At 52.7% G+C, this 57671-nt stretch carries 49 protein-coding genes (2 of these 49 running past the window's edge); 15 read left to right on the top strand and 34 right to left on the bottom strand.

The window, feature by feature from the left end:
- On the top strand, positions 1 to 8 hold the 3' end of the coding sequence (locus BUB30_RS13965; RefSeq protein ID WP_073134548.1) for a 5-formyltetrahydrofolate cyclo-ligase. Its footprint begins 580 nt before the window's first position; only the last 8 of its 588 coding nucleotides appear in the window; its start codon lies off the left edge, out of view; it ends in the stop codon at positions 6 to 8.
- Here BUB30_RS13965 and BUB30_RS13960 read toward each other — a convergent pair.
- The 8 genes from BUB30_RS13960 to BUB30_RS13925 all read right to left on the bottom strand — a co-directional run bounded on the left by BUB30_RS13960 (position 5) and on the right by BUB30_RS13925 (position 14100).
- The gene (locus BUB30_RS13960; protein WP_073134546.1) at positions 5 to 1108 is read right to left on the bottom strand and encodes an agmatine deiminase family protein; all 1104 of its coding nucleotides are present in this window, start codon (positions 1106 to 1108) and stop codon (positions 5 to 7) included. The two genes, BUB30_RS13965 and BUB30_RS13960, sit on opposite strands and share 4 nt — an antisense overlap.
- Positions 1109 to 1235: 127 nt before the next feature.
- The gene (locus BUB30_RS13955) at positions 1236 to 2117 is read right to left on the bottom strand and encodes a carbon-nitrogen hydrolase (RefSeq protein ID WP_262485794.1); all 882 of its coding nucleotides are present in this window, start codon (positions 2115 to 2117) and stop codon (positions 1236 to 1238) included.
- 149 nt (positions 2118 to 2266) lie between these two features.
- The gene (locus BUB30_RS13950; RefSeq protein WP_073134545.1) at positions 2267 to 3739 is read right to left on the bottom strand and encodes a glutamate synthase subunit beta; all 1473 of its coding nucleotides are present in this window, start codon (positions 3737 to 3739) and stop codon (positions 2267 to 2269) included.
- Positions 3740 to 3749: 10 nt separating this feature from the next.
- Positions 3750 to 8288: a glutamate synthase large subunit gene (gene gltB, locus BUB30_RS13945; protein ID WP_073134543.1), complete on the bottom strand. Its 4539-nt coding sequence runs from the start codon at positions 8286 to 8288 to the stop codon at positions 3750 to 3752.
- A gap of 275 nt (positions 8289 to 8563) precedes the next feature.
- Positions 8564 to 9241: a tRNA (5-methylaminomethyl-2-thiouridine)(34)-methyltransferase MnmC2 gene (mnmD, locus tag BUB30_RS13940; RefSeq protein WP_073134542.1), complete on the bottom strand. Its 678-nt coding sequence runs from the start codon at positions 9239 to 9241 to the stop codon at positions 8564 to 8566.
- Positions 9241 to 9723, bottom strand: a complete 483-nt coding sequence (gene ispF, locus BUB30_RS13935) for a 2-C-methyl-D-erythritol 2,4-cyclodiphosphate synthase (RefSeq protein ID WP_073134540.1) — start codon at positions 9721 to 9723, stop codon at positions 9241 to 9243. Before ispF ends, mnmD begins: the two co-directional genes overlap by 1 nt.
- 21 nt (positions 9724 to 9744) lie before the next feature.
- Entirely contained in the window at positions 9745 to 10983 is a 1239-nt protein-coding gene (locus BUB30_RS13930) for a M16 family metallopeptidase (RefSeq protein WP_073134538.1), read from the bottom strand.
- 87 nt (positions 10984 to 11070) lie between these two features.
- On the bottom strand, positions 11071 to 14100 hold the full coding sequence (locus BUB30_RS13925; RefSeq protein ID WP_073134536.1) for a sensor histidine kinase: 3030 nt from the start codon (positions 14098 to 14100) through the stop codon (positions 11071 to 11073).
- A 125-nt stretch (positions 14101 to 14225) separates the two neighbouring features.
- On the opposite strand from BUB30_RS13925, the gene BUB30_RS13920 reads away from it, so the two are divergent.
- The 3 genes from BUB30_RS13920 to ytxJ all read left to right on the top strand — a co-directional run bounded on the left by BUB30_RS13920 (position 14226) and on the right by ytxJ (position 18772).
- Positions 14226 to 16205 carry an alpha-ketoacid dehydrogenase subunit alpha/beta gene (locus BUB30_RS13920; protein WP_073134535.1) on the top strand — a complete coding sequence of 660 codons (1980 nt, stop codon included), beginning with the start codon at positions 14226 to 14228 and terminating at the stop codon, positions 16203 to 16205.
- Between the two features lie 360 nt (positions 16206 to 16565).
- Positions 16566 to 18425, top strand: a complete 1860-nt coding sequence (locus tag BUB30_RS13915) for a hypothetical protein (protein WP_143164898.1) — start codon at positions 16566 to 16568, stop codon at positions 18423 to 18425.
- 5 nt (positions 18426 to 18430) lie between these two features.
- Positions 18431 to 18772 carry a bacillithiol system redox-active protein YtxJ gene (gene ytxJ / locus BUB30_RS13910; protein WP_073134531.1) on the top strand — a complete coding sequence of 114 codons (342 nt, stop codon included), beginning with the start codon at positions 18431 to 18433 and terminating at the stop codon, positions 18770 to 18772.
- On the opposite strand, the gene BUB30_RS13905 is transcribed toward ytxJ, so the two are convergent.
- Positions 18762 to 19166, bottom strand: a complete 405-nt coding sequence (locus BUB30_RS13905) for an OsmC family protein (protein WP_073134529.1) — start codon at positions 19164 to 19166, stop codon at positions 18762 to 18764. The genes ytxJ and BUB30_RS13905 overlap by 11 nt on opposite strands.
- Before the next feature lie 73 nt (positions 19167 to 19239).
- Between BUB30_RS13905 and BUB30_RS13900 the strand changes: the two genes are divergently transcribed.
- On the top strand, positions 19240 to 19971 hold the full coding sequence (locus BUB30_RS13900) for a hypothetical protein (protein ID WP_073134528.1): 732 nt from the start codon (positions 19240 to 19242) through the stop codon (positions 19969 to 19971).
- Positions 19972 to 20036: 65 nt separating this feature from the next.
- Here the strand turns inward: BUB30_RS13900 and chrA are convergent, their stop codons facing one another.
- Positions 20037 to 21236, bottom strand: a complete 1200-nt coding sequence (gene chrA, locus BUB30_RS13895) for a chromate efflux transporter (protein ID WP_073134526.1) — start codon at positions 21234 to 21236, stop codon at positions 20037 to 20039.
- A 24-nt stretch (positions 21237 to 21260) separates the two neighbouring features.
- A complete protein-coding gene (locus BUB30_RS13890) occupies positions 21261 to 22232 on the bottom strand; it encodes an isopenicillin N synthase family dioxygenase (protein ID WP_073134525.1) in 972 nt (323 codons plus the stop codon).
- Between the two features lie 227 nt (positions 22233 to 22459).
- On the opposite strand from BUB30_RS13890, the gene BUB30_RS13885 reads away from it, so the two are divergent.
- Complete coding sequence (locus BUB30_RS13885; protein WP_394334001.1) at positions 22460 to 23056, top strand: superoxide dismutase; 597 nt, start codon at positions 22460 to 22462, stop codon at positions 23054 to 23056.
- A gap of 59 nt (positions 23057 to 23115) precedes the next feature.
- On the opposite strand, the gene recO is transcribed toward BUB30_RS13885, so the two are convergent.
- The 4 genes from recO to BUB30_RS13865 form a co-directional block, all read right to left on the bottom strand.
- Positions 23116 to 23784 carry a DNA repair protein RecO gene (recO, locus tag BUB30_RS13880; RefSeq protein WP_073134521.1) on the bottom strand — a complete coding sequence of 223 codons (669 nt, stop codon included), beginning with the start codon at positions 23782 to 23784 and terminating at the stop codon, positions 23116 to 23118.
- A 64-nt stretch (positions 23785 to 23848) separates the two neighbouring features.
- Entirely contained in the window at positions 23849 to 26080 is a 2232-nt protein-coding gene (gene porZ / locus BUB30_RS13875; RefSeq protein WP_178377102.1) for a type IX secretion system anionic LPS delivery protein PorZ, read from the bottom strand.
- Between the two features lie 2 nt (positions 26081 to 26082).
- Entirely contained in the window at positions 26083 to 26679 is a 597-nt protein-coding gene (locus tag BUB30_RS13870; protein WP_073134518.1) for a thymidine kinase, read from the bottom strand.
- Between the two features lie 84 nt (positions 26680 to 26763).
- Complete coding sequence (locus tag BUB30_RS13865; RefSeq protein ID WP_073135180.1) at positions 26764 to 27087, bottom strand: 2Fe-2S iron-sulfur cluster-binding protein; 324 nt, start codon at positions 27085 to 27087, stop codon at positions 26764 to 26766.
- Positions 27088 to 27218: 131 nt separating this feature from the next.
- Here BUB30_RS13865 and BUB30_RS35800 point away from each other — a divergent pair, with 131 nt between their 5' ends.
- A complete protein-coding gene (locus BUB30_RS35800; protein ID WP_073134516.1) occupies positions 27219 to 28328 on the top strand; it encodes a hypothetical protein in 1110 nt (369 codons plus the stop codon).
- Positions 28329 to 28429: 101 nt separating this feature from the next.
- Here the strand turns inward: BUB30_RS35800 and rodA are convergent, their stop codons facing one another.
- The 12 genes from rodA to BUB30_RS13795 all read right to left on the bottom strand — a co-directional run bounded on the left by rodA (position 28430) and on the right by BUB30_RS13795 (position 40882).
- Positions 28430 to 29704, bottom strand: coding sequence for a rod shape-determining protein RodA (gene rodA / locus BUB30_RS13855; RefSeq protein WP_073134515.1), 1275 nt, complete (start codon positions 29702 to 29704; stop codon positions 28430 to 28432).
- The gene (locus BUB30_RS13850; RefSeq protein ID WP_073134513.1) at positions 29704 to 31518 is read right to left on the bottom strand and encodes a penicillin-binding transpeptidase domain-containing protein; all 1815 of its coding nucleotides are present in this window, start codon (positions 31516 to 31518) and stop codon (positions 29704 to 29706) included. Before BUB30_RS13850 ends, rodA begins: the two co-directional genes overlap by 1 nt.
- A 69-nt stretch (positions 31519 to 31587) precedes the next feature.
- Positions 31588 to 32100: a hypothetical protein gene (locus tag BUB30_RS13845; RefSeq protein WP_073134512.1), complete on the bottom strand. Its 513-nt coding sequence runs from the start codon at positions 32098 to 32100 to the stop codon at positions 31588 to 31590.
- Positions 32097 to 32939 carry a rod shape-determining protein MreC gene (mreC, locus tag BUB30_RS13840; RefSeq protein WP_073134510.1) on the bottom strand — a complete coding sequence of 281 codons (843 nt, stop codon included), beginning with the start codon at positions 32937 to 32939 and terminating at the stop codon, positions 32097 to 32099. Before mreC ends, BUB30_RS13845 begins: the two co-directional genes overlap by 4 nt.
- 3 nt (positions 32940 to 32942) lie before the next feature.
- Positions 32943 to 33968, bottom strand: coding sequence for a rod shape-determining protein (locus BUB30_RS13835; protein WP_073134508.1), 1026 nt, complete (start codon positions 33966 to 33968; stop codon positions 32943 to 32945).
- A 185-nt stretch (positions 33969 to 34153) separates the two neighbouring features.
- Positions 34154 to 35680, bottom strand: coding sequence for a bifunctional phosphoribosylaminoimidazolecarboxamide formyltransferase/IMP cyclohydrolase (gene purH, locus BUB30_RS13830; protein ID WP_073134507.1), 1527 nt, complete (start codon positions 35678 to 35680; stop codon positions 34154 to 34156).
- Between the two features lie 117 nt (positions 35681 to 35797).
- Entirely contained in the window at positions 35798 to 36628 is an 831-nt protein-coding gene (locus BUB30_RS13825; protein ID WP_073134505.1) for an amidohydrolase, read from the bottom strand.
- Between the two features lie 173 nt (positions 36629 to 36801).
- Entirely contained in the window at positions 36802 to 37965 is a 1164-nt protein-coding gene (locus tag BUB30_RS13815; RefSeq protein WP_178377101.1) for a methionine aminotransferase, read from the bottom strand.
- Positions 37966 to 37969: 4 nt separating this feature from the next.
- Complete coding sequence (def, locus tag BUB30_RS13810) at positions 37970 to 38524, bottom strand: peptide deformylase (protein WP_073134501.1); 555 nt, start codon at positions 38522 to 38524, stop codon at positions 37970 to 37972.
- Positions 38525 to 38619: 95 nt separating this feature from the next.
- Positions 38620 to 39033: a Holliday junction resolvase RuvX gene (ruvX, locus tag BUB30_RS13805; RefSeq protein ID WP_073134499.1), complete on the bottom strand. Its 414-nt coding sequence runs from the start codon at positions 39031 to 39033 to the stop codon at positions 38620 to 38622.
- 428 nt (positions 39034 to 39461) lie between these two features.
- Positions 39462 to 39968 carry a dihydrofolate reductase family protein gene (locus BUB30_RS13800; RefSeq protein ID WP_073134497.1) on the bottom strand — a complete coding sequence of 169 codons (507 nt, stop codon included), beginning with the start codon at positions 39966 to 39968 and terminating at the stop codon, positions 39462 to 39464.
- Positions 39969 to 40126: 158 nt separating this feature from the next.
- Positions 40127 to 40882 carry a hemerythrin domain-containing protein gene (locus BUB30_RS13795; RefSeq protein ID WP_073134496.1) on the bottom strand — a complete coding sequence of 252 codons (756 nt, stop codon included), beginning with the start codon at positions 40880 to 40882 and terminating at the stop codon, positions 40127 to 40129.
- 207 nt (positions 40883 to 41089) lie between these two features.
- On the opposite strand from BUB30_RS13795, the gene BUB30_RS13790 reads away from it, so the two are divergent.
- The 3 genes from BUB30_RS13790 (at position 41090) to BUB30_RS13780 (ending at position 44541) form a co-directional block, all read left to right on the top strand.
- Positions 41090 to 42712, top strand: coding sequence for a S41 family peptidase (locus BUB30_RS13790; protein ID WP_073134494.1), 1623 nt, complete (start codon positions 41090 to 41092; stop codon positions 42710 to 42712).
- Between the two features lie 148 nt (positions 42713 to 42860).
- Positions 42861 to 44051 carry a homogentisate 1,2-dioxygenase gene (locus BUB30_RS13785; RefSeq protein WP_073134493.1) on the top strand — a complete coding sequence of 397 codons (1191 nt, stop codon included), beginning with the start codon at positions 42861 to 42863 and terminating at the stop codon, positions 44049 to 44051.
- Between the two features lie 40 nt (positions 44052 to 44091).
- Positions 44092 to 44541 carry an acyl-CoA thioesterase gene (locus BUB30_RS13780; RefSeq protein ID WP_073134491.1) on the top strand — a complete coding sequence of 150 codons (450 nt, stop codon included), beginning with the start codon at positions 44092 to 44094 and terminating at the stop codon, positions 44539 to 44541.
- Here BUB30_RS13780 and purN read toward each other — a convergent pair.
- The 6 genes from purN to panC all read right to left on the bottom strand — a co-directional run bounded on the left by purN (position 44538) and on the right by panC (position 49946).
- On the bottom strand, positions 44538 to 45119 hold the full coding sequence (gene purN, locus BUB30_RS13775; RefSeq protein WP_073134489.1) for a phosphoribosylglycinamide formyltransferase: 582 nt from the start codon (positions 45117 to 45119) through the stop codon (positions 44538 to 44540). The genes BUB30_RS13780 and purN overlap by 4 nt on opposite strands.
- 75 nt (positions 45120 to 45194) lie before the next feature.
- Positions 45195 to 46052, bottom strand: coding sequence for a geranylgeranylglycerol-phosphate geranylgeranyltransferase (locus tag BUB30_RS13770; protein WP_073134488.1), 858 nt, complete (start codon positions 46050 to 46052; stop codon positions 45195 to 45197).
- A gap of 152 nt (positions 46053 to 46204) precedes the next feature.
- Positions 46205 to 47047, bottom strand: a complete 843-nt coding sequence (locus BUB30_RS13765) for a hypothetical protein (RefSeq protein ID WP_143164897.1) — start codon at positions 47045 to 47047, stop codon at positions 46205 to 46207.
- A gap of 579 nt (positions 47048 to 47626) precedes the next feature.
- Entirely contained in the window at positions 47627 to 48667 is a 1041-nt protein-coding gene (locus BUB30_RS13760; RefSeq protein ID WP_073134485.1) for a lysylphosphatidylglycerol synthase transmembrane domain-containing protein, read from the bottom strand.
- Between the two features lie 23 nt (positions 48668 to 48690).
- Positions 48691 to 49038: an aspartate 1-decarboxylase gene (gene panD / locus BUB30_RS13755; protein WP_073134483.1), complete on the bottom strand. Its 348-nt coding sequence runs from the start codon at positions 49036 to 49038 to the stop codon at positions 48691 to 48693.
- A 65-nt stretch (positions 49039 to 49103) separates the two neighbouring features.
- On the bottom strand, positions 49104 to 49946 hold the full coding sequence (gene panC, locus BUB30_RS13750) for a pantoate--beta-alanine ligase (RefSeq protein ID WP_073134482.1): 843 nt from the start codon (positions 49944 to 49946) through the stop codon (positions 49104 to 49106).
- A 120-nt stretch (positions 49947 to 50066) separates the two neighbouring features.
- Between panC and BUB30_RS13745 the strand changes: the two genes are divergently transcribed.
- Genes BUB30_RS13745 through glmS form a run of 3 tightly spaced genes read left to right on the top strand, consistent with a single transcriptional unit; the run spans position 50067 to position 54192 of the window.
- A complete protein-coding gene (locus tag BUB30_RS13745) occupies positions 50067 to 50870 on the top strand; it encodes a glycogen/starch synthase (RefSeq protein ID WP_073134480.1) in 804 nt (267 codons plus the stop codon).
- On the top strand, positions 50854 to 52350 hold the full coding sequence (locus BUB30_RS13740) for a DUF4270 family protein (protein WP_084138077.1): 1497 nt from the start codon (positions 50854 to 50856) through the stop codon (positions 52348 to 52350). Before BUB30_RS13745 ends, BUB30_RS13740 begins: the two co-directional genes overlap by 17 nt.
- A gap of 6 nt (positions 52351 to 52356) precedes the next feature.
- Entirely contained in the window at positions 52357 to 54192 is a 1836-nt protein-coding gene (glmS, locus tag BUB30_RS13735) for a glutamine--fructose-6-phosphate transaminase (isomerizing) (RefSeq protein ID WP_073134476.1), read from the top strand.
- Positions 54193 to 54266: 74 nt separating this feature from the next.
- On the opposite strand, the gene BUB30_RS13730 is transcribed toward glmS, so the two are convergent.
- Positions 54267 to 55457: a M20 metallopeptidase family protein gene (locus tag BUB30_RS13730; RefSeq protein ID WP_073134475.1), complete on the bottom strand. Its 1191-nt coding sequence runs from the start codon at positions 55455 to 55457 to the stop codon at positions 54267 to 54269.
- 160 nt (positions 55458 to 55617) lie between these two features.
- Here BUB30_RS13730 and BUB30_RS13725 point away from each other — a divergent pair, with 160 nt between their 5' ends.
- A complete protein-coding gene (locus BUB30_RS13725; RefSeq protein WP_073134473.1) occupies positions 55618 to 57555 on the top strand; it encodes a 3-keto-alpha-glucoside-1,2-lyase-like domain-containing protein in 1938 nt (645 codons plus the stop codon).
- Between the two features lie 2 nt (positions 57556 to 57557).
- On the top strand, positions 57558 to 57671 hold the 5' portion of the coding sequence (locus BUB30_RS13720) for a DUF7133 domain-containing protein (RefSeq protein ID WP_394333996.1). 1824 nt of this gene lie beyond the right edge of the window; the window shows 114 of its 1938 coding nt (coding positions 1-114); it begins with the start codon at positions 57558 to 57560; its stop codon lies beyond the right edge, outside the window.

Genomic DNA, 57671 nt, shown 5'->3' with positions numbered 1-57671 from the left:
CTTTTTAGACCGCCGGCTCTTGTTGGCTCAGGCAGTGGAACGAGCCCAATCCCCAAATGATATCCAGCGAATCGAGGCCGATCACCTTGCGATCGGGGAAACATTGCTCCAGAATTTGCAGGGCTTTGTCGTCTTGTGCATCACGGAATGTGGGAACCACAACATACTTGTTGCTGATATAGAAGTTTGCATAAGATGCCGGGAGACGCATGTCTTCGTAGACGATCGCCGAAGGTAGCGGCAACTCTACAATGTTGAGCGGCTTGCCATTTTCAAGGCGAAGTGTTTTTAACGTTTTGAGATTTTCGTGAAGCGGCTCGTAATTTTCGTCTTGCTTGTTGGTTTCTACCACCGTCACGACGGTGTCTTCATTCACAAAGCGCGTAATGTCGTCGATGTGGCCATCGGTGTCATCGCCCACCACGCCATCGCCAAGCCAAAGAATGTTTTCAGCGCCATAGAACTGGTGGAGGAATTCTTCGATCTCTTTTTGATTGAAGGTGGGGTTTCGATTCGCGTTGAGGAGACAGGAGGTGGTGGTTAACACGGTACCCCTTCCATTGAAGTCTACCGAGCCTCCTTCCATGACAATGCCCGGATAGATGACCGGTATTTTATAATGTTCTGCGATGTGTGTGGGAATGCGATCATCGAGATCGAACGGAGGATATTTTCCGCCCCATGCATTATAGCCCCAGTCGACGATGATCTTCTTTTGCGCAGCCTTTGGGTTGATCAGGAAGGCGGGGCCGTGGTCGCGGCACCAGGCATCGTTGGTGGGATGGATGAAGAAGTTGATGTTTTTAAAATCGCCACCGGCTTGTTCGATGTGGCGGGTAGCTTTCGCTTTCATCGCTTCATCGACGACGTTAATGTTTACTTTTTCGCCTTCAGCAACGAGCTTGATGAACTGGGCGTAGATAGGGTAGATGGTTTCGATCTTGCCGGGCCAGGAAGCTTCTTTGTGAGGCCAGCTTAGCCAGGTGGCGGTGTGTGGTGCAAACTCTGCGGGGAAGTGATAGCCGAGTTGTTGAGGCGTGTGCGTGGCGGGGAGGCCGGCGGTTTTGAAATCAGAAAGCTTGGTGGTTCGGAAATCGGACGGATGCATTTTGTGGGATTGGTTTGCGGGGGAGAAAATCAGACTTGAACCGCAGAGGCGCTAAGAACGCAAAGAAATGCATTTATTCTTTGCGTCCTTCGCGCCTCTCTGCGGTTAATGAATTTTTTCGGACGCCTCAGTCTTCATCAATATACCGCTTTGTGATCGGCTGATACGAATCGATCCGACGGTCGCGCAAAAAAGGCCAATGTGTTCTGTACCGATCGGTTTTACTCAAGTCAAGCGGCAACACCTTCACCTCTTCCTGATCGGCGGAAGCCTGATATAAGATGCTTCCAAACGGATTCGAAAAAAACGATCCTCCCCAAAACTTCATCGCCCCATCCTGCTCGAACCCAACGCGGTTCACGCTCACTACGTGCACTCCGTTTGCCACAGCATGACTGCGTTGAATGGTTTGCCACGCATTGTATTGCTCCGTGTTTGTTTCTTCATCCTGCGAAGTAGCCCAGCCGATGGCGGTGGGATAGAACAAGATCTCGGCGCCCATCAACGCGGTGATGCGGGCAGCTTCCGGGTACCATTGATCCCAGCAAATGAGTACGCCAATGGTGGCAAATTTCGTCTTGAAAACTTTATAGCCCAGGTCGCCGGGCGTGAAGTAGAACTTTTCATAATACGCCGGGTCGTCCGGGATGTGCATCTTGCGATACTTGCCCAGGTAGGAGCCATCGGCATCCAGCACGGCGGTGGTGTTGTGGTAGATGCCTTCCGTGCGCTTTTCGAAAAGGGAAGCGATAATGACCACCCCAAGCTCTTTGGCAACGGCCTTCAGGGCATCGGTGGAGGGGCCGGGAATGGATTCGGCCAGTTTAAAATTCTGGTAATCCTCCACATCACAGAAGTACAAAGAAGTAAACAACTCCTGGAGGCAAACGATCTGCGCGCCTTTGGCGGCTGCCTCGCGGATCTTGGTGATCGCCTTTGCCAGATTTTCGCCCGGGTCTTTGGTGCACGACATCTGCACGAGTCCCACATTCACTGTTTTTCCTGCCACGTTTTATAAAATTTTATGGGTGCAAAATTAAAAAAGTAAATCCGGTTCATAACTATGAACCGACGGCTATGGTTCCCCTGAAAAATGTGGTGGAAATAAAAAAACCTCCCGGTGAGGAGGTTTCTTCATATAAAATTAATGTTCCGTGATCAGGCTTCGTGGCTGAGGTGCACGAACGATTCGTCTTTGGCTTCCAGGTTCGACTCGCCCATCAGCCAGGTGTCTACGGCGCGGGCCGTTTCGCGACCTTCGGAGATGGCCCACACGACCAGCGATTGGCCTCTGCGGATATCGCCGGCGGCGAAAATGCCTTCCTCTGAGGTCATGTAGTTCTCGGTGCGGATGTTGCCGCGTTCGTCGATCTCCAGCTTCAGCTCTTCCACCATGCCGCCCTTTTCGGCGCCCACGAAACCAATGGCCAGCAAGGCCAGTTCGCAGGGGATGATGCGCTCAGTGCCGGCGATCTCTTCAAAGCCCATTTTGCCTTGAGGATTTACGCCCCACTTAATGTCCACGATCTTCAACCCAGTGAGACGGCCTGTGTTGTCGCCGAGGAATTCCTTTGTGAGGATAGCCCACTGGCGCGCTACGCCTTCTTCGTGCGACGAGGAGGTGTTCAGGATCATGGGCCACAGCGGCCAAGGATTGTTGTCGGCGCGGTCCATCGGAGGCTTGGCCAACAACTCGATCTGTGTTACTGACTTTGCATTCTGACGGTTGGAGGTTCCTACGCAGTCGGAGCCGGTGTCGCCACCGCCGATGACCAGGACATTTTTGTCGGTAGCCAGGATCTCTCCAGAGAAGATCCGGTCGCCCGCCACGCGTTTGTTTTGCTGGGGCAGGAAGTCCATCGCATAGTGCACGCCGTTGAGCTTGCGGCCCGGGATGGGCAGATCGCGAGGGGCAGAGGCGCCGCCGCACATCACGATGGCGTCGAATTCATCCTTCAGATGTTTTGCACTGATGTTCACCCCTACGTGTGCGTTGGTGCGGAAAATAATGCCTTCCTGTTCCATGATGCGGACGCGACGTTCGATGACGGTCTTCTCCAATTTGAAATCGGGAATGCCATAGCGAAGCAAGCCACCGATCCGATCGCTGCGCTCGAACACGGTCACCCAGTGGCCGGCCTTGTTCAATTGCGCTGCTGCGGCCAATCCTGCGGGGCCAGAGCCAACAATCGCGATGCGCTTGCCGGTTCTGTGCTTGGGCGGGTTGGCTTTGATATAGCCCTTCTCAAACGCCTGCTCGGCGATGGTCTTCTCGATGTATTCGATGGTGACCGGTTTGTTGTTGATGCTGAGCACGCAGCTGGCCTCGCAGGGTGCGGGGCAAATGCGGCCCGTAAACTCCGGGAAGTTGTTGGTGCTGCTCAGGATCCTGATGGCATCTTCCCACTTGCCTTGATACACCGCATCGTTGAAGTCGGGTATGTTGTTGCCCAGCGGGCAGCCGTTGTGGCAGAAGGGCACGCCGCAGTCCATGCAACGCGACGCTTGCTGCTTCACTTTTTCTTTATCGAGGGGATTGTATACTTCCTTGTAATCCTTGATCCGCTCTTTGGGATCGCGCGACTTGGGCATCTCGCGATCGAACTTCATAAATCCATCTATCTGTCCCATGTTCGTCTAATCAATTTTTAACTGTAACTTTTCCAACCTTGGGTGCCGATACCTTTGCAGCCTTTGCTTTTTGCAGCACGGCCTTGTAGTCTTTCGGCATCACCTTCACAAAGAGCTCGGAAGCTTCTTCCCACTTTTCGAGGATCCACTCGGCCGGGTCGCTGCCCGTATACTTGAAGTGTTTCTCGATCATGGCCTTCACTTCTACTTTGTCTTCCGTTTCCATGGTCTCCACATCGACCATGTCTTTGTTGCAAAGGCGGTCCAGGGCGCGTTCGGGATCAAATACATAGGCAATACCACCGCTCATCCCCGCGGCGAAGTTGCGTCCGGTCTTACCCAGCACAACCACGCGGCCACCGGTCATGTATTCGCAGGCGTGATCGCCTACGCCTTCCACTACCGTGGTCACACCCGAGTTACGAACGCAGAACCGTTCGCCGGCTTGTCCGCGGATATACGCTTCGCCGGAGGTCGCACCATAGAAGGCTACGTTGCCCACGATGATGTTGTCTTCGGGCTTGAAGGTGGATTCCTTGTCGGGATACACGATCAGTTTTCCACCCGACAATCCTTTTCCAAAGTAGTCGTTTGCCTCACCTTCCAGCTCGAACGTCACACCCGGTGCAACGAAGGCTGCAAAGCTCTGGCCTGCCGATCCTTTGAATTGGAAGTGGATGGTATCTTCCGGTAATCCTTTGCCTTTATATTTTTTCGAGATCTCGTTCGACAGCAATGCGCCCGTGGTGCGGTCGGTATTGCGGATGATGAATTTCTCTTGAACCGGTTCGGCATCGTCCAATGCGGCACGGGCAGCTTCCACCAGTTTCCAATCCAACACTTTCTCCAACTCGAAATCCTGGTCGATCTGTTTGTAGAGACCGATGTGTTCCAACACGGGCTCGCGTTGCAGGATCGGGGAGAGGTCGAGTTTCTTGATCTTCCAGTGATCGATGTCCTGGCGCACGCGCAGCATGTCGGCGCGGCCCACCATTTCGTTCACGGTACGGAAACCAAGTTCAGCCATCACTTCGCGAAGGTCGTGTGCGAGGAAGGTGAAGAAGTTCACGACGTGATCGGGATTTCCGGTGAACAATTTGCGCAGGTCGCTGTCTTGCGTGGCAATACCCACGGGGCAGGTGTTCAAATGGCATTTGCGCATCATGATACAACCTTCTACCACCAGCGCGGCGGTAGCAACACCCCATTCTTCGGCGCCAAGCAAAGCGGCGATGGCGATGTCGCGGCCGGTGCGGATCTGTCCGTCGGTCTGCAACACGACGCGGCTTCTCAAATTATTTTTTACCAGGGTCTGGTGCGCTTCCGCTAAACCAAGTTCCCAAGGCAGACCAGCATGACGCACGGAGCTGATGGGTGATGCACCTGTTCCTCCATCGGAACCGGAGATAAGGATAGCATCCGCTTTGGCTTTTGCCACGCCGGCTGCTACGGTACCAACACCTGCCTGAGAAACAAGCTTCACGTTGATACGGGCCTGGCGGTTGGCGTTCTTCAAATCGTAGATCAACTGCGCCAGGTCTTCAATGGAATAAATATCATGGTGAGGCGGGGGCGAGATCAACCCTACACCGGGTGTAGAGTGACGCACGCGTCCGATCCATTCGTCAACTTTATGGCCGGGCAACTGACCTCCTTCGCCGGGCTTTGCACCTTGCGCCATTTTGATCTGGAGTTCGTCGGCGTTTGCCAGGTAGTAGCTGGTCACACCGAAGCGGCCCGAAGCCACTTGCTTGATGGCCGAACGTTCCCAGTCGCCGTTAGGCTTCTTCTCAAAACGAGCTTCGTCTTCTCCCCCTTCACCGCTATTGCTCTTTCCGCCGATGCGGTTCATGGCAATGGCCAGGGTGCTGTGCGCTTCGTGCGAAATGGATCCAAATGACATAGCGCCCGTAGCGAAACGTTTGAAGATCTCTTCGACAGGTTCAACTTCTTCCAGCGCAATAGGATTGCGTTTTTTGAATTCGAACAAGCCGCGGAACGTGAGGGTGTCTCTCGTCTGATCGTTGATCTTTTGCGCGTATTTCTTGAAGAGCTCGTAGTTGTTCGACTTGGTGGAGTGTTGCAGCAAGTGGATCACTTCGGGGCTGAACAAGTGTTTCTCACCCCGGCGTTTCCACTGATACACACCGCCTACGGGGAGTTCCTTGCTTTCGTTCTCATAAGCAAGCTCGTGACGCACCAGTACTTCCTTCGCGATATCATCAAACGACAAACCTTCAATGCGGCTGATCGTGCCTCTGAAACATTTCTCTACCACATCGCTGCCGATACCCAGCGCTTCAAAGATCTGCGAAGACTGATACGACTGCAAGGTGCTGATACCCATCTTGGACATCACCTTCAACAAACCATTGCCAACGGCCTTCTGGAAGTTGGAGTACGCTTCTTCATCGGGAAGGGGCTTGTAGAAAGCGCCTTGCTTGTTGAGGAAGTGGATGGTCTCTAAGGCCATGTAAGGGTTCACCGCGCTGGCGCCATAACCCACGATGGTGGCAAAGTGATGTACTTCCCACGCATCGCCTGCTTCTACAACGAGGCCGGCTTGCGTGCGAATTCTTTTCTCCACCAGGTATTGATGCACCGCACCCACCGACAAGAGGGACGGGATGGGAGCAAATTCATTGCTGATCTTCCGGTCTGAAAGGATGAGGATCTTCTTTCCGGCACGAACAGCCTTCTCGGCTTCCTGGCAGATGCGGTTGAGGCTTTCTTCCAAACGACCGGGTTCACCATCGGCCTTGAACACGCATTGGATCACAGCGCATTCAAATCCCTGGTCTTGCAGGTGCTTGAATTTTTCCAGGTCGGCGTTGAGCAATACCGGTTGTGAGATATGGATCTGGCGGGTATGTTCCGGCGTTTCTTCCAACACGTTGAGGCTGGAGCCCACGCGTGTGAAGAGCGACATCACCAACCGCTCGCGGATGGGGTCGATGGGCGGGTTACTTACCTGCGCAAAATGTTGCTTGAAATAGTTCGAAAGGTGACGGCTCTCTTTCGACAACACGGCTTGGGGTGTGTCGTCGCCCATAGAGCCAACGGCTTCGTATCCTTTTTCGGCCATGGGGAGCAGCAGCATCTTCACGTCTTCGGCGGTGTAGCCGTAGGCGTTTTGGCGTTGCACGAGCGTCTTCTCGTCGAAGCTGCTTTCCACCCACTCGTGTTCGGGCTCCAGGCGCAGTTTCAACCGGTTTTGGATGATCCAGTTGTAGTACGACTTGCCTTCGTATACGGCACGCTTCACTTTCTCGTCGTCCAGCACTTTACCCAGGTTGGTGTCGACCATGAGCATCTTGCCGGGGGTGATGCGGCCTTTTTCGATAATGTCTTTGGGATCTACGGGCAATGCGCCGGCTTCAGAGGCGGCAATCACGCGGCCGGAGCGGGTCACACAATAGCGCAGCGGGCGAAGACCATTCCGGTCGAGTGTCGCGCCGATGCGTGTGCCGTCGGTGAATACCAATGCGGCGGGGCCGTCCCACGGTTCCATCATGGAAGCGTGATACTTGTAGAAGGCCTTGCGGTGCGGGTCCATCAGCTTGTTGTCCTGCCACGCTTCCGGCACCAGCATCATGAGCACGTGCGGCAATGAACGTCCAGACAAGACCAGCATTTCTACCAGGGCATCCAGGTTGGCGGAGTCGGAGCCGTCGGGGCTGGTGATGGGCAGCAACATCTTCAATTCTTCGTCGGTGAACAACGTCGATTTGAAGAGGGCTTCCTTGGACTTCATTTTGTTCACGTTCCCGCGAATGGTGTTGATCTCGCCGTTGTGGGCGATGAAACGGAACGGCTGGGCCAGTTTCCAGTTGGGGAATGTGTTGGTCGAAAAGCGGGAGTGTACGAGCGCCAAAGCGGTCTTCAGACGCGGATCCTGCAGGTCATAAAAATATTCGCGAAGCTGTTCGGTGCGCAGCTGGCCTTTGTAGATGATGGTGCGCGCCGAGAAGCTGGTAATGTAGAATTCCTTGTTGCTGCCTTTCACATCGCGGGCGATGGCATGCGAGGTGAGGTTGCGCAGCACGAACAATTTGCGCTCGAAGCTTTCGCCCACCAGCGATTCGTCCTTAGCTTTCACGAAGACCTGCTCGATGACAGGCTCCACTTCGGCAGCACCAGGACCGGGCACGCTGTGGTCTACGGGCACCACGCGGTAGCCGAGCAGTTCGAGGCCAAGTTCTTTGATATTTCTCCTAAGCACCTCGCGACAGGCGTTCATCACCTTTTTGTCGCGCGGGAAAAACACCATACCGGTTCCATAGCGGCCCGCAGCGGGCAACTCGAAACCGAGACGGTTACATTCTTCAACAAAAAAATCGTGGGGCAACTGGATCAGGATCCCCGCACCGTCGCCGGTTTTGGGGCTACTTCCCTTGCCTCCGCGGTGTTCCATGTTTTCGAGCATGGAGAGGGCATCGCGCAGGTTTTGGTTAGTTTTGGTGCCGTTGATGTTGGCGACGAAGCCAATGCCGCAGGCATCATGTTCCAGTTCAGGGGTGTACAAACCACGTCTGGTCTTCTCTTTCATCTTCTGGTCGTTTTAATTATGCGTCAAATACACCGCTCAGGGCAGAACGGAGTTTTGAATTTATCAAACAAACAGAAGGAAATTGGGGCCTTTTGTGACTTCTTCCCAATTTTTTGAATCTTTTTACTATTGATCCGAAAGGTTATAAAAATTACAAAACGTCAACGATTGCAGGGTCCGCAATTTTGAAAAATTGAATTTAGAGCGAAAACGATTGATATTTTTCAATTTTCAGAACGATCGTTAGCGTCATTTTTACACTTTCACCTGCCGCCTCACCCCATCACCGCACGCGTCGCCCGCACCATCTCTTTCTTGCCTGGCGGGCCGGGTAGGGTATCCGTTGTGAGCCCCAGACTTTTGAGGTCGCGCTTGAGCTGCCCCTTGGCGCAATAGGTGACAAACACGCCACCGGGTCTCAACAAGGCGGTCACTTTTTCCAGCATGGGCAACGTCCACAAGTCGGGTTGCTTGTTGGGTGCAAAGGCATCGAAATAAATGACGTCAAACGAGGATGCCGGGAGGATCATGTCCTCTAACGTGATGTGCATTTTGCGCAGGCGGAACCGGGGAACGATCTGTTGTTCGGTTTCCCAAGCCGCCTCGTGAAGCGAATAAAATCTTTTTTGGCCTTCTTCGGTGGAGCCATAGTTCAAGGTTCTCCAAATTTCCCCGGGCACAGGAAAGGCTTCAATGGAAGTGTAAGAAATCGTTACGGTATTCTCCAAGGCATAATTTGCCGTCAACAAGGCATTCAGCCCGGTGCCAAAGCCTACCTCGAAAATGGAAAGTGACTCGTTGTGAAAATCCCGCAGGCGATGCTCCAACCCATTCCGGATAAAAACATGTACCGATTCCTGCAAAGCGCCATGAACTGAATGATACGTCTCATTCAACGCTTCGTTTCGCAGCGAATGCGAGCCATCGCCGGTGGTGATGATGGTGAGCGACATTATTCTTTTTGGATCAACGCAACCGCATACGCACAAACGCCCTCTTCACGGCCCACATACCCCAGTTTTTCATTGGTGGTGGCCTTGATGGACACATCGTCCTCGGTGATGTCCATGAGCGGGGCCAGGATCTTTTTCATCGCGGGAATGTGCGGATTCACCTTGGGTTTCTCCAGGCAAATGGTGCAGTCCACGTTGCCGATGCGCCACCCTTTTTCGTGGACGAGGCGTGTCACTTCCTTGAGAAAAAATGTGCTGTCCATGTTCTTCCACCGGTTGTCGGTGTTGGAGAAATGGAAACCGATATCGCGCAAATTGGCGGCTCCCAGCAGGGCGTCGCAGATGGCGTGAATGAGCACGTCGGCGTCGGAGTGCCCAACGGCACCCTTAGGCGCATCGGGCAATGGCATGCCACCGAGGTAGAAATTTCTTCCCGCTTCCAATTCGTGCACGTCGAAACCCATGCCTACGCGTATCTTCATCGATCGTTAATTTTATGAATCTTATTTTTTCTCCGCGCGATAATAAAGCACACTGGAGTTTTCCTCGCGCAGAATGGATTGTGCCACACGTTGCATGTCGGCGGTCGTCACGGCGCGGATCAGTTCCGCTTCTTCGTTCACCAGGTTGGTGTCGCCCGATAGTTTGGCGAATGCCAGGTTCATGGCGCGGTTCATCACTTCCACCTCGCCAAATTCCAGGGTCGACTCGGTCTGGTTTTTTACTTTCTCAAGCTCCTCCTCGTCGGTTCCTTTTGCCACGAGGGTGGACAGAATTTCATTCACTTCACCTTCGGCCTGCTCCAGGGTGATACCGTCTTTCACGCGGCCGCTGATCACAAACAAACCCGGATCGACCGTGCCCATCACGAACGAAGAAATGGAAGTAAAGATCTCTTTCTCCTTCACCAGCTTTTGGTAGAGGCGGCTGGATTGTCCGCGGCTCAGCACATCACTCAGCAGGTCGGACGTATAATAATCGGCATCAAAACGGGCGCCCATGTGATAGGCTTTGTACAGCGCGTTTGCCGGAACGTTGGCGTTCACATCCAATGCTCTTTTTTGCTTTTGCGCAGGCTCTTTCGGCAGCGCGCGCGATTGTTTGCCAGCCCGGATAGGGCCAAACCATTTTTCGGAAAGCCGTTTCACCTGCTCCACCGTCACGTTTCCGGCGACGACCAACACGGCATTGTCGGGCACATAGTGGTGGAAGAAAAATTCCTTCACATCCTCCATCGTGGCGTTCTCGATGTGGCTGATCTCCTTGCCAATGGTAGCCCATTGATAGGGGTGGACGTGATAGGCCAGCGGCCGTAGCTTCAACCAGACGTCGCCATAGGGTTGATTGAGATAGCGCTGTTTGAACTCTTCGATCACCACCTTCCGTTGCACCTCCAGCACTTTGGGATCGAACGATAAACCGTTCATGCGGTCGCTCTCCAGCCAGAACCCCGTCTCGATATTGGAGGCGGGTAGGGTGAGGTAGTAGTTGGTGATATCGGTGTTGGTGAAGGCGTTGTTCTCGCCGCCCACGCGTTGCAACGGCTCGTCGTAGTTGGGAATGTTGGCCGATCCGCCGAACATGAGGTGCTCGAACAAATGGGCAAAGCCGGTTTTGTCCGGGCGCTCATCGCGGGAGCCGACGTCATACAAAATGTTCATGACGGCGATCTGCACCGTAGGGTCTTCGTGCACGATCACGCGGAGTCCATTCGCCAGTTGAAATTCACTAAAGGTTATCATCGGGCACAAAAGTAATAAACCTGGCGATGTTTGATGCCAACAGAAAATTAAGTTTCAGAAGGGAAACCGAAAGCCCGTTCCCCGCGTTTAGGTCGGCTGCACCTGGTCGAGGTGGACCCGGTCGGGCAGGGTGATCGTAAAGATCGTGCCTTCGCCAAAGGCGGACCGCACCTCCACAAACCCGTTCAATTTGGTGACGGTCTCTTTCAAAATATATAACCCCAACCCGGAGCCCTGCGCATTTTCGGTGGCGCGATAGAACATTTCGAAAATACGACCCAGGTGTTTTTCCTCGATGCCCTGGCCGTTATCTTCCACGACGATCACGTATTGCTTGGCTTTACAACGCAGCTCGATGTTCACATACGGCTGACGGCCGTTCTCGAACAGGTGAAATTTGATGGCATTGGAGATCAGGTTGTTCAGGACGATCCGCACCCGGATGGGGTCGCTGACCAGGTCGCCCTGAAGTTCGTCCTTCACAGCGAACCGGATCTTGGCAAAGCCCGGGGAATATTGAAGATCCTGTAGAATGCTTTTCACCATATCGTCGAAGCGGAACGGCTCTAGCTTCACGGGCATGCGCGTGTTGCGCGAATAGCTCACCACGTCTTTGATAAATTCCTCCAGCTTCAGCACGCTGCGTTCCATCATGGTGAGGTATTCTTTGTGCCCGTCGCCGGGATTGTCGAGCCGCGCCACGCGGATTAGGCCCAGGATGGATTTAAGCGGTGCACTCAGGTCGTGCGAGGCGCTGTATACAAAGCGGTCCAGTTCACTGTTGCGCACGGTGAGTTCCTCGTTTGCCTTTTGCAACTCTTCTGTGCGTTTATTCACCAGGTTCTGAAGAAACTCTTTGCGCTTTTGCATGATCCGCGAACTCACGCTGAACGAGGCCCAGGAAATGAGCAGCACAGCGCAAAGCACCAGCATGATAAATTCGGCGCGTTGCCAGAACGGTGGCGAAATATAAACATCCACTGTCCGCGTTTCGCTCCATCCTAAACCCAGGTTCTTCTTGGCGCGCACCTCCACGGTATGCTTTCCCGCCGATAGACTGGAGAGGCTTACCTCGTGATAGTCCACTTTGTGCCACAGGCTATCGCCCCGCATGCGCCATTGCAGGTTGATCTTGTTTTCGGGGAAGGTGATGGGCGAGAATTGAATGTTAATGAAAGAACCATAGGGAGCATACACGCCATTTACAAACGGGGTGTGCCGGGCATCCACTTGCGCGCCCGTGGCATAGGGCTTTACCGTTTTCTCGTTTTCGGTTAGCGATTTCTCCGTATAGGCCAGCCCGAACGAAGTGCCGATCCACACCCTTTGGTCCTGGTCGATCGAAATGCCGTGGTCGGTGATGGCATTGCTGGGCAGACCGGAGTTCTCATCGTACAGCCCAAATTCGTGAGACGTCGTATTGTAGCAAAACAGTCCGAAGGAATTGGAGAAAATGATGTTCTGGTCATCCAGCGTTTCAACAGAGCTGACGAAAAAAGTGGAGAACACTTCGCCAAAGTCTACACGGCTGATGGTGCGGCCATCATAGCGCAACAATCCTTCGGTCGACGCGATCCAAAGAACGTCGCCCTGGAATGTCATGTCTTGGATATTGAAATCGCCCCGCGTCTGGAAGGCCACGGGGAGGCTAACATTTTTGAACGAAGACCCATTGTAGGGTTTAAAGAACAAGTAGCCTCCAATCCCGCTGGCGGCCACATACATGCCACCCGGGCCCTCACGTACCAGGTTAATTTCGCTCTGCTTGGCAATGGGAACATCAAAATGACGGATGTTGAAAGAGTCGGTGATGACGGTGACCTTGCTGGTTCCCGCTTGCCCCATCCACACGTTGTCATGCTTGTCGATGTAAAGATCATGCACAAAATTTCCCTGCCCGGCAAAGTTCCATTGCTTCTTGATCTCCCCGTTCTCAAAGAGAAAAACATCCGACACGCTGCTGGCCCACAGACCTTTTTTGTTGGAGGTGAGCGATTGGAAATAGGCGTCTTTGTTGCTGTAGCGCAGCGTATGTTCCCAGCTGCCATCGGGCACGGGCTTTAGCTCCACCAGGGTTTCTTTCGTACAGTAGTAGGTGAGGTGATGCTCACGGTCGTGTGCGATGCCTTCGACAAAATGGCCTTCGGAATTTACATCCGCCTGCAAAAAAATCTCTTCCTGCACCAGCACGATTCCTTTGTCGGTCGAGGCCCAGATGTCGCCTTCGTTGCTGGCGTAGCAACTGTTGATCCCCTTGAAACTATAGTCCAGCACCTGCAGGTCGAAGTAGTTACTGTGCGAAAGGCGGTAAAGCTCCTGGTCGTACGTGCATACCCATAGGGCATCCTCGGTGGCCATTAAGTACGATGCGTTCGGAATAGGGAGGGCCTTCTTGACGGTCTTAATGTGAAGATCTTCCATCTCCGCTTCAAACAATCCGCTGCCACTGGCCACCAGCAGTTTGCCGTTGAAAAACAAAACGTGATTGACGTTGCTGGGTAACGCACCGGGTACGGGCACAAAATCGCGCAACAAATCGTCGTACCGAAAAACATTGCCCTGGTAGGAGATGGCGTAGAGGTTATCGTGCAGGTCTTCAAAAAAACTGAACGAGCGAATGAAGATGGGCGACCGGTTGGCCTCCCCGAAGTTGAAACGTTTGATGGACTTCCCATCATAGCGCAGCACCGATTCTGGCTCACCCAACCAGATAATACCACTGCGATCTTCATAGATCGATTTTGGGGAAGATACAGTTGAATCTGTCGGCATGCGCGAGCCCGGAATGAGGGTCTTGAACAGCACGGTGTCGATCTTGTTTTGGATCTCCACCACATCCAGGTCGCCGATGACCAGCAATCGCCCGCTGCGGGTTTTCAAAAAGCTTTTGATGTACTGACTTCGGAAAGCGTGTTTGTAGGTGGTGAACGAAAGTCCATCGTATTTCACCAGGCCGTCGTCGGTAGCCATCCAAAGGAAGTTGAGGGAGTCTTCGGCTACGGCCTTGGTCACATCGCTGGGCAGGCCTTGTTCTACGCGGTAGAGTCGAAAACGGTATTCCTGGGCGGTCAGGCCTGAAAAAATCAACACAAACAGGGCCAAAATGCCGAAACGCATGGTTCAGGTAAGGAATACATGACCAGTATAGAAGTTTTTCCCTGAATTTCAAAGGTTTGTAAATACACTCCAGCCCAATCCATGACTCGAAAAGTCGGTTAACTTTGCGGCCACATATTCGCGATATGATCTTTCAGAAAAAGCACCTTAGCGACAGCACCTTAAAAGGTCTTTACCAAGCCCTGCTCCGTCCCCGACTCATCGAAGAAAAAATGCTGATCCTGCTGCGGCAGAACCGCATCAGTAAGTGGTTCAGCGGCATCGGCCAGGAGGCCATTGCCGTGGGCATCACGCAAGCCCTGGACAAAGATGAATACATCCTGCCCATGCACCGCAACCTGGGTGTTTTTACGGGTCGCGAAATGCCTTTTGAGCGACTGTTTGCCCAATGGCAAGGCACGCCGATGGGCTATACCAAAGGCCGTGACCGCTCCTTCCATTTCGGAACGAACGAGCATCACATCGTGGGCATGATCTCGCATCTCGGTCCCCAAAATGGCGTGGCCGATGGCATTGCCCTGGCCTCCAAACTGAAAGCAGAAAACAAAGTCACGGTCGTGTTCAATGGCGACGGGGGCACCAGCGAAGGCGACTTCCACGAGGCGGTGAATGTGGCTGCCGTGTGGGATCTTCCCGTGATCTTCGTCATCGAAAACAACGGCTACGGACTGTCCACCCCAAGCCAGGAGCAATTCCGCTGCGAGAGCTTTGCCGACAAAGGTATCGGCTATGGCATCGACGCGCTCAGCATCGATGGCAACAATATTCTCGAAGTATACGACACCGTGAGACTGCTGGCAGAAAACATGCGCCAACAACCCCGCCCTGTGCTGCTCGAGTGCCGGACGTTTCGCATGCGCGGACACGAAGAAGCGTCGGGAACGAAATACGTACCCAAAGCCCTCATGGACGAGTGGGCGAAGAAAGATCCGGTAGACAACTACGAACAATACCTGCTGAAAGAGGGCATCATCGACCAGGCTTATGCGGACGATCTTCGCCAGATCATAAAAAGAGAAATTGAAGATGGCCTGGCCATCGCCTTCGAGGAGAAACATCCTGTGGCCGAAACGGCCGCGGAGGTGACGGATGTGTATGCGCCCTTTCAACAAGAGGTGGTGGAACCGGCATCGGAACAAAAATCAGAGAAACGATTCATCGATGCCATCAGCGACGGACTCCGGCAAAGCATGGAGCGCTACGACAACCTGGTGCTCATGGGTCAGGACATCGCTGAATATGGCGGCGTGTTCAAGATCACGGAAGGATTCGTGGAGAAATTTGGAAAACCACGGGTGCGCAACACGCCCATTTGCGAATCGGCTATTGCCGGTGCGGGCTTAGGACTGTCCATCAAGGGCATGAAGTCCATGGTGGAAATGCAGTTTGCCGACTTTGTGACGGAAGCCTTTAACCAGATCGTCAACAACCTCGCTAAAGCCTATTGGCGCTGGGGCCAGAACGCCGATGTGGTAGTGCGCATGCCCACCGGTGCCGGCACAGCCGCAGGCCCGTTTCATTCGCAAAGCAACGAAGCCTGGTTCTTTCACACACCCGGTCTCAAGATCGTTTACCCCTCCGACCCCTACGATGCCAAGGGATTGCTTTGCGCCGCCATTGAAGACCCGAACCCGGTCATGTACTTTGAGCACAAACTACTCTACCGCTCCATCAAAGACACCATTCCCGACGATTACTATACGGTGGAGATTGGCAAGGCCAAACGCATCCTCGAAGGAACGGACCTATCGATCATCACCTACGGCATGGGTGTTCATTGGGCGCGCGAAATAGCCGCAGAACTAAGCGATGTTTCCATAGACCTCATCGACCTGCGCACGCTGCTGCCGTGGGACAAAGACATGGTTGCCGAAAGTGTGAAGAAGACCAACCGCGTGCTCATCCTGCACGAGGATACGTTGACCGGCGGCATTGGTGCCGAGATCAGCGCCTGGATAAACGAGCATTGCTTTTCATCCCTCGATGCGCCGGTGAAACGTGTGGCCTCGCTGGACACCGCCATACCTTTTGCCCCGACCCTGGAGCAGAATTTTCTGCCCAAAGGACGGTTGAAAAACGCTATTGAAGAGCTGCTGAAATTTTAATGCCGGCAATCGAAAAGAAAAGGGGTTCGGCTGGCGTTTTCATACCCCGGGCCGGGCCCTGGGAAGCAATCATAAATTTTCCTTAACTTGGCCTGTTTCTGACACCATTTTTTGAACGCCATCGCGCACCATACTCCTGTCCGATCTTCAACCTGGAAATTCCTGGTCCTGGGCATCCTTCTGATGCTTTTGGCAGCTCCCTCGTTTGGTCAAAATTCGAAGGGGGACCGGCCGAGCCGGGAGAGCCGTTTTAGTACGCCCTTTCGCAAATCAGGAGGCAGCGGGCCGGGCAGAAAAGCAAGAAATAAAAAACGCATTAAGTCCAGTGAACGATCCTCTGCCAGTAACGCGCGGGCATACGTGCCGCATCGCCGGGCATCGGGCACCGACCGTCCCGGCAAGCCGATCCGGCCCAGCTTCGCGCCCAAGCCTAAGAAGGGAGGTCAAAAAGCATGGCGCGGTGACATTACCGGGCGACGCATTCGCAACCGCGAATCGGCCGGCAGCTCGCGCAACGTCTATCCGCAATACGGAAGATATACACACAATCCCTCCACTCGTCCAAGATCCGCGGAAAAGGCTGTGTCGAACCGGGGAACCCTGGCGAAGTTGAAAAAAATTCAAGGCCCGGTTCCGAAAGAAGGAGGTCCCAAACCCAGGATCGTGCCGCAGTCCGGCTCGCGGGCGTTCATGGCGCGCAAAAGCATAAACGTCTACGCCAACTTTCCCCGACCCAAGCGAAGACCTGAGCAAGCCACTACACGAGACCTGGCCGGGAAACCCCTGCGTAAGAGAACTCCTCAAACGTCCAGTGGTCGTGTGATCGCTCCAACGTTCCATCCCTATGCGGGCCGAAAGTCGCGTTTGGGCGACAGGGCCTATAAAGGGCCTGCCGCCGGTGGTCATCGCACCACCATGCGCCGCGGCGAAAATGCATGGACCGGCGATGTGGCCGGCCGCAGGGTGAGGGGAAGAAATTTTACCAGCAAAAGAAGAGTTGAGGGCCTGCCCATTTTATCAAAAAAGCCGCGATCGATTTCCGGTGCCGTCTATGGCAAAGCGCGCGGCTACCAGCCAAAGACAAGACCAAGGGAAAGCCAGGTAGGAATGCCCGTGCCACCCAAAGGACCAGGAAGGAGCGACGAGAGCATACGTCGCTATGAAAACCGGACCCGGGGAAGGAAGACCTTTGGTGGTGGAGGCTCTGTGAGCGGCGGATGGAACAACAATGGCCAACCTTTAATGTCGCGCAGACCAACGAAACAAGGTGCCGGAGTAGCCCGCTTTCAAGGAAATATCAAAGGCCATCGCCCCGACAAAGGGGGTGGCAGCGTGAGTGGCCGGTTGTGGAACAATCAGGGTCGTCCCCTCGACGGAACGGCTCCCAAGACCAATGGCAAGGAAGCGCTCTTCTCCGGGAATGTCAGGGCCCGTCGCCCGGAAAAAGGCGGGGGCAGTGTGAGTGGGAAATTGTGGAACAATAAAGAACACCCGATCATTGTGAGGCATCCAAAAAACGGTGGCAGGGAGGCTCTTTTTCAAGGAAATATTCGCGGCCACCGGCCTGAAAAAGGTGGCGGCAGCGTGAGCGGAAAATTGTGGAATAACAACGAAGAGCCTATCGTCTCCAAGCTGCCCCTCAACGACGACACCCAGGGTCTTCAGGTTAAAGTGAAGCGCCGCCCCTATGTCAAGAACAAGAACTCCGCCGATGAGGCCTTATTAAAACTCAAGCCGACCGATGCCACTTTCCAGGCCGGTGAGCTGCAGGTGAAAGTGAAGCAACGCGAATACGGCAAAAAGCCGCACGCAGCGGAGGGGGCCATGCCCGGCATAAAACCAACCAAAGCGACGGTGAAAGCCAGCGAATATGCCCGAAGCATGAAGCGCAACTGGGACTACGTTCGCAACCCGAGTAGCTCGGAAGATGCCCTGAAAACCCGCGAGCCAGGCAAAGCATTCGCGCGCGCGTCGGCCTACCAGGGCAACATCAAAATGCAGAAATTCAAACTCTTTGCGAAAAACAAAGAACTTCATCCCGACACCAAGTTTATCAAGCTCAACAAGAACAATGTAGACGACGAAAGGGATATGCTCACGAACTTTAAGCTATGGTGGGCGCGTTTATTTAAAAAACAAGATACACAGCCTGACCACTTGAAGGAAAAGGGCAGAAAGCCCCGGTATGACAAAGGTGAAGCGGGAATGTGGAACGACTAAAAGCTATGAAGTGGAGTGAGTTGAAATCTCCTCAGCAGGTAGATCAAATCCTGGAGGAATCCAAAGAAAAATCCGTGCTCATCTTTAAGCACAGCACCCGTTGCTCCGTGAGTCGCATGGCGCTCGACCGCCTGGAGCGCAACTGGAACGAATCGGAAATGGGCCACCTCAAACCCTATTTCCTGGACCTGATCAACAACCGCGATATTTCCAACCGCATTGCCGACCAATTCCAGGTGGAGCATGAATCGCCCCAGGTGCTGATCATTGAGAAAGGCGCATCCGTCTATGACCAGTCACACATGGGCATCGACTACCGTGCCATCCGCGACGCGCTTAAAAATTGAAGGTGACCGTTTGCTTGACGTTCTCCGACAGGCTCAAGGCCACGGGGCAGGTGAGTGCGGCACGCCGCAGCTTTTCCTTTTGAACATCGGTGGCCACGAGGTTGTCGTGGGTGAAAGTGATCTGGACCTCGAGAATTCTGCGGGGAGAGGGGTGCATGATCTTAACGATCTCCGAACGCAGCCCGGCAAGGTCGATATTCTCGCGTTGGGCCAGAATCCCCATTAGGGTCATCATGCAGCTGTTCAGGGAGGCACAGGTGAGGTCAGTAGGGCTAAAAGCCTCCCCCTTGCCATTATTATCGGGGGGCGCATCCGTTATCACCACATTGCCCGACTTAAGATGGGTGACTTCTGTTCTTAAATCGCCCTTGTAATACCCGGTCATGGAAACCATAAAGAATAACTTAGAGTTTAGTGTTTGCGTTAGGTAATTTTAACCCTAAATTTATCGTAAAGATTTCAGACAGATGCGGCGGCGTGAAAAGTTTTCTCTCCTTACCTTTTTCCTGGTGTTGATCGTTGCGGGGACCTACGGCCAAACACAAGACAGCTATGAATACGGTTCGGAATTCACCTGGGGTATTAACAAAAATACATCGGGAGGATTGATCGGTGGTCTGGTGTTCAAAAAAGCCCGCAAGCTCAATGACCGTGTTTTGGAAACTTTCGGTCTGGAGCTGATGAACGTGAAACATCCCCAGGAAAGAAGGACCAATTCCATTCAAACCGGTAATCTTTTCATCTACGGCAAATCGAATTATCTCTATGCCATCCGCCTGCAATACGGCCGCGACATCATCCTGTTTAAAAAAGCGCCTCACCAGGGCGTGGAAATAAAAGGTGTGTTTGCCATCGGTCCCACCATTGGTGTGGTAGCCCCTTATTACGTTGAATATTTTCCGGAAGGAGGAGGCAGCTACACGGTGCGCGCACCGTATAACCCGAACATCAACATCGACTACATCGCCGGCACCGGACGACTTTTCGAAGGCTTATCGGAATCCAAGATCAAGCCCGGAATAAATTTCAAGGCGGCCATGAACTTTGAATTGGGAACGATCAAAAGCCAGGTGACAGGTTTTGAAGCCGGATTTTTGATCGATGCCTATTCCAGCACCATCGAGATGATGCCCTCCACGAAGAACTATGCCGTGTACCCCACGCTGTTCCTCACGCTCTTCTACGGCAGTAGAAAATAAGCTTTACTTTTTTGATGAATTGGATTGGGATGGTTGTTGAGCCATTCAGCAAACGACTTTGGGCTTTAGAAGCCTCTCAGCAGAAAGCCTAAGATCAATCCGCCCAGAATGATCAGGGGCGAAGGAATGCGTGTAAAGGCCAGTAGCAGGAACGTTATAATGGTCGTGGAGAAATTCAATACCGTATGCTCCAGGGGTTGAAACATGATGATCGCCGACGTGGCCACTAACCCTGCACTGGCCGCCGTGATGCCTTCCAACGATGCCCGCACGGCGCGGTATTTTTTCAGGCTCTCCCAAAACCGGATGGTGAAGAAGATCAGGAACGTGCCCGGCAAAAAGATACCACCCGCAGAAGCCAACGCCCCTAATAATTTCCCCAGCGTGCCATGATCGCGCATGGAAAGCGTGCCGATATAAGCGCTGAAAGAGAACACCGGTCCCGGCAAAGATTGTGCGATAGCATATCCCGAAAGAAATTCTTCGTGTGAAGTGGGATGGTAAGGTTTTGGCGCATACTGCACGAACTCAGTATACAGCAAAGGTGCCAACACCTGGCCTCCTCCAAATACCAGACTTCCGTTACGATAAAAATTTTCAAACAATCGCACGGGCAACGCTTTCGTGATCGCTCCCAACACGGCGGCAAAAATGAGCACGCCTGCCCAGAGCAGAAAGTTATTCCAGGGCACGATGATTTTTTTCCGATCCAATTCCTTGGGTTGTGCTTTATATTTTAAGGCCGTGATCAACCCGGAGACCACGAGGATGATGGGGAATACATAGGGCGTTTGTAAAAAATACGAAGCCACCGCGGCCATGATCATGAGGGCTATACCCGTTTTGGTCGTGACCGTCTTTTGACTGATCATGTAGGCACCATAGCTTACAAACCCTACGGCTATGGGCTGAATGAACCGCGTGAACTCCAGCGACCAGTTCTTGGCCTCGATGCTCGACATGATCATGGCCGCGGCCGTCATCAGCGAGACGGCGGGCAAGACCCATACCAGCAACGTGAGATACGCCAGGTTGGGACCACCGATCTTGAAGCCGATGGCCGTCAGGGTTTGGGTGGACGTTGGGCCGGGCAGGATCTGGCAGAGCGAGTTGATCTCCATCAACTCCTCTTCCGTGAGATAGTGGCGTTTGTCGATGAGCACCTTGTGAAAATGGGCAAGGTGTGCCTGGGGCCCTCCAAACGTGGTGAGGGCCAGGCTGAGCACATCGCGCAGAAAAATGTAATATCGGACGCGCTGGACCACCAGGTTAGGGCTTTGTGGTGGTCATCATTTCTTCAAGCCGATTTCACGAAGGCGTTGGTTCAAAAATTCGCCGGCCGTAATGTCGGGCCAGGCTTTCGGTTGCGCTGCGCTGACACAGTGCGGTAATGCGGCCAGGCTCATCTCCGACCGGGGGTGCATGAAGAACGGTATGGAGTAACGTGGGGTATTCATGAATTGCCGGGGTGGGTTCACCACGCGGTGGATGGTGGACTTCAACGTCTTGTTGGTAAGGCGCTCCAGCATGTCGCCTACATTCACTACCAATTGGTCGGGCAGGGCCGTGATGGGAATCCACTTGCCATCGCGACGCAGCACCTGGAGGCCATCGGCGCTGGCGCCCATGAGCAAGGTGATGAGGTTGATGTCGCCGTGTTCGGCGGCGCGCACAGCGTCGGCGGGAACGGCATCGGGATTTTCGATGGGGAAGTAGTGGATGGGGCGAAGGATGCTGTTGCCGTGTTTGATCTTGTCGTCGAAATAATGCTCGGGCAACTCCAGGTAGAGCGCGATGGCACGCAGCATATAGGTGCCGGTTTTTTCCAGCGCCCGGAAAACGTCGTTCGACACGGCTTTGAACTCGGGCACTTCGGCAGGCCAGATGTTTTCGGGATAGCCCTCTTTGGCCAACTCCGTTGCGGGCAACTCCTGGCCCACGTGATAAAATTCTTTCAGGTCGCCGGTGTTTCTTCCTTTCGCATGTTCTTTGCCTTTGCCGGTGTAGCCGCGTTGTCCGGCCAGGTCGGCGAGCTCGTGCTTTTTCTTTACGTCGTCGGGCAGGGCAAAATATTTTTTAATCGCTGCATATAACTTATCCTGCATCTCGGTTGTTAGGAAATGATGGCGAATGGCAGCGAAGCCGATGCTGTGGTAGGCGGCGCCTAGATCGGCGACAAATTTCTTCTTCTTCGCGGGATCGTCACCATAAAAATCGGCAAGATCGAGCGATGGAATTTCGTCATACAATATTTCTTCCATAGGTAATGAGCGATGTTAATTGGTTCAGCAAGCTAAAGATTTTTAAGTAAATTTACTTCAGACAAAACGCACCCTAATTTATGAACACTTCACGCAGAAAGTTTATTCAGAATTCGCTGAAGGCAACGGTAGTGGCCACGGTGAGTTCACCGGTCATTGCCAAGGCCACAGCCGCCTTTTCTACCCAGCCTTCAGACACGCACGTTGAAACAAAAACTTTAACTGCCTTGCAATTTTCGCAGGTGGCGTTGCCCTATGCCTACAATGCGCTCGAACCCAGCATCGATGCCACCACCATGGACATTCACTACAACAAGCATCACACCGCCTACATCAAGAATGTGAACGATGCTATTGCTGCCGATAAGATCACGTTCGCTACCGAAAAAGAATTCTTCGCCAACGCCTCCAAGCTGTCGCCGAAAGCCCGGAACAACGGCGGCGGAGCCTGGAATCACAACTTCTTCTGGCAGGTAATGGGCCCTCCCGGCGCGGCAGGCCCCACGGGAAAGATCGGCGATGCCATCAACGGTGCGTTCGGTTCGTTCGACAAATTCAAAGAACAATTCACCCAGGCCGCCATGGGCCGCTTTGGTTCCGGATGGGCCTGGCTGGTCAGCGATGGCGGCAAGCTCAAGATCGGCTCCAGCCCAAACCAGGACAATCCCCTGATGGACAGCAGCGAATTGAAAGGCACCCCGATCCTGGGACTCGACGTGTGGGAACATGCCTACTATCTCAAATACCAAAACAAACGAAATGACTACGTAGCCGCCTGGTATAACGTCGTAAACTGGGACGAAGTGGCTAAACGGTTAGGTTAGGCCGGAGCATCACAAAATATAAAAAGAAGGTAGAGCGTTCTGCCTTCTTTTTTTTTGAATTATCCCATCACATCGCGCAACACCTGCACCGACCGCATCTCTCCGAAAGTATCAATGTGATCGGCATAGAATTTCAGCAACAATTCAAGGATCGCTCTTCGCTGCGTATTGGTCAGGGCGATAAAAGTGTTGTAGTCCGCAGGAATGAGCTGGGCCAATAGCCGTTCCGTTTCCTCGTCCGAGGCCCGGGGACCCAGCACTTCAATGAGATTGTAGGCGCCAAACCCCAGGAGGCGACTCAGCTTGAGGAGGAACAGGAGGTGAAAATTCTCCGCCTTTTCCGTCATCTGGTCCAACGCCTGCAGCGACTCCATGAGGAAGGTGCACAGATCCTGAGCGTGACTTTCATCCTTCACGGTCTTGTTCAACACTTCGTTTATAAAAATAGCCAACGCCGATTTCTTGATGTCTACCGGTATGGTTTGATAGGGATAGAAGCATTTCACTTCTTTTATCCGGTTGATGTTGGCGTTCTCGCGATGATAGACCACCATTTCCAGCAGCGTAAGCGGTTGATACAACGCGATCTTATTCTTTGAGGATTTACTCCGCACACCGTTCACGATGTAGCTCTGCAAGCCAAAAAGTTCGGTGAAGATGTTGACAATGATGGACGTCTCGCCATACTTCGTGAACCTGAAAACGATGCCCCTTGTCTTATGCAGCATGATGCCGGAAAGTTACGCGATAACGGAACGGACCGCGTCACGCTACGCGATTTTATTGTTCACCCTAGTCAACAAACGCAATCTTGCCCACAACGCTTTCGGCTCCGTCGGGCGTGGCGCTGAACACGAGGTAGATGCCGGTGGAGGGTCGTTTCCCGGTGTAGTCAAGGGTGTTCCACGAGGCGGTGCCACCGTTGGCCTGGGTTTGCCAGATCAGCTTGCCGGTGATGTCGGTGATCTTCACGATAGCATCCGTGGCCAGGCCCGTGATCCCTACCGTACCGGCGAACTCGGAGGAGACGGGATTGGGAAAGATCTTCACCGTCTGAAATGTCGACGTGCTTTCCGTCGCGTCGGCGCGGAAAGACACAATTCCTTCGTCGGTAGCAAAAAAAACTTCTCCGTTTTTTCCATCGATCGCGATATCGCGGATCACATTCGACAGCAAGGGACTATTTGCCGTGGTGAAATTATACACCTGGCTTTGTCCGTCCGGACCGAACAACCAAACCCCGCGTTCCGTGCCCATCCATTTCCGGTTGCCCCCGTCCACAGCGATCGCTGTTACTTTATCGTCCTTCAACAAAAAGCGGTCATCGAAAATAGGCTTGATGGCATCCACCGCTCCATCGTAGACGCCGTAGGGATCGATGAAGTAGGCCACGCCCTGGTCCGTCCCAACCCAAACCAGTCCGTCGCGATCCACGGCGATGGAGCGCACAGCCTTGCTGGGCAATCCACCTGCCCCGGCAATGTTGGTGAGATAGACCGATTTGGATTTATTGAACGCCACCAGGCCGCCACCGGAGTCGGGGTTGAGCACCATCCAGACACTGCCATAAAGATCCGTGACCAACTTTGTTGGAAAGCGCGCCGGCGCATAGGTAAAAGAAAAAGACTGCCAGGTGTTGTCACTTTTTAATAAATGCAGGGGCTGGGCAGCGCCATAATTGGCAACCCACAGTCCGTCTTCGGAAACCGCCAGACTGGTGATGTTCACGTGGCGATCCGGTGGTGCCGTATTAACGAGCGGACTATTGGTCTCATCGTAGAGCGTGACCGCGCCTTGTTCGTCCCATCGCTGCACGCCCCATCCAAACGATGAAACATATTGTGTCGTCGCGATGTAGGCGACATCGGTAAGATCTTGTAACGCGGTGGTCTCCACGGCCCAGGAACCTTGTTGAAACATGTCGATCATACCGGGGTTGCCTTGTGCTTTGAAATCGGTGGTGTGCCCGCCCGCTGCAGCATACATGACTTGATTTTGAGACGTCAGTCGAACTGCTGTGGCATTGACGGGACTGTTGGGTACAAAACGGATGAAGGGGCCGTTCGCGTTGGTGACAAGTCCATTGAGTGCATCGCCGATCCAAAGTTTGCCGGCGTCCAGCAACGCCATGGAGGGGTGGGTGATGAGCTTGTCGGCTACCAGCGACAAGGCATTGGACGTGGAGAGTGTCCAGACCTTGTCATCTTGCGCGATGATGAGGGTCGATTCGGTTGAATTGAGGGATTGGAATGTTGCGCCCTGCAGAAAGGTTTCTTTGGTCCAGCTTCCATTGCCATATTCGAAAATTCCGGAAGCGTTGATCGCCGCGTAAACCTTTTCGTTTACGGACGCAACCGACTGGATAGGCGCATTGAAGTCGCCGGTATCAAAACGTTTCCAATTGTTAAAATCGAGCAAGTTATCGTCGAGGCTGCCGGCGATCACACCTTTTCCGGTGGCCAGGAAGACGCTGTCGGTGGTGAAGGCGCTTTGCAGGATTTTTAGTGTTTCGCCCGTGGCGCCCAGGTCGCGCCAGGTTTCTTTGACTTGCTTGCTCCGCACGTCGAAGAGCACTACGCCATAATCTGCGGCGAGGTAGGCGAGGTTGTCGTGAACGGTGATGTTGTTGATTTTCTTTGAGCCGGTGAGGGAGGAATTTTTTGTGGGGTCGAGACTGGTGATCACATTTTGGCTATCCACGATATCCAGTACGCCGTTCTCGTAGGCGATGAGGAGGGTCTGTGAAGGGACGTCATAAGCAATCGAAGTGATGGCTTGTCCTTTCAGTCCATCGAGTTTTGAATAGGTGGTGATGCTGTTGTCGGCCCGGTCAAATACCATCACGCCGTTGCGCGCCGCGGCATATACTTTTTGATTGCCGATCGCAATGCTGTTGATCTGGTTAAAGGAAATGTGCATCCGCCAATTGCCTAGCGGGATGTCGCCCTGCGCGAAAACCAGGCGGGGGAACAAAGCGAAGCTCAAAAACAAAGTCGCCGCGATCCGGCAAAGAAGACGGGGCATTTTCATTTCTTTCTTTCTTTCATGCCTTGCAGGAAGGCGGTCCGGCTGCGCGCTTCATATTCTCCTTTTTCGCCCAGCATCACCTGCGCATCGTTGTCGCTCAACCGGAAAGAGAACGACGCCAGTTCGCCGGTTTGTGCACAGATGGCATGAACTTTTGTGACAAACTCGGCCACCGCCAGCAACTGCGGCATCGAGCCAAAGGGTTTTCCTTCATAGTCCATGTCCAGCCCCGCTACAATCACGCGCTTGCCCTGGTTAGCCAGGTTGTTGCAAACCTCCACGATGGCATCGTCGAAGAACTGGGCCTCGTCGATGCCCACCACGTCGCAGTTGCCAGCCAGCAGCAAAATGTCGTTGGCAAAATTTACGGGGGTACAGCGAATGGCGGTTTCGTTGTGCGACACCACCTGCTCCTGGTGATAGCGCCGGTCGATCACGGGCTTGAAGATCTCCACGTGCTGTTTGGCAATGATGGCCCGGTTGAGCCGGCGGATCAGTTCCTCGGTCTTACCGGAAAACATACAGCCGGCGATCACTTCGATCCAGCCCGCCTGTTCGCGCCTGGATCCTCTGCCAAGATGGGGTTCGATAAACATGGGCTTAAAGATAGAGGTTGTCGCCGGATGTGGGGTGGGCGGCAAGGGCAAAGTTTCTGCGGTTGACCGGAAACGCGGGCGAACTTAGGGTGAGTATTGAACGTGGGGCAACTTCCCCGATTCCGGCACCCGGATGCAGACGTCGCCCTGCAGCGTAGTCTGGCATGCCAGCCGTTCATTTTCCCGCAACAGGCCCTCCTGGCGGTATCGCAATTCCGGGGCCGTGGGCGCGTTTAGATGCTGCAGACCACCCACGACGATCGCTTTGCACGTGGTGCAACGACCTTTGGCACCACAGGCGTGCATCCAGTCAACCCCGTGGCTGTGCAGGTGGTGCAACAGGCTTTTGGAGAGGTCGCTGACCTCCAATTCCCGGTGGAAAAGATTTTCGATCGTGAGTTTGGCCATGGCGTTTTCGGTGGATTGAAATAGGCAAAATTCAACGGCAAAAACCAGGGTTGATCCGGAGGGCCCGGAATGTGCACATTGCTGAATATCCATTAACTTTATAGCCAAAGTATTAATCTGACTATTACCGCATGGACGAAAAGATTAGTCTGGAAGCCATCGCCCTCTATGGCGATGCCTACGCCGACAAAGTGCTGAAGGGATTCTTTGCCTCGAAAGAAAAGATCACGGGACAGGAGATCCTGTCGCTGTGCAACGTGCAGCAGGTAAATCTTTTTATCGTGCGCGAGCTGTTCAAGTCGTGGCGCGAAGAGACCAAGAAGCTGAAAAGCGCCTACTTCGACTACGAGAACGAGGAAGTGAAGGAATCGCTTGAGAATTTAATGCGGGTGTTGTCGCAAAACATCTCCATTGGCCAGGCCCACTTTGCCCCCTTATTGAAAAAGGCCGTCAGCCAAGCGCTGCTGGCCGTGTTCGATCCCTACGATTTCTTTGCCATGATCCTCGCGGGAAAGAACAACAAACTGGAAGTGGCGCCCTTTCGCGAAGAGATCAAATACCTGAAAATAAACAAAGCGCCCCTCGAGCGCATGCTGCAAAAACTGGAAGAAAGAGACGTCAAGGAAATCTCCGGGAACGAAGCCTTTGCCATCCTGGACCAGATCCTGGAAGAAGTGAACTTCAACCCGGAAGATGTGGAGGAATACCTGGAGAAATTCTCGGCCGTCGTGCCCCTGGATGCGAACAAGTTTTATGTGTCCAAAATGCAAGCGCCCGAAATTGTTTCAACGCCGCCAGCACCTAAGCCCGCGCCCACCTTGCCACCGCCGCCAGGCCAGCCGTTGATCACACCCCTGGTAAAAGAAGAAACGCCGAAGGCACCCGAGCCCCCTAAACCTGCGCCACAGCCTTCCAAGCCTGCGCCCGAGGTAAAGCCCCAGGCACCCCAGCCCTCGCTGAACGAGTCTATCAAACAACAACCCCGCGCGGCCGTCATCGACAATTTTCAAAAGATCGGGAAGATCAAAGACAGTCTCACCATCAACCAAAAATTCATGTTCACCAAAGTGCTCTTTCACGGTGACTTCGAATTGTTCAGCCGCGCCATCGACCAACTCGATCGCTACGACAACATCAAAGCGGCCATGCGCTACATCGAAGAGGAACACGCGACTGGCTGGGACCACGACAGCGAGGAGTTCCATGAATTTATGGAACTGGTGGAAAGACGGTTCCTGTAAAAGGCCGCTGTCATTTGCAAAACTATTCTCGAGCCATGGACGGTCCTCCAAGATTGCCTTGGTGGCTTCTCTGAAAGTACGGTAAGGAAATCAGGCGGCGTTTAGATCCGTTGCAATACTTGCATGCGGTGAATATCCAGTTTGAGCAGGATAAACAACAGGATCGTAAAGCCCCACAGCGAAGATCCGCCGTAGCTGAAGAAGGGCAACGGGATCCCGATCACGGGGAACAACCCGATGGTCATCCCGATGTTGACGGCAAAGTGGAAAAAGAAAATACACGCCACTGAGTACCCATACACCCGCGCAAAACGATTTTTCTGTCGCTCCGCCAAAAACACAATCCGCAAGAGCAGGCCCACGAAAAGGGTCATGATAAAAAGACTGCCCAGCCAGCCGTGCTCTTCGCCGATGGTGCAGAAAATAAAGTCGGTGCTCTGCTCGGGCACGAAATCGAATTTGGTTTGCGTGCCTTTCAAAAATCCTTTGCCCAAAAATCCACCGCTGCCAATGGCGATCTTCGACTGGGTGACGTTCCATCCAAAACCAAGCGGGTCGGCATCGGGATTGATGAGGGCCTTGATCCGGTTTTGTTGGTGAGGTCTTAGCACGTTGGTCACCACATAGTCCACGCTGATGATCACACAACACAAGGCGATCGCTGCGGCGGTGAGCATCGCGATGCGTTTAATTTTTTTCTTACCCATCACAATGGCAACGACCAGAATGACGCCGATGCCGATGAAGAGGTAATACGAATTGACCAATAGGGTGAGGATAAAAATGACCGCTGCCGCCACCCCGCAAATGATGAGCATGGGCGACATACCTTCCCGGAAAAAGACCAGCGTAAAAACCGTGAACACCAGGGCCGTTCCTGTATCTTTTTGTAATAGGATGAGCAACATCGACGCCCCGATCATGGCAAAGAGTATGATCTGGTTGCGCAATTGGTCCATCCTGAACCCAACGGAACCGATATACTTCGCGACGGCCAGCGCCGTGGCGAATTTGGCGAACTCCGAAGGCTGAACACCAAACGATCCAATGCCCAACCAAGCCTTGTTGCCACCCACTTCTTTTCCGACGATCGGCACCAGCAACAGCAGGAAGAGGATCGCCCCATAGATGACATAGGCGAACGTCTCATAGAACCGCATGTCGATGATGAGAATGGCCAGGATGATAAAAATGGAACCGACGATAAAAATAAGTTGCCGTCCGGAGTTGATATCGACGTTGAAGATCGAAATGCTCTTGGCCTGGTCATAGGTAACGGCGTAGATGTTTATCCACCCCAGGAAGACAATGGCGAAATAGAGCGCCACGGTCACCCAATCCATTTTGTCGGATATGATGTCGTTGTTGTTTCTCATCAGTTCAGGAATTTTCCTTTCAACACGTATTCCTCGATCTGCGGTCGCTGCGTGGCGCCGTACAAGTATTTCTCAATCATGAGGCTGGCGATGGAGGCCGCCGAGCGTCCACCTTGACCGGCGGATTCAACATAGACGGAAACGGCAATCCTCGGATTTACTTTCGGGGCGAAGGCAATGAACACGGCGTGTGCAGGCTTTGGATCGTTTTGTACCGTTCCGGTCTTGCCACACACAATGACATCTTTCAGTTTGGCGCGGTACTGGCCCGTTCCCTCTTCCACCACGCGCTGCATCGCGTCGGCCGCTACCCTGAAATACATCGAGTCAATGGTAGTGTAGTGCTTTTCGATATACGCAGGCAAGGGTTTGCCGGAATTGCCAATGGACTTCACGAGGTGTGGCGTGATGTAATATCCTTTGTTGGCCACCGTGGCCGCAAAGTTGGCCATCTGCAGCGGCACCACCAGGTTTTCGCCCTCACCGATAGCGATGGAATAGATGTTTGAAAATTTCCAGGGTCGCCCGCCATACGCCCGGTCATAGAATGCAGGGCTAGGGACCAATCCGTTTTTCTCGTTTGGCAAATCGATGCCCAGTCGCTTTCCAAAACCAAAACTGCTAATGTGCTTGTCCCATTCTGTCAAACCGATGCGGGTGTCATCAAATGGATTGTTGGACTTGCCCTTGTTCAGCATCCTACGAAGAACGTCGCGGAAATACGGATTACAAGAGTTGGTGATGGCCCCGCGCAGGTCTTCATTGGTGTGTGGACCGTGGCAGTCGATGATGGAGCGGTCGCAGCGGATGCGCGTCTCCGGCGTGATCACCCCTTCCTGTAAGGCCACCATGGCCTGCGCGATTTTGAAGATGGAGCCGGGGCGGTATTGGGCCATGAGCGGCCGGTTGAACAGCGGCTTCATGGTATCGTTGCTGATGAGCACGAAGTTGGAGCTGTAGTTCTTACCCGTCAACAGCGTGGGATCATAGGATGGACCGGAGACCATGGACAAAATCTCGCCTGTGCTCGGTTCGATGGCGATAATACTTCCGGATTTTCCTTTCATAAGGTACTCGCCGTAGCTCTGCAGGTCCAGGTCGAGCGTTGTTGTCAGATCCTGGCCTGGGGTGGACAAGGTGTCCATTTCGCCGTCGCGGAAAGATCCTTTTTCGATGCCGTCAACGTTTCGGAGTTTGAAACGCACGCCGCGGGTGCCGCGGAGATATTGTTCGTAGAAGGCTTCGATGCCGCTTTGGCCAATGTAGTCACCTTGCTTATAGATGCCGGTCTTATCTTTTTCCAGTTTTGTTTTCGAGATCTCGCTCACATACCCGATGGCATTGGCTGCCGCCTGGGCGTTATAAGCACGCGTGGTACGGGCCTGGATGTAGAAACCCGGGAACTCGTCGATGTTGTCTTCGATCTTGGCAAAGTCGCGGGCGGAAAGCTTGGTCAGGAAGATGGTAGGTTTTACCGGGGAGTATTCCTTTTTCTGCTTCAATTCCTTGAAGGTCTGAAGAAGCTCTGCACGGGTGAGCGAAAAGACGTCGAGAAAACGAGCGGTGTCCAGGTTCTTTACCTCCCGGTGGATGATCTGGAGATCGAATTCCGGGGTGTTGTATACAATGAGCTTTCCGTGACGGTCCCGGATCAGGCCGCGTACAGGGTAGTCGATCTGGCGTAGAATGGCGTTGCTATTAGCCAATTGGGCGTAGCGGTCGTCCAGCACCTGGATAAAGAAAAGTTTAACCAGGAAGACGAAGGCCACCAGCACAAATACGATCTGAATTATTTCTTTCCTGCCTTCATTCATGTGTCGACAAAGTTTTAAATCCTTCTACCGGGCGTAAAAAAATACAAAGACATGTGTCGCGCGCAAAGCTTAGCGACCTCTTCCGCTGGGGAACAAGAACTGCGCAATTAAAATTACAAACAAAGTAAAAAAAGTGCTGGTAATTGCCTTCCACAGCGTGAACCAAAACATACCGAAGCCACCGGCCTCTATATAGAACAGCACCACGTGGTGCAGGAACAGCATGGGAGTGATGTAGACCACGAACCATTGTGCTCCATACGCCAGCGAAGGTACGGCGCCGCTGTCGTAACCGCCTTGTGGTGTAAGATTATTGAGCCAATAGTTGCGTACGTACATGATGAGCACGCAGGCGAAGGCGTGCTGGCCAATACTCTCGTAAAAGAGGTCCACCGTGAAGCCCATCATAAACCCAATGCCCATCAGCACGAGCGGGTTGGTTTCCACGGGAAGCACCAGCAGGTAGGCTACATACAGAAAACAAAATGCGGTGTGCCACAGCACAACGTTTTGCAGGATCAATACCTGGTAGAACAGGTAAATGAAAAAGGATATGATGCTTAAAATGCTGAACCTGCTCATCGTTCCAGTTTAAGAATAACCTGTTCCACCGAATCCTGCTCTTGCCGCAGATTATTTTTGACCAGGGTCACAAAGGAAAGCTTCCGGAAATCCTGGCTGAGTTTCACCTGCAAGTCATAGAAAAGCGCCCCATTGCGAAGCTTCACGTCGTCCACCGTGCCGATCATGACGCCTTCCGGGAAAATGGCATTGAAGCCGGAGGTAACGACCGAGTCGCCCACCACGGGCTTGACGTGGGGTGGAATGTATTTGAGGATAATGTGGTCGGGATCGCTTCCCTGCCACTGCACCGTTCCGAAATCGCCGGTGCGCTTCAGCAGCGCCGACACCATCCAGTCGATGTGCAGGATGGAAGTGACCACACTGTAGTGGCTGGACACCGTTTTTATCTTACCCACCACGCCCAATGGACTGATCACGCCCATGCCCGCTTCCAGGCCGGCGTCTCTTCCCTTGTCGATGGTGATGTAGTTTTTGAAGAAGTCAACGTGGTTGTTGACCACCTTGGCGCTGATGAAATCGTATTGTTTCACCATCACCGAGTCGCGGATGGTCAGCGAATCCAGGGGATAGACCATGGGATGCCCGGGACGGCCCAGCTGCTTTTTAAGGGCGGCGTTTTCCTCGGCCAGCATCCGGTTCACTTCGCTCAGTTGGAAATAGTCACGCACCCCTTGCGAGAAGTTGTTCATGGTGGCGACGAGCCCATTGGAGGAATTAAAAAATTTGGTGCCCTGGTACTGATTGTTTTGCACGATCAGCCAGGCGCAAAAAATCTCTAATGCTAGAAAGGAAAAAAAGGCGCGGTTTTGATAAACAAACAGAAGGAGCCGCTCCATGTCTTACGTCATCAATACTGCACGATATTGTTGAATATTTTTCAGGGTCTGGCCGGTGCCGCGAACCACGGCGCGCAGCGGATCGTCTGCCACGTGAATGGGCAATTTGGTCTTTAAGGCCAGGCGCTTGTCGAGCCCGCGCAACAAAGCTCCACCACCCGTCAGGTAGATGCCACGTTCGTAGATGTCGGCCGACAATTCCGGAGGTGAGGTCTCCAATGCTTTCAATACGGCTTCTTCCAATTTGGAAACGGATTTGTCGAGGGCGAAAGCAATTTCAGAATAGCTGATCTTGATGGTCTTGGGGATACCGGTCATAAGATCGCGACCGCGGATCTCATAATCCGGAGGGCCGTCGTCCAGTTCCGTCAGGGCAGAACCTACTTCGATCTTTACTTTCTCGGCAGAGCGCTCACCGATCAGCAGGTTGTGCTGGCGGCGCATATAGTCCAGGATGTCGCGGTTAAACGTGTCGCCGGCGACGCGGATGGACTGGTCGCAGACGATCCCCGAAAGGGCGATCACCGCGATGTCGGTCGTTCCTCCACCGATGTCAACGATCATGTTGCCGATGGGCTGCTCAATATCGATACCCGTGCCGATGGCTGCGGCAATGGGTTCATAGATCATGTATACTTCCTTGGCGCCGGCGTGTTCAGCCGAGTCGCGCACGGCACGCTTCTCCACTTCGGTGATGCCCGAAGGAATACAGATCACCATGCGGTATGACGGTGGGAAGAGGCGTTTGCCGGTGTCGATCATTTTAATGAGACCGCGGATCATCATCTCGGCCGCCTGGAAGTCGGCAATCACGCCTTCTTTCAAAGGGCGGATGGTCTTGATGTGATCGTGGGTCTTTTCATGCATTTGCATGGCCTCCCGGCCGATGGCCAGAACCTTCGTGTTCACTTTGTCGAGCGCGATGATGGAAGGCTCATCGACTACGATCTTATCTTTGTAGATAATCAGGGTGTTTGCAGTGCCCAGGTCTATCGCGATATCGCTGGTGAAGAAGTCAAAAAATGCCATGTATGTCTTTTGCCTATTGTTAAAAGTGGTGAACGCCTGATATACTGGAGAGTAAAACGCAAAATTGCATTTAATTTACCAAATTAAAGATTTACGCTTCAAAAATGTAAGTTTTTTAGCGCCAGTAAAAATAATTTATCGCTCTTAACTTACACTCGAAGAAGTAATCAACAACTACAACATTATTAGTGTTTGAAGTGTCGGATGCCGGTGAAGACCATGGCCATTTGGTGTTGGTCACAAAAGGCGATCGAATCCTGATCCTTCACCGAACCCCCGGGTTGAATGACCGCCCTGATACCGTGTTGTTGAGCAATTTCCACACAATCCGGGAAAGGGAAGAATGCATCCGAAGCCATCACCGCTCCGTTGAGCGTGAAACCAAACGCCGCCGCCTTCTCGATGGCTTGCTTCAAAGCGTCCACACGCGAGGTCTGGCCCACACCGCTGGCCACCAGCTGTCCGTCTACTGCCAGGATGATCGTGTTGGACTTGGTGTGCTTGCAGATCTTGCTGGCAAACAACAGGGCGTCTACCTCCTGGGCGCTGGGCGCGCGCTTCGTCATCACCTTCAAATCTTCCCGGGCGTCGGTCTTTAGATCGAGATCTTGCTCGATCACACCGTTGAGGATGCTCTTATATTGAATGGTCTCCTTCAGCGACTGTTTTTGTAGCAGCAGCATCCGGTTCTTTTTAGACTTCAACAAGGCCAAAGCGTCCTCGTCGTAGGCCGGGGCGATGAGAATTTCGAAGAAAAGTTTGTTGATCTCTTCGGCTGCGGCCAGATCGATCTTCGTGTTGGTGGCCAGCACACCGCCAAAAGCGGAGAGGGTGTCGGCCTGGAAAGCTTTCAGATAGGCTTCCTTTACAGTGGGGGCTACCGCCACGCCACACGCATTGGTGTGTTTGATGATAACAAATGCTGTCTCGCCCTCAAATTCCTTGACCAGGTTCACAGCGGCGTCGACATCGACCAGGTTATTATAAGAAAGCTCTTTGCCATTCAATTGCTCGAACAAACCATCGAGGTCGCCATAGAAGGTCCCCCGCTGGTGGGGGTTCTCGCCGTAGCGAAGCGTGCGACCATCCGGGATGCTTTTCTTGAAACCGGGGAATTGGAATTCCTGGTTGAAGTAGTTGAAGATGGCCGTGTCGTAATGCGACGTGACATCGAAGGCCATGGCGGCAAACTTTTTCCGCTCGGCCAGGGAAGTCGTGCCGTTGCCCGACTGCAGCAGGCTCAACAGGGCGCCGTATTGCTTGCGCGACGAGACGATGAGCACATCCTGGAAATTCTTGGCTGCCCCGCGGATAAGAGAAATGCCACCGATATCGATCTTCTCAATAATATCTTCCTCGCTGCCGCCCTTGGCCACCGTTTCTTCAAAGGGATATAAGTCTACGATGACCAGGTCCAGGGGAGCAATGTTGAATTCCTGGGCCTGTTTCAAGTCGCCAGAATCTTCACGCCGGTAAAGAATTCCTCCAAAAACGGCGGGATGCAGCGTCTTTACGCGGCCTCCAAAAATGGAGGGATAGCCCGTGAGTTTCTCCACCGGCACTACGGGGTAGCCGAGCTTCTCGATAAACTCTTGCGTGCCGCCGGTCGACACAAACTCCACGCCTTGCTTGGCCAGGGTGTGAACGATGGGTTCCAGATTGTCTTTATAGAAAACAGAAATGAGGGCGCGGGTGATCTTGCGGCTGGACATGGAAGTTTATGAGATTAAAGCGTTTACAAATCGAGGTGCAAAAGTAGGCGTTGCGCAACGAAATAGAAAACGGCCCCGGGAAATTTCCAGTACCCTTCAGTCAAGCCCTCGGGGGCATTATCCAGGGAGGTAATCCGACTCTTCGTATTCCTCAAACTCGATCGTGAAATCGTCGGCGTCCATGAACGCCGGGAAGCGGTCGCGGAAGGCCTGGAGCGCGTTGGCGCTGAGTTCGGTGGTGCGGATGGCTTCCATGCCTTCGTTCGTGTAGATCGTGTCGCCTTTGGGGCCGATCACGGACGAGTGGCCATTGTATTCAATACCCTGCCCGTCCTGGCCGATGCGGTTCACGCCCACGATGTAGCTCAGGTTTTCGATGGCGCGGGCCTTTAGCAGCGTGTCCCAGGCGTCGATGCGGGTAATGGGCCAGTTGGCCACATAGATGGCGGCATCATAGGAAAGTCTTTTCGACGTGAGGTCCCACTTGTTGCGGCTCCATACGGGGAAACGCAGGTCGTAGCAAACCAGGGGGCAAAGTCGCCATCCGCGCCAGGTGCCGATGAGCAGGCTCTCGCCGGGCGCATAGGTCTTATGTTCGTTGGCCATCCGGAAGAGGTGGCGCTTGTCGTAGGTCTTGAAATTTCCGCCGGGTTCCATCCACAGCAAACGGTTGTAGTAGCGGTCGTGTACCGTCACAATATAGCTGCCCAGGATGAGCGCGCCGGTTTGATCGGCCATTTGCTTCATCCATTTAAAGGTGCGCATGTTCATGTGCTCGGCATATTTCTGTGCCGACATCGTGAATCCGGTGGTAAACATTTCCGGGAGCACGATCACGTCTGTCGAGCCCGTGATCTGCCAGATCTTCTCCTCAAACGCCGACAAATTGGCGTCAACGTCTTCCCAATGAATATCCGACTGAATTAAGGTGATTTTTAAGTCGTGCATGGCAGGTGTAAAATTATCCGGACCGCAAAGAAAACAAATGCTGCGGGAAATGCGAAGCGCTTTTTGGCCGTCGCAGAGAAAGCGTGTAAAATCGGCGGACAGCCACGTTTTGGGGCCTTTTTATTTTTTGCGCCCCGGGCCGTTTGGAGATTGGTTCCGTTTCCGGGACGGGTCTAAAGTTTCCGGAGAATTTCGCAGGCTTTGGCCAGCGTCTCTTCCTTTTTAGCAAAGCAAAAACGCAGCAGTCGGTTGTCGGTCTTGTCCTGGTAGAAAACGGAAACCGGGATGGCGGCGACCTTAAATTTCTGCGTCAGCTCCTCGGCCATGGCCACGTCGGGTTGTGAGGAAATGCCGCGGTAGGAAACCAATTGAAAATACGACCCTTTGCAAGGCCGCGGCTCAAAGGAGGATCCCTTGATCTGTTCCAGGAAGAAATCGCGCTTTTGCTGGTAGAAGTCGCCCAGCCGTTCGTAGTGATCCGGGGTTTGCAGGTATTCCGCCAAAGCCAGTTGTACGGGGGTGTTCACCGAGAAGGCGATAAACTGGTGAGCCTTGCGCACTTCCTTCATCAGCGCCGAAGGCCCTACGGCATAACCCACTTTCCAGCCGGTGGCGTGAAAGGTCTTGCCAAACGAGAATACGGCGAGACTTTGTGCCGCCAGCCCCGGATAGCACAAAACGCTTTGGTGGAGTGTGCCGTCATAAATGAGCCTTTCATAAACCTCATCGCTCACCACGAGCAAATTGTGCTGCAAGGCGATGCGCTCCAATTCGAGCAGGTCGGCGGCTGACAACACCGCGCCACTGGGATTGTGCGGTGTGTTGATCATGATCATGCGCGTGCGCGACGTGATCTTTTGCCGCACTTCCGCCCAATCGATGGAGAAGTCGGGCTGACGCATGTGGAGGTGCACCGGGACGCCTCCGTTCAAACGGATGGCCGGATTGTAAGAGTCATACGAAGGATCGAACAACAAAACCTCGTCGCCGGTGGTGATGAAAGCGGCAATGATGGAAAAGATAGCTTCCGTGGCGCCGGGCGTGACGGTGATCTCCGTTTCCGGATCAACGCTACGCCCATACGTGCGCCCGATCACAGACGCTATCGCGTTGCGCAGTGCCACAGCACCGGGCATAGGTGCATATTGATTGTGGTCTTCCACCATGTAGCGATGCACCAGCTCGATGATCTGGCGATCGATGCTGAAATCGGGGAAGCCCTGCGACAGGTTGATGGCACCATAGTCGAGGGCCATCTTCGACATGACGGTGAAGATGGAGGTGCCAACGTCGGGTAAGCGCGAGGGGATATTCATGGGCAGCGGAGAGGTTGCCACGACATTATTTTTTCAAGGGCGCGGCGATCCGGTATTCCGTGTCCACCTTGCCTTTGGAGATGTCGGCCAGCTTTCCCTTCAGCAGTCTTTTCTTCAGCGGCGTCAGGTAGTCGACGAACATTTTTCCTTCGATGTGGTCGTATTCGTGCTGGATGATGCGGGCCTTCATGCCGTCGTAATGTTCTTCGTGGGCCACCCAGTCGGCGTCGTAATATTTGATGGTGAGGCTTTCCTTGCGGGTTACTTTTTCGCGGATGTTTGGGATGCTGAGACAGCCTTCTTCATATTCCCACGGCTCGCCGGTTTCTTCCACCATCACTGGGTTGATGAAAACCTTCTTGAAGTCGGCCATGGCTGGCTCGTCGTCTATGATGGTGCCATCGACCACAAACAGACGGATGCTTTTCCCGATCTGCGGTGCGGCCAGCCCGATGCCACTGGCATTGTGCATGGTCTCATACATATCTTCAATCAACTGGTGCACGTCCGTGCCATGCTCCAGGTTACTCGCCCGCTGACGCAGCACCGGATCGCCGTACATGATAATAGGATAAATCATGACGCAAAGGTAATAACACATTTAATTCCCTCTCGCTCACGAAGATACTTTTAGGGCAAAATCTTTTTCCGGAGCAGGCCCGAAAGGAGGAGGGACTAGCGCTTTGCCTCCAGGAAGGATTGCAGGATAATGGTGGCGCTGATCTTGTCGACGTTGCCCTTTTGCTGGCGGTCTTTTTTCTTCATCCCCCCGTCGATCATGGCGCGCATAGCCATGCTGCTGGTAAACCGTTCATCGGCCAAATGGACGGCCTTGTCGGGGAAAGTTTTTTTCAGCGTCTCCACAAACTTCCGCACCAGCGGCGCAATGGCCGAGTCTTCGTTCAAAAGCGTTTTAGGCATGCCAACCACGAACTCGTCGACGGTTTCTTTTTTTGCGTAGTTTATTAAGAAGGTCAGCAATCCTGAAGAGGCCACGGTCTCCAGGGGCGTGGCAATAATGCGCAAGGGATCCGTCACAGCAATGCCGGTGCGCTTGGTGCCATAGTCGATTGCGAGAACCCTACCCATTGAGATGTGCGTTGAGCTGGCAAGCTACAACAAAACCTTGTGAAGTAATTCTGGACGATCGCAAAAGCACGTCGTTCCGCAGGCACGTCCTTTCTCTGGCTTCGAACGATTTCAAGGAACCCCGTGGATAGCGCAATTCGATCGGGCAGCATTTGATGACACCACGAGGCAATCAGTGCTTGCAGGGTTTTGTTTTGTGTGATGTTTATCCAGGGTATGGACACTCAAAATTATGGATGTGTTGAATTGCGGGCGCAGAGCTTTAGGAACTTATGCCCGCGACATCGGTGTTTGTCGGGTTTCCTTTTAATTCGTGTGAAGCTTATCCGGTTCTGTGCACTCGAAGTTCTGGATGTCTTGAACTGCGGGCGTAGTTCTTAAGACAGCTTGTGCCTGCGACATGACGTGCGGCTCCGGGGTTCTCCTGATTACTTTTTATAGTACAGTTGCACCAGCCCGGAGGGATATGTAATACTATCCATCAACTTAAAAGTTTTTCGCTCATTCAACTTCCGGAACAAAGGCAACCCCTCGCCTAACAGCAACGGATGTACCGATAGCATCAACTCGTCTACGAGGTCATTCTCCAGTAACGGATGGATGATTTCCGCACCACCAAACAACCAAATATTCTTTCCCTCTTTTTCTTTCAATGCTTCCACAAACTCAGGAATGTCTTCGCCGGTGAACACCACATTCGCATAAGGCGTAGATTTTTCGGTTCGCGTGAATACGTAATTCGTGTATTCGGGATACGGTGCGCCATACTGCAGCAGAAGCCGATATGATTTCCCGCCCATGACAACGGCGTCGATGCTGTTAAGGAAGTTGGTCATGCCGTAGTCGGCGTCGGCCAGGCACCAGTCGTATTCGCCGTGGGGACCGGCAATGAAGCCGTCGAGGCTGACGGCCAGGTTCAGAATCATTTTTCGCATAGTAGGTTAAGGAACGGAACTACAACGTTGGAGATGCGTGCGTCATTATGTTTTTCGACGAAAGTTTTACGGCGGTGGATATACAGAATGAGCCGCAAAATAATTTGCCGCAATTCGCGGTAGGAAGTGCCGTCAAATCTGAAACTGTTGACGTGTCGTTAATTCAGTTTGGCTTTTTCGAAGAAGGAAGTCTTCACTTTGCTTTCCAGGGCCATGGCCTTGGGGAAGAGGATGTCGTTTTCGATGCGGGCGTGGGTGATGAGGCTTTTTTCGAAGCCTTTCAGTTCGTTATATAAAACTTTTACGTGCAGCGGAGCCTGCGGCGTGAGGGTATAATCTTTTGTGATGTTGCGGATGCCTTCCATTTCGTCGTCGTGGGCCTCGTGTTCCATGGCGAATTTTTGGACGGAATTTTTTTCCATCAGGTAATACAGCTTCGTGGGCAGGTAGCGGCCTTTCGTCGCGCGCTCCAACGCCTGGATGTAGCTGAAAAGCGTATCCTCTTCTTCGTAGATGTGGGCGATAAAATCTTCGACGAACAGCGGGAAAACAATTTTCAGGTCGCGTTCCACCGTCCGGAAATCTTCATGGTTTGCTTTGAAGCTCTCCACGAGTCGCGCGATGTAGGGAAGTTTATGCTTGATGAATAAAAAATGCGAATGCTTCAGGTATTCGATGATGAGGTCGATCGGATAGGAAACCAGCGGCAGGTCGGCTTCCTGGAGATGCGACGGCGCCTCCATTTCGCGGATCACCTGGTCAACTTTCAGACCGCGTTGCTGGCACACCTGGTCCAGGGTGAGCTCGGAATATTCGTAGAACCGGATACCAAAATAAAACAGCACATAGGCATGGACATAGTTGCGGTCCACCAGTTCCGAAATGCGCGTATCTTTTAGGGCTACCTTGCTCATGATTCTTGTAAAGATAAACGAAAATTCGTGTTTCTGGCGACTTTTTGCCCCCGAAGAAACAGATTTAACACGGCCCATTCTGAGACGGATTAGGATGGAGCCTCCTGGCCTGGGAGTCCTTCCCGGCACAATTTGTGCGCGGACTATTGAGTTTGGCCGCCAACATTTAATTTAGCGGCTCGTTATTACTTTTTATTTACTTACGAGATGACGGAGAATAGCAATTCAAAATATCAGATCAGGCTCCCCCTGGTGCTGTGCCTGGGCCTCGCGGCGGGTGTTTTTGTGGGAGCGCGCCTGAACACACCAAAGGGCTCCAGCGACGTGGGCAGCGACGTCCAGAAATTTCGCGAAGTGCTCACCCAGATACAAAACGACTATGTGGACACCGTAAACACCAGCGAATTGGTGGACGACGCCATCCAGCACATGCTGAACAAGCTCGACCCCCACTCGGCCTACATCAACGCGACCGACCGCATCGCCGCAAACGAAGACCTGCGCGGTAATTTCGATGGCATTGGCGTGGAGTTCAACATTTTTCACGACACCATTGTGGTGGTCTCCGCACTCAGCGGCGGACCTTCTGAAGCACTGGGCATCCAATCCGGTGACAAGATCATTAAAGTGGACGATAAGCTGCTGGCCGGCATCGGCGTTCAATCACCCGATGTGATGAAGGCACTGAAGGGACCGAAGGGAACCGAAGTGAAGGTCACCATCCTGCGCGGCAGTAAGGAGATCGACTATAAAATTGTGCGCGACAAAATTCCGCAATACTCTGTGGACGTGTCCTACATGGTGGATGCACAAACCGGCTACATCAAGGTGAATCGCTTTGCCGCTACCACGTTTGAAGAATTCCACGAAGCCTTAAAGAAATTGAAAGAAAGTGGCATGAAACGGCTGGTGCTCGACCTCCAGGGAAATCCCGGCGGCTACATGAACATGGCCATCGACATGGCAGACGAATTTTTGTCGGAAGGAAAGAAGATCGTGTTCACCAACGGCAAAGAGAAAAAATATAACTCCGAAGCCATGTCGACAGCACGGGGCGATTTTGAGACCGGGCCGCTCATCGTGCTGGTAAACGAAGGCAGTGCCTCCGCTTCCGAGATCTTGTCGGGCGCTTTGCAAGACAACGACCGCGCACTCATTGTGGGCCGCCGCAGCTTTGGCAAAGGATTGGTGCAGTCGCCCTTCGACCTCAGCGATGGTTCCGAACTTCGACTGACCATTTCGCGCTACTACACCCCGACAGGCCGCTCCATTCAAAAGCCCTATGAGGATGAGGATGAATACTCCCGCGACATCATCAGCCGTTACAACCACGGAGAATTCTTTCACGCCGACAGCATCCGCTTTAACGACTCGCTGAAATATGTCACACCGAACGGTCGCAGCGTCTATGGCGGGGGTGGCATCATGCCCGACTATTTCGTGCCGCTCGACACCACGTTGAACAGCCATTACCTCAACGAACTGTATACCTCCACATCCATCCAGGAATATACCTTCGGCTATGCCGAAACGCACAAGGATGAACTCCAGAAAAAAGGATTCCAGAGCTTCCTGAAAACCTTTGTTGTTTCCGACGACATGCTGGACGGCCTCGTGAAAGTGGGCGAACGCAACAAAGTGAAGCCCGACCGCAAAGAGCTTCGCTTGAAGAAGAAACTGTTCCAGGTTCATATCAAGGCGCAGATCGCCCGGAAGCTGTGGAACAACGAAGGCTTTTTCCAGGTGATGAACGAAACGAACGAGATCCTGCTGCAAGCCATGAAGCTCTTCGATCGCATCCCTAATGAACTCGATCGCCGGAAAATGTGATCGGCGAAAAATAAAATTCAGCAAGATCCCGGTATGATCCACATGCCGGGATTTTTTATTTGGTAAAAGTTGAAATTACAGAACAGTCTTCCGATTGGTGGGAACGCACGGCGCGATTGTTTATTTTTGATAAACTAACCTTCGCGCCATGTACTATCATCGTCTGGGCCAGATTCCGCCAAAGCGGCACACGCAGTTTCGTCAACCCGATGGAAGCTTGTACAAGGAAGAAGTGGTCAGCTCTGAGGGATTTTCGGGTATATATTCCATCCTGTATCACACGCATCCTCCCACGCGCGTGAAGCAAGTGGGAGAGGCCGTGAAGTTCGGCCCCACGCGCATCGACGAATACTCGCTCCGCCACACGCACCTCAACACCTCCAAAGTGGAAACCACCGGCAGCGACTATCTCGACGCCCGCAAGGTGTTGCTCATGAACAACGACTGCTCCCTCTCCATCTGCGCCCCCGCAAAGCGCACGATGGACTATTTTTATAAAAATGCAGAAGGCGACGAAGTGATCTTCGTGCACGATGGTGCCGGAACATTGATCTCCCCCTTTGGCAAATTGGAGATCCGAAAAGGCGACTACGTGGTCATTCCCCGCACCGTCATCTATAAACTTGAATTTGAAGAAGGGCCATTGCGTTTGCTCATCATCGAATCGGCCTCACCGGTGGAGACGGTGAAACGCTATCGAAATCAGTTGGGACAATTACTCGAGCACTCACCCTATTGCGAACGCGACATTCGTCCACCCCACACGTTGATGAACGACACCAGCAAAGGCGATTTTCTGTTGAAGATTAAGAAACAAGGTTACTTACATCATTATGTATACGATTACAGCCCACTGGACTTGGTAGGTTGGGATGGATTCTTGTGGCCTTATGCTTTTTCCATACACGACTTCGAGCCGATCACCGGCCGGCTGCATCAGCCGCCGCCGGTGCACCAAACGTTTCAAGGGCACAATTTTGTGATCTGTTCGTTTGTGCCGCGGTTGTTCGACTATCATCCCCTGGCGATCCCTGCGCCCTATAATCATAGTAACATCGATAGCGATGAAGTGCTTTATTACGCCGAAGGAAACTTCATGAGCCGCAAAGGCATCGAGCGCGGTTCGTTCACGTTGCATCCGGGCGGCTTGCCACACGGGCCACACCCGGGAACCGTGGAAAAAAGTATCGGCGCAAAAGAAACACACGAGCTGGCGGTGATGCTGGACACGTTCAGACCACTCTTCCTGACCACCGACGCCCTGGCATTTGTCGATAAAAACTATCCGATGAGTTGGACGGAGGGGTCTGGAAATTTTAATGAGGTGAACGCACCCTAAACCAGCGCCATCCGTTAATTTTCCGGTAAATACATTTTTGATGAGCGCCAAATACGTGAAGACCATACAGATCCGCTGGGCGGATATCGATGCCAACCGTCACCTTCGTCACTCTGCCTATTACGACTATGGGGCCACCTTGCGCATGATGATCCTCAGCGAAAATGGCCTCACCACGGAGAAGCTGGAGCAGCTTCAGATCGGCCCCGTGCTGTTTCGCGAGGAGGCCATCTTCCGGCGTGAGATCCGGTTGGAGGATGTGATCACGGTGGACGTAGAACTGTTAAAAGCCACTCCCGACTACAGCCGCTGGAGCATCCGCCACAATTTCCTCAAGGCCGACGGCTCGCTCGCCGCCGTCATCAACATCGATGCGGCCTGGATCGACATGGTGAAACGCAAGCTCACCGTGCCCGACGAATTCATTCAAAACATCTTTGCCAATTTCCCCAAGCCCGACGACTTTGAGTTTATCGTGAAGAAGACTTAGGCTGAGCCAAGGACCCATTCCTCGATCACGCGCGGATAATGCGCATACTCCAGCCGGTGCACCTGTTGCGCGATGGTCTCGGGTGTGTCTTGTGGACCAACCGGGCAAGACGCCTGGAAGATCACACGGCCTTCGTCATAGTGCTCGTTCACCAAATGGATGGTGATGCCCGTGGCGATCTCGCCTTGCTCCTTTACAGCCTCGTGTACTTTCATGCCATACATACCTTTGCCCCCGAACTTGGGCAACAAAGAAGGGTGGATATTGATGATGCGATCCGGGAAAGCGTCCGTGAGGTAGGCAGGAACCAGCCACAAAAAACCGGCAAGCACCACGTGGGTCACCTGTTTCTGCTGGAGCCATTCCAACACGACCTGGGATTCTTTGTAGTCTTTACGCGTAAAGACCGCGGTGGGGATGTTGAATTTTTCGGCGCGCTTCAACGCGTACGCTTCGGGGCTGTTGCTCAGCAGCATCACCACCTCCACACGGGGGTGATGGCTGAAGTGTTTCATGATCTCTTCTGCATTTGTTCCGCTTCCGGAAGCGAAAATGGCGATTCGGAATTCTTTCGGCATGAGGACTTGGCCCCGTCAATGATTGGGGGCCGCAAGATCGCAGAAGATTTTCAAACAAAAAATTTCGGGGAAGGCCTAAATGAAGGCCATGCTGGAGATGCCCAGCAGCATAATGACCTTGCAAAAAGCGCTGAGCCAGGCAAAGTCCTTTTTCATGTCGGCCCGAAGCAAACGGTAGAACAACCACAGCAAGGGGAGGAACAAGAACACTACATAGTATTGGAGAGGAAGTGCCTCGTACAATACATTAAGCGCAAACACGGTAGCGGAAAAAATGGCGAGAATGGCATAGATGATCACTTTCGTCCGGCGCATGCCCAGCACGATCGGGAGGGTTTTGCATCCGAAGGTATTGTCGCCTTTCAGGTCTTCCATATCCTTGATGATCTCGCGGACCAGGGTCATAAAAAAAGCAAAGACAGCATAGATGATGACCATCGCACTGTGCGCGCCGTAGTAGAGATCAACGACGTAAATAGAAAGCCCCGTGAGCATCGCCACCATCAGGTTGCCCACAAAAGGCAGGCGCTTCAGGCTGTTGGAATAAAGCCACAACAAAAAAACGGAGAACACATTCACCGCCCCGATGCGCCACGACAAGATCAATCCCAATAAAATGCCCGCCGACGAAAGGACCACGTGAAAAAGGATCGCATACCGCCGCGTGATCTGCTTGCCGATCACCACACGCTCGGGTTTGTTGATGTAGTCGATCTTTACATCGTAATAGTCGTTGATAATATACCCCGCCGCCGCTATACACACCGTTGACAGGGAAAGAATGGCCAGGTGCAGGTCGGTGAACGTCTGGGGGCCGATCAAAAAGCGGGCAGTGAAATATTGTGCGAAAGCAATGATCACAAGGTTCCCGAACCGTGTCAGCTTGAACAACGATTCTACAAAAGTGCTAACCTGTGAGAGTTCCTGTGCCATGGTCGGGGAATAGCCGGGTAAAAATAACTACGAATTGCGACCGGCAAAGGGTGTGAAGAATTTAGTTTTTTTATCTACGGCTTCCTAGAAACAGCAACGGCCCGGAAACACAAGGCTCCCGGACCGCTTTTACCTATTTAAACCAGTACCAATTAGTTATCAACCGTTATCGTATAGGTTCTTCTGAACGTGGTGATGGTGATGACATTGTCACACTCGCCATCGCCGTAGTACACCGTTCTTTTGCGGACACTATAGCCGTTCAGCTTGGTCATCTCCACCACGCCCGACACGCGGGCAAAGTTGCCCTGGGCAGCACACGACCAGTCGGCGATGATGGGCTCCACAATTTCTTGTGTGAAGCTGCGACCGGTGGTAGACTCGCCGGTAACGGTGCCCGTGATCTTGTATTTGTTGTTCGTGGGATCGTCATCACCGGCGCCGGCCAACCATTCCCGCGTGCGGCTACCATTGTAAACCACCTTCTGGCCGTTGGGGAACGTGATGGTGAGGTCCTTCAAGCGCTTGGTAGATTGCAGATTGCCGTCGGCGTTGATGGACACGTCGCGCAACTCGATGGTGCCCGTCACGCCTTTGTTGTTGACAAAAAAGTCTCCGAAGGTGATGATGCGGTTGGCAATGCTGTCGCCAACTTCTGAACTATACGCGATGAAGATCTTTCCTTTTCTTTCGCGTCCGTAGGGGCCCACGCAGCCGTCGCCAAAGTCGATGGTGATGATCTTGTTCACTTTGTCATTGGTCACCGTAGCGCACAGGGTGTTTTTCACCCGGCCGCCGGAAACACTCAACTGGTGCTCGCCTTGGTAGGCCATTTCCAGGGCATCGTCGGAGGCGTCTTCGCCTTCGGAGGAGGTCTCCACGGCTTGTTCCTCTTCGGTGTCTGTTCCCTGTTGCATATCTTCATCGCGATTACACGACACGGCCAGCAGCCCCACGAGCATCATTGCGCCGTATGTTGATTTTAAGAAGTTCATTTTCATTTTTTTGTTTATGGTTAAGCTCTTGTTATATAAACTACAGAACCCACACCTTGGCCAAGTTTGGAATTCGATGGAATGCAGCGTTTGCTGCGGGAAATCTTTCTTTGTCGGGAAAGATGTTGCTTAGAGGATGGTGGAGGGCAAAGGTTTAATGACGATTAAAAATTTTTTTCAAAACGATTTGAATCGTTGGAAATGGGCGTTTTATGGCCTTGTTATTTTTCTGAGGGGAGAAGCTGCGATAGAGAAAACTTTGATGGCTTTTTTAATGAGGAATTGATAAGGATTATGACGGATCTGGGTTTGTGCACTGAGCGTGCTGTGGGATAGTCGGTCTTTGTGCGCAGATTTTTTGTCGCATTTCATAGCTCCGCTCCGGGGCCGCGGGGGCCCCGCATGTTCCCATCAGGGCTTAACCCTATCCGCACATGCCACTACCAGGCCGAAGATAGGCTTAGGCCATGATGGGAACATGCTGGAATTGGTGTGGGTGTGGGTTGGGGTGAGGGTGAGGGTGAGGGTGAGAGTGAGAGTGGGGGTGAGGTTGGGTTGTGAGTGACGGGGGAGTTGGGCTTATTCTTTAACAGGATGGATTTGCTTTGAAGATGGTTCGGGGCCTCGTTTTACCAGGAAGGATGTTGCTACTAAGGAGATGGCCCCGGCAACGATCATGATGAAGGTTTGCCAGCCGTGGAAAATAAACGTGAATGCTACGGCGTCACTTTGTGGGATGGCGTACAAAAAGACAAGGCCTTGCGGCACCAGTACGTGATAGGAACCCGTGCCTCCTGGCAACGGTGCGGCCATGGCAATGGAGCCGATGGCAAACAAACTGAGCACGGCGTGAAAGCCCAACTCACTCGTGGCCGGGAACGCTTTTATGACGGCGTAGCTCATGGCGAAATACAATAACCAGATGAGTACTGAATGAAAAATGAATAGCCCCTTGTTCTTCAATTTGAAAACCGACAACACGCCGTCTTTAAAGCCATGCCACGTCTTCATCACCCAGGCATTCACTTTTTTATTTTTCCGGATGAACCAGATGCCTGCACTGCCCAGCACCACCAAGGCGCCCAGCAAGTAAAGCAACACGGTATATTTCGATTGGTGGTCACCCTGCCCGATGGGCAGCGTTTCGATGAACGCAAATAATTTTTGCGACTCGAGTATAAAAGAAAAAGCAATGAGAATGAGCAAACACAAAACATCCACGATCCTCTCCAGCACCACCGTGCCGAAGGAGATTTCTACCGGGATCTTATCGAGTTTGTAAAGATTGTAGCATCGCGACACTTCACCACCGCGGGGAATGACCAGGTTGACGAGGTAGCCTACCATCAAGGAAAAAAAACTGTGGCTCAGTTTCGGAGACTCCCCCAGCGGGGTCAGTAACATGCGCCAGCGCTCGGCCCGCACCACGTGACTGGCCATGGCGATGACGGCCATCAGCAACAGCCAGCCCTTGTGGGCGCTGTCCCACGTATGTTTCAGATAGTCCCATTTATTCTCGCCTTCGGCCACGTGGAGACCACGGAGTGAAAACCAGATGAGCAGCGCAGTTGCTGCCAGGATAAACATGTATTGGAGGAACGTCTTGAGGCTGGAAGACACGATTTGGAATTAAAAATTTCCGCTCAAGGTAGTTTATTATCGGGAGTTGGGAAAATAATGGTCGGTTTGAAGGTTTTGGCCTTCTCGAATTTCATGGACGCATAAGAGATAATGATCACGATGTCGCCGACCTGGGCCTTGCGTGCAGCAGGTCCGTTCAGACACACCATGCCCGAGCCTCTTTCGCCTTTGATGACATAGGTCTCCAGGCGCTCGCCATTGTTCACGTTCACCACGGCCACTTTCTCGCCTTCGATCATGTTGGCGGCGTCCATCAGATCTTCATCGATGGTGATGCTGCCCACATAATGCAATTCCGCTTGCGTGATCTTGGCGCGGTGAATTTTCGACTTTAAAACTTCTATTCTCAAGGTGCTTAAAGTTGGTTGTCTCTAAAACTATAATGGCAAAAGAAAAGTTTGTTGCGCATTTTCACTTACAAAAACAGGTTGTCGATCAAGCGAATCTCACCGGCATAGCCGGCAATGCAAAGGATCACTTGCCCGGCGTTTTTAACGTTATCTAAAACCGTTAAGTTTTTGCTGTCGGTAGCCTCGAAATATTCCAGTCGCATACCCGGTTCCTGGTCGACCATGCTTTGCACACGTTTTCTTACGTCGGCAACGTCCTGGCCGCTGCGGAGGGCTTCGCGGGCATAGGATAACGCTTTATAGAAAATTGTTGCGTGAGCCCTTTGTTGAGCGTCCAGCCGCAAATTGCGTGATGACATAGCCAATCCGTCTGCTTCGCGCATGGTGGGCACATAGTGGAGTTCCAGGCCGAATTTTAATTCCTCTACCAGCGTTCTTATAACAGCGAATTGCTGCCAGTCTTTTTGACCGAAATAGGCATGGTGAGGCTCCACGATATTGAACAATTTGGAGACCACGAGGGCTACACCGCTAAAATGTCCTGGCCGGAATTGACCTTCCATCACTTTGTCAAGATGGCCGAAATCAAATTTAATCCGGGAAGGCTGATCATACATTTCTTCGGTTTCGGGGCAAAAAACGGCATCGCAACCAACTTTTTCTAACAAAGCCACATCCTTGTCGAGGGTCTTGGGATATTTCTTCAAATCCTCGGGATTATTGAATTGGGTGGGGTTGACGAAAATGGTGGCGACGGTGACTGAATTCTGGGTTTTAGAGGCTTCTACCAGCGAAATGTGGCCCTTGTGTAGGGCGCCCATGGTGGGCACCAGACCAACGGTTTTACCGGCCAGTTTGGCGCCTTTTAGGAATGCTTTGAATGGGGCTATCTGCTTGAAAATCTCCATTTTAGGCCATTTTGGCAAGGGGCGCAAAGATATAGGGAAAACTGAAAATAAGTTGATCAAGGGGGTAATTTTTTGTACTTTTGTGGCTCAATTTTTCATTCTACTTTAAATTCAATCAATATGTCAAAACTTCGAGTTCTTTATGTAGCCAGCGAGATCAACCCGTTTCTGCAAACCTCCGAAGTAGCGGACTTTGTGCGCAAACTTCCACAGGCTATGCAGGAAAAGGGGATGGAGATCAGGATTCTGGTGCCGCGTTTTGGGATTATCAATGAGCGTAAGAACCGGTTACATGAAGTAGTGAGGCTGTCGGGTATCAATATTGCGGTGGGAGACGAAGAAAAGCCGTTGATCATTAAAGTGGCTTCTATTCCGAATGCTAAGCTTCAGGTCTATTTCATCGACAACGAAGATTATTTTCATCGCAAGTCGGTTTTCCACGATAAAGAAAACAACTTCTATGAGGACAACGACGAGCGCGCAATCTTCTTTTGCAAAGGGGTGATCGAAACGGTTCGCAAATTAGGCTGGGCTCCCGATGTCGTGCATTGCAACGACTGGATCACCAGCTTCATTCCGCTGTACCTGAAAACCACTTACAAAAACGACCCGTTGTTCAAAAACGCAAAAACGGTTTTCACCATCTACAATAATTCCTTCTCTCACAAGTTTAAGGGAGACATCATGGACAAAGTGAAGATGATGGACATCGAAGACAACATGCTGGGCAACCTGAAGACCGCCGATTTCGAAGGCTTCATCAAGCTGGGTGTTGAGTTTTCCGATGCGGTGATCGTGGCCGGGGAGAACAAGAAGCTGGAAGGCCTGTTCAAGAAGATCAAAGAAAAGAAAGTTGAAAACTTTGATAACGACGAAAACTCAACCGAATCGTATTATAATCTCTATAATGAACTTATGGGTTAACCGTATAGGGCAACTGACCATATTGGCAGTTGCCCTATTTTTTTTAGCGTGCCAGGAAGACGTCAGCCTTCTCGGATACAAAAATCCAAATTCAAATCTTAAAGTTTCCTATGTTGAAATACCGATAGCCAGCAGCGTGCTGCTGATGGACTCTATCCGTACGAGCAACTTCACCTATTCCGGTGAAACCAACAGGCTGTTGGTGGGAACTTATAACGACGAGGTCTTTGGCAATATCACGGCTTCCGCATTCACGCAATACTTCACCAACACAGCAGACACGCTGAGAGGCTCCGCTGTGTTCGACTCCGTGTCGTTGCGTTTGAAATACGACTTCTATACGTATGGAACGGCGGATGGATCAGGACAGTCTCTTTCGGTCTATGAACTCGATAACCCGATCGATACGCTGGGGTATTATGTCAATCACTCCAACATTCCGGCATCGGCCCTGTTGGGCACCAAGACTTATGGCGTGAACAGCACCGACTTCAAAAAATTTGTCACCGACGGAAAAGACACGATCATTACGCTGAACGTTCCGTTGGAGTCTAGTTTTGGAGAACGGATTTTCAACAGTGCGTTGGAATACCGAACACAATACATCGAAGCCAAAGCTGCAGGTAAAACGGCGGCGGAGATAGGGAAACTGATGTTCATCAATCCTTCGAAGTTCTCGCAACAATTCAAAGGCATCGCCATCAAGCCAAACAGCGGCGATAAGATCGTGGGTTTTGATCCTACTTCGGCGGAGTCGCGGATTATTCTGCACTATCATGATGCCAAGGATGACAGCCTGACCATGTCGCTCCCGTTGACCACCGTTTACGGGTTTAACCAGATCAAAACGGATCGCTCCGCTACTGTCCTGGGTGAGGTCAACGACTTCTATAACGACTACTTGGTGGACAACGATAATCGTTATGTTCAATCCGGAACCGGGGTGGTGACCAAGCTGGACTTCAGCAAATTCTACGAGTTTGCCGACACGTTGAAGAACTCCGTGATTCACTCTGCGGAAATGGTGATCGAGAATGTTCAGTCGTCGCCCGTCAACCTGCCGCCCGCAGGCCTGTCGTTGCGCATGCTGCTGGACAACAATCATTTGAATAAATTCGATTCAAAAAATGCGCAAGATCAAATCGACTTGCAGTATTTCTCATACTTGTCGATCCAGGCAGCCTTTGCCCGCTACGATAATGCCGCCGGTGGTGTTCCGCCCATTGTGGAAAACGACAATGCGTTTTTTGCCGCCGGAGATCAGATCGCCTTCTTGCCCTATTCCAGCACCAACGCTTCCTACAAGGGATTGTGGACCTTGTTCTTTCAAAGATTAGCAGAGAAAGATAGCCAGAAATCGCGCTTCAAATATTTTGCGCTCTACCCCACCGGTAGCAAGACGCTGAACCGCGCGGTGTTCCCGAAGAATAGCATTAAGTTGAAAGTGTTCTATACTAAATCGACAGCCGTCGCAAACTAAGACCTTATGTGTGGAATTGTTGCTTACATTGGCCATCGTCAGGCCCACGAGATCATTATAAAAGGATTGAAGCGTTTGGAGTACCGGGGCTACGACAGCGCCGGCATTGCCTTGTTGAACGGGAGCCTTAGTGTCTACAAAAAGAAGGGCAAGGTTTCGGACCTTGAAAAATTCCTGCAGGACAAACCCCTCAACAGCAACATTGGGATGGGCCACACACGCTGGGCAACCCACGGCGAACCCAACGACCGCAACGCGCACCCGCACTATTCGGCCAGCGGCAAATTGGCGATCATCCACAACGGCATCATCGAAAACTATGGTGCGTTGAAACAGGACCTCATCAACAAAGGCCACACGTTCCTCAGCGACACCGACACCGAAGTACTCATCCATTTCATTGAAGACATTCAAGAACACAACAACGTCGCGCTCGAAGAGGCCGTGCGGCTTGCCCTTACCAAAGTGGTGGGTGCCTACGCCATCGTAGTGATGTCGCTGGAAGACCCTTCGCTGTTGATCGCCGCCCGCAAAGGCAGCCCGCTGGTGTTGGGCATCGGCAAAGACGAGTTCTTTATGGCCTCGGATGCCACCCCCATCATTGAATACACGAACGAAGTGGTGTACCTGAACGATCAGGAGATCGCCGTGATCAAGAATGGCGAACTGAGCGTGAAGAACACAGCCAACTTGCCCCTCACCCCTTATATTCAAACCATCGACCTGGAGTTGGAGGCCATCGAAAAAGGCGGCTTTGAACACTTCATGTTGAAAGAAATTTTTGAGCAACCCCGCTCCATCCGCGACTGTATGCGCGGTCGTCTCGATTCCACCCAAGGCCGCCTGGTGCTGGGAGGCTTGAGCGAATACATCACCAAGCTGGTGAATGCAGAACGCATCCTGATCGTGGCCTGCGGCACGTCGTGGCATGCCGGTCTGGTGGCGGAGTATTTCTTCGAAGAGTTCTGTAGAATTCCCGTGGAGGTAGAATACGCTTCCGAGTTTCGTTATCGCAACCCCGTGATCCGCGAAGGCGATGTGGTCATTGCCATCTCGCAATCCGGTGAGACTGCCGATACATTGGCGGCGATCGAGTTGGCCAAGTCGAAAGGCGCCATCATCTTTGGGGTTTGTAACGTCGTAGGTTCTTCCATTGCCCGCGCAACGCACGCTGGCGCATACACACACGCCGGCCCCGAGATCGGGGTGGCCAGCACGAAGGCCTTCACCGCGCAACTCACCGTGTTGAGCATGATCGCCCTCTCGGTAGCCCAACGCAAAGGCACCATCACCGAGCAGAAGCTTCATGAACTGCTGGTGGAAATGGAGACCATTCCCGCCAAAGTGGAAAAAGCATTGTTGCTAAACGACGAGATCAAAAAGATCTCCGCGCTCTTCAAAGATTCCCGCAACTTTATCTACCTCGGCCGGGGCTACAATTTCCCCGTGGCCCTCGAAGGTGCACTGAAGCTGAAGGAGATCTCCTACATCCACGCCGAAGGCTATCCCGCCGCCGAAATGAAACACGGCCCCATCGCCCTTATCGATGAGGAGATGCCGGTCGTGTTCATCGCCACGCGCGATAGCTCGTACGAGAAAGTAGTATCCAACATTCAGGAAGTGAAGGCACGGAAAGGCCGCGTCATCTCTGTGGTCACGGAAGGGGACAAACTAATTCCTGCCATGTCTGAGTTTGTTGTGGAGGTACCTGCCGTGCACGATGCGTTGATGCCGCTGGTATCGGTGATACCGTTGCAGCTGTTGTCGTATCACATCGCGGTGATGCGCGGTTGCAATGTGGACCAACCTAGAAATTTAGCGAAGTCTGTGACGGTGGAATAAATCGTCAGGATCAAATAAAAAAGAGAGGCTGTCTTTTAAAGGCAGCCTCTCTTTTTTTGAGCAGCGTTGATGATTTATGGAAGCTCCAGTTCCTTCACGGCCATCCAGGCCATCAGCCCCGGGCCGATCTTCAACGCATCTTCATCGATGTCGAACGTTGGTGTATGCACATAGGACGAGATGCCTTTTGCATCGTTGCGCGTGCCCAGTCTGTAGAATGCAGCGGGAATAACTTGCGAGTAGTAAGCAAAGTCTTCGGCGCCCAGGGTGATGTCGATGTTGAATACATTTTCCTTGCCTACATATTCTTCGGCAGCGGCGCGTATTCTTCGGGTAAGCTCCGGATTGTTTTCCAGGTACGGATAGCCCCGTGAAATATCCACCTCACACCGGCCACCCATGCCTTCGGCGATGCTCTCGGCCATCTTTTTGATCTTCACCAAAGCCGACTCGCGCCACTCTTCGTTCATGGCCCGGAACGTGCCCGCAATATTCACTTCGTTGGGGATGATGTTCGTGGCACCATGACCAATGATATTTCCAAAGGTGAGCACGGTGGGTTGACGTGGATTGGCGTTGCGGCTGATGATTTGCTGCAGGGCAATGATGATGTGGGAAGCGATAACGATCGGATCGATGGCCAGGTCCGGTGCGGCACCGTGACCTCCCTTGCCAATCACTTTCAGATAGATTTCGTCGGCGCTGGCCATGTACATGCCTTCGCGAAACCCGATCTTGCCCGCCGGCAGCAAAGGGAACACGTGTTGCCCGAGAATAGAAATCGGTTGAGGATTCTTCAGCGCGCCATCGCGGATCATGTAGGACGCACCCCCGGGATTTTTTTCTTCCCCCGGCTGAAACAACAAACGCACGGTCCCCTCAAACTGGTCCTTCACCTGCTGAAGAATTTTGGCCGTGCCCAACAACGACGACGTGTGCACATCGTGGCCGCAGGCATGCATCACCCCGGGGTTGGTAGACTTATAGGGAACCTGGTTGGCCTCCTCGATCGGCAGTGCATCCATATCGGCACGGAGCGCAATGGTTTTCCTTTCGGGGTTCCGTCCTTTTATTTCGGCGAGCACGCCCGTTGTCGCAATGGTTTGTGGTTCGATGCCCGCGAGGCGCAATTGCTCAGCGACATATTTTGCGGTATTAAATTCCTGGTAAGATAACTCAGGATGGGCGTGTAAATGACGACGGTAGGCGATCACGCTTTCACTATAGTTTTGCGAAAGGGTCTGTATTTGCTGAAGCAGGCTCATGAATCGTTGTTAAGAAAACAAAGGTATCCATTAGTGATCTTATTTGAAATCCGGGGGCATTATTCCGAAGACAAACATCCTTGTATATTTTGTGAACAATCTTTGCGATTAAAGATCCATGGTCGATATTAGCGAACTTCATTTCTAATCCTTTTTCATCATGTACAATGTCAAAAGATGTTTTTTCCTGGTGATCGCCATGGCCGGATGCCTGGCGGTGCGCGCGCAGGAATCGACGTTCAGGAAAGTTTCCTTCGAAGATTTGTCCGATTTCAGACCCCAGGCCGGCAACTGGCAAGTCGTGGGCGATGTGACCATAAATCCCGCGGCAGACATTCACGAGGCGCACGATAAACCGGCTGCTCCCGAAACCAAAAAGAAGAGCAAGCGCTCCAAAGACGAGGCCGCACCGGCAAAGCCGCAGGTCGTTTCGTTCCAACCCGGCAAAGGCATATTGCTCAACCTGAACGACGAAACAAAAAAAGACAACCTGGTCTCCGCCTTCGAGCACGGTGACATCGAACTCGAGTTCGAAGTGATGTTGCCCCGGGGTTCCAACTCCGGCGTCTACTTCCAAGGCCGCTACGAAATGCAGCTGTTCGACAGCTGGGGTGTGAAAGATCCGAAGTTCTCCGACATCGGGGGCATCTATCGCAACTGGGAAACCGAACAGGGCAAGATCTATATGGGCAAAGCCCCGCTCTCCAATCCCGCAAAGGCTCCCGGTCTGTGGCAGAAATTCAAAGTGTCGTTCCGGGCCCCGCGCTTCAACGCTGCCGGACAAAAAATTGCCAATGCCCGCTTCGTATCCGTTGAGCTGAATGGCGTGCTCATCCACGATAACGTGGAGGTGCCCTTGCCCACAGGCGGACCCATCGAAAACAACGAAAAGCCCATGGGCCCGCTGCTCATCCAGGGCGACCATGGCCCGGTTGCCATCCGCAACATGTCCTATCGCCTCATGAAAGAGGTGAACTTCTCGCTCTCCAACATCACCTACAATACCTACTACGGAAACTTCAAAACGATCTCGGACTTCGCTTCACTGAAGCCCGCTGTCACAGGATCAATTCCTCAGCTTACCTGCGAAGTCCTGACGAATGAGAATGCTTATGGTGTTTCCTACAAAGCCGATCTGAATGTACCACAGGATGGCACGTACCAGTTTCAATTGGCTCATACGGGAGGGGGTCGCCTGATCATCAACAATCAACAACTCACCGATCTGCAACGCCCCGATGCCTACGCCGATCAATGGGTAACCATCACGCTGAAAGCGGGCAAAGTACCTGTCGAGATTTATAATTACAAAGACGCATCGTGGATGCCACCGCGCCTCGGTCTCACCGTGAAGAGCGCTACCACCTATCCGCAGGCACTGCACGCTTTCAATTCGCTTCCTCCCGACGACGAACCGGTGTCGCCCATCTATCTCGACGCCACTAGCGAACCCAGGTTGTTGCGCGCTTTTCTGGATTTTAAAGGCGACCGTGCACAGCGTCTTACGCATACGATCGGCGTGGCCGATCCCAGTGGTACGCACTATGTCTACGATATGAAATCGGGCAACTTGGTGTGCGTTTGGCATGGCTCGTTTGTGGATGCCACTCCCATGTGGCACGATCGTGGCGATGGCTCCTTCCGTCCGCGAGGAGCAACGCAATATTTGTTCAACAACCAGCCGTTGGCTTTCCTTGCGTCTCAAACCGAACCGTTCCCCGTGATCCTGAAGGAAGACCTCGTGAAAGCAAACGAACACCGCGGCAAAGGATTTGAGCTTGAGCCGTCCACACACCGCCCGATATTTAAGTATACCTACGAAGGCCTCGACGTAGAAGACAAGATCTACCCCGACGACCAGAACAGGGTCATCACGCACGAAGTGAATATTAAGAACCGCGGCACCAAAACCGGCTTGTACTACAAGCTGGGCGAAGGCCGCACCATCGCACAAATGCCCGACGGTTCCTATGCCATTGACGACAAGCAGTATTACATCAAAGTGACCACCGGCCAGCCCGTTGTGCGCGATGTGAACGGCAAGAAAGAATTGATCGTGGCCGTAGACAGTGCTGTAAAATATTCCGTGATCTGGTAACCATGAACGCTAAGAAAATGAACTCTATTGCAAAGAAATTTTTCGCTTGTGCGCTTCTGGCTTTCGGAGCCGCGAGCGCGATGGCACAAACCCCTCAGGAAGAGGAATACTACAGG

The sequence above is a fragment of the Chryseolinea serpens genome (assembly GCF_900129725.1).
Taxonomy (GTDB): domain Bacteria; phylum Bacteroidota; class Bacteroidia; order Cytophagales; family Cyclobacteriaceae; genus Chryseolinea; species Chryseolinea serpens.
The sequence above is the reverse complement of the archived record's forward strand: the minus strand, read 5'-3'. Positions and strand labels throughout refer to the sequence as shown.

Excerpts from the sequence above, each read along its gene's own strand:
- BUB30_RS13905 (WP_073134529.1), bottom strand. The coding sequence starts at position 19,166 with ATGGTTTCCATGACCGGGTATTACAAGGGCGATTTAAGAACAGAAGTC.
- BUB30_RS13740 (WP_084138077.1), top strand. The coding sequence starts at position 50,854 with ATGAACTTATGGGTTAACCGTATAGGGCAACTGACCATATTGGCAGTT.
- mnmD (WP_073134542.1), bottom strand. The coding sequence starts at position 9,241 with ATGTCGCTCACCATCATCACCACCGGCGATGGCTCGCATTCGCTGCGA.
- recO (WP_073134521.1), bottom strand. The coding sequence starts at position 23,784 with ATGCTGCATAAGACAAGGGGCATCGTTTTCAGGTTCACGAAGTATGGC.
- purH (WP_073134507.1), bottom strand. The coding sequence starts at position 35,680 with ATGTCCAGCCGCAAGATCACCCGCGCCCTCATTTCTGTTTTCTATAAA.
- BUB30_RS13725 (WP_073134473.1), top strand. The coding sequence starts at position 55,618 with ATGTACAATGTCAAAAGATGTTTTTTCCTGGTGATCGCCATGGCCGGA.
- BUB30_RS13865 (WP_073135180.1), bottom strand. The coding sequence starts at position 27,087 with ATGGCCAAACTCACGATCGAAAATCTTTTCCACCGGGAATTGGAGGTC.
- BUB30_RS13835 (WP_073134508.1), bottom strand. The coding sequence starts at position 33,968 with ATGGCATTTTTTGACTTCTTCACCAGCGATATCGCGATAGACCTGGGC.
- BUB30_RS13795 (WP_073134496.1), bottom strand. The coding sequence starts at position 40,882 with ATGAGCAAGGTAGCCCTAAAAGATACGCGCATTTCGGAACTGGTGGAC.
- ispF (WP_073134540.1), bottom strand. The coding sequence starts at position 9,723 with ATGAAGATACGCGTAGGCATGGGTTTCGACGTGCACGAATTGGAAGCG.
- BUB30_RS13890 (WP_073134525.1), bottom strand. The coding sequence starts at position 22,232 with ATGGAAGAAATATTGTATGACGAAATTCCATCGCTCGATCTTGCCGAT.
- gltB (WP_073134543.1), bottom strand. The coding sequence starts at position 8,288 with ATGAAAGAGAAGACCAGACGTGGTTTGTACACCCCTGAACTGGAACAT.
- BUB30_RS13730 (WP_073134475.1), bottom strand. The coding sequence starts at position 55,457 with ATGAGCCTGCTTCAGCAAATACAGACCCTTTCGCAAAACTATAGTGAA.
- BUB30_RS13870 (WP_073134518.1), bottom strand. The coding sequence starts at position 26,679 with ATGTTTATCGAACCCCATCTTGGCAGAGGATCCAGGCGCGAACAGGCG.
- BUB30_RS13780 (WP_073134491.1), top strand. The coding sequence starts at position 44,092 with ATGAGCGCCAAATACGTGAAGACCATACAGATCCGCTGGGCGGATATC.
- BUB30_RS13800 (WP_073134497.1), bottom strand. The coding sequence starts at position 39,968 with ATGCGAAAAATGATTCTGAACCTGGCCGTCAGCCTCGACGGCTTCATT.
- BUB30_RS13960 (WP_073134546.1), bottom strand. The coding sequence starts at position 1,108 with ATGCATCCGTCCGATTTCCGAACCACCAAGCTTTCTGATTTCAAAACC.
- BUB30_RS13770 (WP_073134488.1), bottom strand. The coding sequence starts at position 46,052 with ATGGCACAGGAACTCTCACAGGTTAGCACTTTTGTAGAATCGTTGTTC.
- rodA (WP_073134515.1), bottom strand. The coding sequence starts at position 29,704 with ATGAGAAACAACAACGACATCATATCCGACAAAATGGATTGGGTGACC.
- glmS (WP_073134476.1), top strand. The coding sequence starts at position 52,357 with ATGTGTGGAATTGTTGCTTACATTGGCCATCGTCAGGCCCACGAGATC.
- ytxJ (WP_073134531.1), top strand. The coding sequence starts at position 18,431 with ATGAAGTGGAGTGAGTTGAAATCTCCTCAGCAGGTAGATCAAATCCTG.
- BUB30_RS13900 (WP_073134528.1), top strand. The coding sequence starts at position 19,240 with ATGCGGCGGCGTGAAAAGTTTTCTCTCCTTACCTTTTTCCTGGTGTTG.
- BUB30_RS13765 (WP_143164897.1), bottom strand. The coding sequence starts at position 47,047 with ATGAACTTCTTAAAATCAACATACGGCGCAATGATGCTCGTGGGGCTG.
- BUB30_RS13930 (WP_073134538.1), bottom strand. The coding sequence starts at position 10,983 with ATGATAACCTTTAGTGAATTTCAACTGGCGAATGGACTCCGCGTGATC.
- purN (WP_073134489.1), bottom strand. The coding sequence starts at position 45,119 with ATGCCGAAAGAATTCCGAATCGCCATTTTCGCTTCCGGAAGCGGAACA.
- BUB30_RS35800 (WP_073134516.1), top strand. The coding sequence starts at position 27,219 with ATGGACGAAAAGATTAGTCTGGAAGCCATCGCCCTCTATGGCGATGCC.
- mreC (WP_073134510.1), bottom strand. The coding sequence starts at position 32,939 with ATGGAGCGGCTCCTTCTGTTTGTTTATCAAAACCGCGCCTTTTTTTCC.
- BUB30_RS13785 (WP_073134493.1), top strand. The coding sequence starts at position 42,861 with ATGTACTATCATCGTCTGGGCCAGATTCCGCCAAAGCGGCACACGCAG.
- BUB30_RS13845 (WP_073134512.1), bottom strand. The coding sequence starts at position 32,100 with ATGAGCAGGTTCAGCATTTTAAGCATCATATCCTTTTTCATTTACCTG.
- panC (WP_073134482.1), bottom strand. The coding sequence starts at position 49,946 with ATGGAGATTTTCAAGCAGATAGCCCCATTCAAAGCATTCCTAAAAGGC.
- BUB30_RS13920 (WP_073134535.1), top strand. The coding sequence starts at position 14,226 with ATGATCTTTCAGAAAAAGCACCTTAGCGACAGCACCTTAAAAGGTCTT.
- BUB30_RS13950 (WP_073134545.1), bottom strand. The coding sequence starts at position 3,739 with ATGGGACAGATAGATGGATTTATGAAGTTCGATCGCGAGATGCCCAAG.
- ruvX (WP_073134499.1), bottom strand. The coding sequence starts at position 39,033 with ATGGGTAGGGTTCTCGCAATCGACTATGGCACCAAGCGCACCGGCATT.
- porZ (WP_178377102.1), bottom strand. The coding sequence starts at position 26,080 with ATGCCCCGTCTTCTTTGCCGGATCGCGGCGACTTTGTTTTTGAGCTTC.
- BUB30_RS13790 (WP_073134494.1), top strand. The coding sequence starts at position 41,090 with ATGACGGAGAATAGCAATTCAAAATATCAGATCAGGCTCCCCCTGGTG.
- def (WP_073134501.1), bottom strand. The coding sequence starts at position 38,524 with ATGATTTATCCTATTATCATGTACGGCGATCCGGTGCTGCGTCAGCGG.
- BUB30_RS13925 (WP_073134536.1), bottom strand. The coding sequence starts at position 14,100 with ATGCGTTTCGGCATTTTGGCCCTGTTTGTGTTGATTTTTTCAGGCCTG.
- BUB30_RS13850 (WP_073134513.1), bottom strand. The coding sequence starts at position 31,518 with ATGAATGAAGGCAGGAAAGAAATAATTCAGATCGTATTTGTGCTGGTG.
- BUB30_RS13825 (WP_073134505.1), bottom strand. The coding sequence starts at position 36,628 with ATGCACGACTTAAAAATCACCTTAATTCAGTCGGATATTCATTGGGAA.
- BUB30_RS13745 (WP_073134480.1), top strand. The coding sequence starts at position 50,067 with ATGTCAAAACTTCGAGTTCTTTATGTAGCCAGCGAGATCAACCCGTTT.